Genomic DNA, 57,671 nt, shown 5'->3' with positions numbered 1-57,671 from the left:
CAGAAAGATGAAATTATTTTTATTTGACAGATGATGTAGATTTCTCTGTTTGAGAGCATAATCCATTGTTAGAATGACGGATATTGCAGAAAAGCTCGCACGCATTTTTGGAGTATGGTAATATATGGTATATTGATATTAAAGGGGGGGATTTATATTCGTATGATTTCAAATCGAAAACAATGGCCGGTTTTAATGACTATACTCCTAGGCTTGAGTATAGTACTTAATGGCTGTGGCAATTTAACTGCTGGGCTTTCCAAACAATCCACACCTACGGCAGCTATGCCTACCACTCTAGATTCAACCGATAAAACAATTCCATCGGTTCCTGTTACTCCTGAAGATACAACTAGTCAAACTCCAACCTCAAGTCAAAAACTTTCGGAATCTGTTAAAACAACACCATTAACATCAACAGAGAAAAGTAATCCATTAACTATAAGTAAAGCTAAGTACAATCAACTTAAATACGGTGACACATATGAAAAGATCAAAAGTTTATTAGGAGGTACCGGTGATATTGTGACTGAAAGTGGCACAAAGGGAAGCAAAGGTTACGCCGTAACCTATTTGTGTCACGTAAAATCTCCATCCGGAGCAGAAGTTTTTCTAGCCTTTAAAGACAACAAATTAGTTAATAAAATGGAGGTTAACTTGCAATAACAAGGCGATTGTTCTATTATTTATTCTTGAAACACCTCTTGATTGAGGTGTTTACTTTTTACGTACAGTTCCTTCTCCTTGTCTTTGAAAACTTTTGTTTGACGACATCTAAAAGTATGTAGATATACGTGTATGGCAAGACTTTAGGAATCTGCTATTAATATAAAGGGAGTCAACGCATGAACTACAAAGTTACCAAGGAAACTCCATATACATTAGATAAATTAGAAAATCGGTGGTCTGCGGTCCTTTTCGTTACAGGGATATTAATAATCGTTGGATTTTTGTACATAGACCGTGGTCAAGAAATTTCAAACGTCATACGCTCAACTGGTTGCCTGGGAAAAGTAACAGCTATCCTTCTTATTACTCTTCTAAGCATGACACCGATTCCCACAGAGAGCTTAACGATTATATGTTTAAAGTCATACGGGATTGTTTGGGGAACTTTTTACTCTTGGGTTGGCTCGACACTTAGTTCAATAGCAATTTATTGGTTGGTACAAAGTATTAAAGAACCGTTGTTGCACAGTATCATTTCTCAGGAACGTTTTAACCAAGTGAATGAATGGATTAAACGAAAAGGAACTATTGGGTTGGTTGTGGCAAGATTATTGCCTCTCCCCGCTTTTATTGTTAATTATATTACGGCTATGATCCCGGCTATCGACTTTTGGAGTTATCTCTGGACGGCAGCCCTAACCATTATTCCTTCTTATATAGCAACTGCCCTAGTATTCATGGGGATTTCTGCGAACTATAGAATTTGGCTGTTAGTAGGCAGTTTCGCCATGGTGATACTATGGATTTTCAGTTACCTTATGAGTCGTTATCCGATGGCAAAAGAAACCTTCTGATTTTTGTTTTTCAACATCAATCAACTTCTTATTGAGAATACCTCCCTTACTTGAGCTTAATTGTTAACTTCTATCACAAGATCTACATTTGGTTCCCGAACATTACTAGAGTTATCAGTAGAATGATTTTTACTTATATGATCAGTCTGTAATTGTTCTTTCGCTGACCCCTTGTTTTCTTATAGTAGGAGTATTTACCTTTATAAGTACTGGTTCGGTATCTCCATTACTAAATAACTTATAGGACGCATCTTTACAGACTTCAGGTTTAACTTTCCAGTAACTAATTCCCCCTTCAACCGAAAAGTTTCCAGGTAATGTTTCCGATACTATTTTAGTGTTTTTTATTTGGAACAAGTCATTTGCTAATTCAAGGGTTTGTCGTACTGTTAGATTTGTATCAATACACTTATAGAGTTGGGCGATAAGTAATGGAAATTTGGGTAAGACTTGAATTTGGCAACATTGGTTGGCCAAGGACTTCAATACTTCTTGTTGTCTTATAGTCCTGGTAATATCGCCCAATTGGTCTCGCCTAAAACGTACAAACTGAAGTACCTGATCTCCATTTAGATGTTGAACACCCTTATTTAAATTGATAATACCGTTTTCTTTATCTCCAGTTTCATAATGCATGTTCTTATCTACATTTATTGTAACGCCACCCAAATCATCGATGATCGTTTTAAATCCGTCAAAATTAGTTACAATGTAGCCATCGATATTTTCCCCTAATAGGGTTTCTAGTTTGGTAATTGTTGCTTTAGGTCCAGCTCCGAGCCGTGCAACGGCATTAATTTTCTGCGTACCAAATCCTGAAATATCAACTTGCGTATCTCTTGGAATAGATAATACTGATAATCTTTTCTTATCTTTGTCCAATTGTGCAACGATTATTGTATCCGTGTTTCCGATTGATTTCTCACCCGGTCTACGATCAACCCCTAAAAGTAATATTGTTAAGAGATGGGGATTTGCTGGTTGAGATGATTCCCTAAAGTTCGCATTAGTTTCATTACCCTTAGAGCTATTAGTTTCATGCCTTTTACTGGAAGATCCCCATGATTTAAATCTATTTGGCAATGGGTATTTGCTTTCGGTTAAAATCGTGTTAGATATGCATAAACCTAAACAAACAATAGCAACTGCAGAATAAATTAATCGTATTATATACTTACTTTTACTACCGTTATTTCTCATGATATTACCTCTAGCTTCTTACAATTATATATGGTTCTCATTATCCACATACAAAAATGGATAGCATATTCATTTTGCCCAATATTGGTGCAAATTAACTTAAACCGTGAAATTTCCGAAATAATGGTCAATAATAACCCGATAAAACAATTGAAACAACGCTACCAATCCGTTATCAAGTCAATGTAAAGTTGTCCGGAGGTATCCAGCTGGGCTAAGAATACCTCAGAAATCTCACTGACATTTTGGGCGTGCAATTGCGTCATTATCCAACTTTTAGTTATTCCTAATCTTTTTAAGCTTTCTTCTTCAAATCTGCCTTCTCTAACTAGGATAGTCGGTAGCCCTTCGTATTGAGTAGTTAAATGTAGATTCTCTGCAGTTATTGTTCGATAAAGCGGCTTCAGTAAAATACTTAGTTTCCCATCCGGTTCCATAATCGCAAATTCGATTTCCTTCAGATTAAACACTTTTTCTTCTCGTAACTTTATAAACAAGTTCTCAATAGACAGACGTAAACTTTTGAGGTTTTGTTCAAGTATTTTACCATTGGAAATGACAATTGTCGGACTCCCTTCAAAAACTTTACGGGCAAACCGGGATTTTAATGAAAAGAAAGTCATTAAATATGTCAATAAAAAGTAACCTAGAAGTGGAAAAATAAAATTAAACGGGCTGTCGTGTAGGTCGGTGGCTAAACTAGAAGCCATTTCTCCCACGGCGGCAATCGTTGCGACATTATAAATACTCAGTTCTCCAATTTGCTTCTTTCCTAATACTCTTAATCCAAGCCAAAGCATAAAGAAGGATAAAAGTATACGTAAAATGTTATTCATGATCATTTTTTATTATCACGCTCCACTCTTACCTACATTATCCCAATCTTCTTTCGCTTTATGTAAAACCGAATTATCTATACATCTACTGCCTTCGACTTATTGACCTTCTCTTTTGCTAGCCTTAAACTCTTAATATTATTGTCTTTTGCTCTGACGATGGCATCAACACCAACCCTCGATTATATTCTCCTATACGAGTAATAGCCTCCGCTATAAAGCGAAGGCTATTGATAATTTGGCTCTATTATCTTCTAGTACTCGAAAACATCCACTGGAACATCAATAGCTGAAGTATCCCCATCTATTACTATCTCCGCGACCGCCCAGACATTAGGGACTATATTGCGCACGTAGTACTTTGCTGTGGCTACTTTGCCAGAATAGAACTTATAATCAAAGTGATCAGGTCCAAGTTCTTTGGCTTTCTTATCAGCCAATACCGCTTGGTCAAGGATCTGCCTGCCACAGTAAAGCTGGGCAGTAGCGGTCAGGACCCGGCGGGAATAGAGCGGAATCATACTCATATTGGTCTTAGAATATTTGGCTAAAGCCTTAAGCATATCTTGATACGCATTTAGTGCCTTACCCAAGTTTGCAAATTCCTTGCTTAAAGCTTCATTGCCTTTATTAGCTTCATAGAAATCTACCATTTCTTGTACCCAAGAAGTAAATACTGAGCCACCCTTCATGTTCATCTTGCGGCCAACTAAATCCATTGATTGGATAAAGTTAGTGCCTTCCCAAATTGAGTAGATCTTCATGTCACGAGCGATTTGTGAAACGGGATACTCTTCGCAGTAGCCATAGCCGCCATACGACTGTATAGCTTCGCCAATGAGCCACCAGCCTTCATCAGAAGGATAAGCCTTACAAAGTGGAGTTGTTATTTCAACCAGATCGCTGGCCGCTTGTCTTACTGCTGGATCGGGATCGCGGTGTCTCTGGTCAAAAGCCAGATAAACTCTATACATCATGGCTCGCATAGCTTCAATATGAGCTTTGCCCATCATCAGAGTCCGTTTAATATCTTCATGGTTGATGATGGCTACCCGACCTGCCTTGGGATTGGTAATCAGGCGGCCCTGAACTCTTTGTTTAGCATTATCGCGTGCATTAGCAAAGGCATTGATTATACAAGACAGCGCCATATGACCGGTTTCCATGCGGGCCATGTTCATCATTTGGAACATCTGAGACATTCCTTCGCCCTTGCCCTCATTTTCACGTGGATCTATACCCAGTAACCAACCGCGACAATTTCCGTTTTCCCCGGCAGATAAAGCGGCAGTGACCGAACCATGTTGCCCCATCTTATGCTCAATACCAGTGTTTACAAAATCGTTATCTTCTAAGCTTCCATCTTCGTTGACCCACAACTTAGGGACTACAAACAGAGAAATACCGCTGGTGCCTGGTTTAACGCCTTCTACACGAGCTAGGTAGAGGTGAATGATATTTTCCGTAAAATCATTATTTCCGCCAGTTATAAATATCTTATTGCCTTTGATCTTAAAAATCCGCGGATCGTCGGTGGGATAAGCTTTAGATAGAATATCCCCTACATCAGACCCGGCACTGGGCTCGGTAAGACACATAGTACCGGACCATGTTCCATTCATCATCTTAGGAAGGAACATTGCTTTTAATTTCTCATCACCAAAGGTTTGGATCAAATTGGCAGCTCCGGAGGTCAGCAGAATATAGGGCATAAAGGTAGGGTTTGCTGCACAAATCAATTCCCAAACAGCTGCATACAACATTTCTGGCATTACCATGGCATCAGGGGAATTGTCTATATTGCTGGTACCCCAACCCTCTTCCTGCAGCTTGTGGAAAAGAGATCCAAAGCTTGGCGGAGTAGTTACCTTACCATCTGCAAAGGTAGCTGGATGGGTCTCGTTTTCGTCGTTGGTCGGTTCAATTACCGCTTTGCACATTTTTAGAACGGGCTCCAGAACTGATTTAATATCATCCTTGGAATAGTAGTCAGCAAATTGAGGATAGTTAAAAACACCCTCAGTGGGGAGCCATTCTTGAATGATAAATTCAAAATCCCGAATATTATTTATAGCAAAATTAGAAGCCATGTTTACATTCCTCCAATCTAATATTATCGTTCTATTTATAGTTCTTTGTCCATAAAGATGCCATAGCTGCTCCGCCACCAACGCAAAGGGAAGCGCCGATCAAAAATTCTTTCACTCGAATATTGGTGATCCGAGCATTTAGGATATCTTGTTTGATCGCACCCAAATTTTTTGGGCATCCGCTTCTTTTATTAGTTCCTCACGCAAATCGGGATGAGCAATATTGATCAAGGCTTCCGCCCTTTGCCATGTACTCTTACCCTTGAGCATTGCTATACCATATTCAGTGACAACATAATAATTAATGCTTCTAGGAACAGTAACAATCGCCCCGAGGGTCAAAGTGGGCTTGATACGCGATTGTAATTTACCCTCTTTGTCAACGAAGGTCGAAGTAAGACAAATCAGCCCCTTACCTCCCTTCGATTTATAGGACCCATAAATATAATCTAACTGACCTCCAGTTCCAGAAATATGTCTAATACCGGATGACTCTGAGGCGACCTGACCATATAGATCTACTTCTATAGCATTGTTAATGCAAAGCATATTGTCATTTTGGCAAATGATATCGGGATCGTTTGTATAATCGACTGGGTAACTTGCACAGATTGGGTTGTTATCCAAAAAATCATAGAGCTTATTGGTTCCCATGGCAAAGGTATAGGCCATCTTTCCTTTGTCAATCTGTTTGCGCAGACCCGTTATTCTTCCCGCTTCGTACATATTAACAAATGAATCGACCAGCATTTCTGTATGAACACCTAGGTCTTTTAAGTCTGATTGGGCGATCATGGCACCAACTGCGTTCGGCATTGCCCCGATTCCTAACTGCAGGCAGGCACCATCTTCAATTTGCCCTAGGATAATTTGGGCGATCTTTTTATCCACATCGGATATAGGGGGTTCAGACAGCTGAATTAGGGGTCGATTATCACCTTGGACAAAATAGTCAATTTCGGATACATGTAAGGTCTCTCTTGAGCCGCCCAAACATCTCGGTACAGACTGATTTACTTCAGCAATAACTATTTTGGCAGCATCACAGAATGCATGAGTAATAGAGTTTGCTGTACCCAAATTCACATAGCCATGATCATCAGGAGGAGTAACCTTGATCAAGGCTACATCGACAGGTACATAACCCCGGTCATAAAAACTGGGACCTTCGTGATAGGTTAATGAAATATAATTGCATAAATTTTTGTCATGCAGCTTTCTGCTGGCCCCACTGAAATGTAAATCATTATAAATAAAATGGTTTCTATCAGGATCACTGATAACCGTTTGGGGCGGGAAAGGACAGCAAACGGTTCTGATATTAACCCCTTCTAATTCATCCTTTCTCTTGGCTAAAGCTGCATCCAAAACTTGAGAAGCCATCACAAATTCACCGTAATGGACAATATCACCGGATTTAACGACCTTAACCGCTTCATCAGCGGAGACTAATTTACGTTCGTACTCACTTTTATGATCCAAGTCAATTCCTCCCTGTTAAAAATTTTGAAGATTTTGGTTATATGTCCATCATTATGTTAATTTCCCTTAAACTATGATTTTCTCTTTCCTCTACTTTGTTGATAAATGTTTTTCCAAACCTCTGTTGCCCATGGTAAAGCTCGGCTTGGTTTCTAAAACTACTCTTCTAAGATCCCCTCCTTCCAATAAATTTGAATATGCAAGAATAGATCAAACTTTCGGACTTTTCTTAATACTATCATAATACTATTTCAAAAAAAATACGACCAGGATAATTCCTGGCCAGATCAACTTTTCATTTTTCAAAAACATTTCCCGATTAATCCTGAATAGCTTAAAAAACTCGTAATTATGGATGTGGAAGAAATGGCTTCTTTTTCTTTTCGTATTTTAATTGTTGATGACGAACCTTCAATTCGTCAAATGTTAGATTTAGGGTTACGTAAAGAAGGCTATGTTGTAAAAACCGCTGCTAATGGTCATATCGCTTTAGAGCTCATTCCGGAATTTGACCCTCACCTCATTATTTTAGATTTAATGATGCCTGTCATGGATGGAAATGATTTTTGTCAGGCTGCCCCGGAAATAAGCCAAGCCCCCATGATTATGTTAACAGCAAAAAATACAGCCGCAGAGATTGTAATGGGCTTAAGGCAAGGAGCCAACGATTATCTGACGAAACCTTTTCATTTTGAAGAACTGTTAGCTAGAATTGAAGTTCAATTACGTAACCGTTACCCGGAGCTGACCGGGCAACATAGTATAGGCGCTTTTTGCCTGGATGAAGCACACCATTCGATTACATTTAACAGTTGCCCTCTTCCCCTTTCCCCTACCGAATATAAACTATTATCTTATATGCTTTGGAACCCTTGTAGGGTACTCAGCAAAAGTTCCATATTAAACTACGTTTGGAGTTACGATTTTGAAGGAGATGACAATATCGTTGAAGTGTATATTCGTTATCTTCGTGACAAGGTAGGCGACAAAGAACACCAATGGATCCAAACTGTACGTGGTGCCGGTTATCGTCTAGTTCCTTCGAAGCATATAGTCGACAGTTAAACTAAAACGTTTTACAGAAGACGGAAGGTGTTGAAATGACTAAAACCGGCGTTAAAGCACATTGGAAAGATTCCTTGACTGGTAAACTATTAGTAAGGTTTTGGATAAGCCTCTTGTTGGTTTCCCTAATTATGGGAAGAATTCAGTACCAGGCTTTAAATCAATTTTTAATGAAAGGAGAAACGCAGGACCTACAGGCTCAAATAGGTTTATTTGATGTCAACCAGATTAAACTTTGGTTAAATCATAAACAATCGTTTTCCATGGCTTGGCCGGACCTTGGTCCTGGTGTTGTAGTCGGTTTCTATTCATCCGACAAAAAATTTGAGGGTATTCTTAGCCGCCAAGTAGTGCAATCCAAAAATCCTTTTTCTTTAAACAACTTAATAAAAACAAACTTCGGACAAATGCCATTTCAACTTCTCCAAAAAGAATTCGCTATTTGGTGATTTCTGGACCGATATACCTCAATCAAGAAACTGAAGCCAGTTTAACTAGACAGAATTCAAAAGTCGCTTCAAACAATCCCCTAATCGGCTACGCCACACTGTCTGCCCCTTTAACACAAATAAATAATATTCTCTACCATCAGTTTCAAACTTTCCTGATCAGCACTAAATATGTAATAGCTTTTTGAACGTTCAATGAGTTCATTCTAATTCTTTGTGATTACCGCCCCGTGAAAAGCGAACTTTATATGAAATGCACATTATTGTTTAGCGTTTAGTACCGCTATTTTAACCATCCATATTGTAAGGTCAATAACCATTTTTTCTTCGATTTTATTAAATTCTATTTCCTTACAAGGAATAAAGAAATTTAGCGGAAGGTTACTTATCTTTCCGCCAAATTTTATTTATCTGTCTTGTATATTAAATTTAATTTAATGACAATATTATATCGTTACAATATTTCCATCAAATTTAGTAAATGTGAAACCTGAAAAGTTTTCATTATAGGTGTTCCTGTAATCCTCAAGTATACCGATAGCAATATTTTCACCTAGATATACGCCCTGATTATCAGAGCGCCAGTGTACACCTGCGAAACTGCGAGCAAGAGAAAGGTTTGCAGCCAGTTTGTTCAATTCACCTCCTACGGTCAAAGCCGGACCTGTATATGGAAGCAGCGACAAGCCGTCAGCACTGGCCATAACCGGATTGGGAATAACAAACGATTCCTTAAAGAAGGCCTTCAGCATGGTAACGCATGCACCGATTGAAGCGGAGTGCCCAGCGGGATAGGCTGGGTGATTGGGACACCCTTCCGGATAAGCCTGGGGCAGCAGGTAAGTGCCATATTTTTTGTATATCTTGGCAATTACTTGTGAATTAAGCAGTTCCGGGTTTATTGAATAGTTGGCTGCACCCGTCAGTAAGTTTTGGACGAGTCCCCCGTACTCTTCGGGTCGTAGACGACGGTGTACTAACCATTTTTGGAACCAGGCACCTTCCAGAGCAGGCCGTGCAGCTCGGACTACAAAATCCAAAGCATGTGCGTCTCCGAAAGTAGCAGAACCGGTCTGGGTAGTCGAATGAAGATAAGGGTTAGTTGGGCTTAATGCTTCCTGCCCATAACTTAGCAGAATCAAACAAGCAGTGAGTGCAGCCTGGAAGGTGAAATCCTGGTGGACATATTCGCCAATACTACGTCCGTCATAGATATAGCGGCGTTTGAGCTCATATATATTCTCGGCTGTCGGAGCTGATCCGTTTTGAATGTCTAACCATTCCTGATATTTGGTAAGGTAGTCAACGTCGGGAACTGTGGTACGGTTACGCTGAACGATTGTTTTGGGCCCGAAGGGGATGTCTTGCTGAAGGAACTGGGAAACATAAGGTCCCACCAGGTCACCGGGGAGATTCCCTCGAAACAGTGTTCCCGTGGTGACCTTGCTATTGACTTTAGGTCCACTGAACTCAGTAAATTTTGATAGGTCAGCAGATGCTGCGATGGTGATCGGGTTGGTATCGTAGTCTATGAAAGGTACATCACGGGCAAGTGCCATCCAATACTCTTCGGCCATCTCACTGGCTTCTTCTGCACTGCTTAGGGTAGGCGGCGGGATAATACTTAAATGGTGAGAATCTGGGCCCGCCATTTCAAAGGCATAAGCGGCTTGGGGATCAACAAGCTTGGTAACCCCTCCCAAGGGTATCGATTCAAAAACTTCCGGCTCTCCGGTTGATAGAGCCCTAATCAAAACACCATAAGCATTAAGGTCGACTTCGCCAAGTTTATTGTGCGGTAATGCTTTAGTATAGTCGGCAATTTTATTTGGATAACGGTTACTGTCTCCGTTACATGGATGGCCAGGCAGAGGAATGTCCTTTTCGAAAAGGGCTGCTTCCTCACGAATTAAAAATGCTTGTTGGCTGCGTTTTTGGTTACTTGTTGGTCCAATCTCACACGAAACTTCAGTGTTTAAATTTAACGAAGTTTCTTTATTCACTTTACACTTGCTCCTTTATTTTTTGATATTTGTTTATATTATGTAATGGAGGAATAGCTTGTGTTCTCGGAACTATTCTTGGTCGCAAAAATGATCATTTGTCACCGTCTACGAAGTACAAGCATACAGTAAACCAAAAGGACGGTGCTTAGATTGGAGCATAAAGGATTGACAGGTAAGGTTATTTGGCCTTTTGATCCAGAATATGAACAAGCTAGACAAGAATACAACAGGGCAATTGATGCCTATCCGATAGCAATAGTATATTGTTTTAATAATCAGGATGTAGCCAATGCTATTCATTGGGCAGAGAAACATCAGGTAAGACTTCGTATCCGCTCAGGGGGACACAACTATGAAGGTTATTCAACCGGAACGGGGAAATTGGTAATTGACACGACACTAATGAATCACATAGAAGTGGATGCTATTAATAACGTAGTCAAGGTCCAAGCAGGAACAAGACTAAGAAAATTATATGATGTACTTTATGAACACGGCTATGCTTTTCCGGGAGGTACTTGCCCGACAGTAGCCATATCCGGTTTAGTGCTAGGCGGAGGGATAGGTTTATCTGCCCGCTACTTGGGACTTACCCTTGACAGTTTGCTTGAAGCAGAAATGGTGGATGCCAAAGGCAATATAATAGTAGCTAATCAACACTGCCATTCAGATTTGTTTTGGGCTCTGCGCGGAGCAGGCGGAGGAAATTACGGAGTTGTCACTTCCTACACCTTCCAATTAAAAAAGAAGGTCGATAAAATAACGCTTTTTCAACTGCAATGGAACAACAATAGATCTGCTAGGTTCAAATTTTTAAGTGTATGGCAAGAATGGTTGGAAGATTTAGATCGCAGGATGAGTGCCTTCGGCAGAGTATATAAACAAGGGGTTTTGCTTTTTGGCTTCTTCTATGGCAACCCCGCTGAAGCAAGAAAAATATTAGAACCCATCCTTAAAATACCGGGTATTACTTTTGAAAATATTGAATATGTTGATTATATTGAGGCTGTTAACACAATAGCAAACACATACCCGGCAAGTGAAAAATTCATGGACACAGGTAGATTTATGTACAAGCATCTTTCCAAAAATAATATATGTAATATCATTAAAATATTAGATAAAGCCCCTAGCGATTACAATTCCTTAATTAAAGTTTATTCATTAGGCGGAGCGGTAAGAGATGTTCCTAAAAGTAAAACTGCTTTTTACTATAGGAAGGCAAAATATATATTGGACATTTCGTCAAGCTGGGAAGAGAATGATGAAGCAGCAATCAATGAGGCCTGGGTAGCAAAAGGCTTTAAATATATTAAAGAGCTTACTTTTGGTTCCTACGTCAACTTTCCGTATATTAGACTAAAAGATTACGAAAGGGCTTATTTCGGTCATTATGTAAAAGTTTTACAAAGTATTAAAAATAAATATGATCCCTGTAATGTGTTCAGCTTCCCTCAAAGTATCAAACCTTGATAAACTAATAAGGTGTATATGTCCTGAACAAAAAAGACGCCATGTTAATAACTGAAGTCTCGGTCGCGACCGAAACTTCAATTAATTCTATTCTCAGTTAAAGATAAATTTTCTTCATTAGATGACAAACTATTAATGCAAAAAAACTACACTTAGTGTAGCCTTTTTTCAACAATTGCAAATTAGCAGAAGGTTATCAAATTACCGCAAGTATTACTATGCGACTTTATTACGTTCTGTTTTAGTATTTTGGTATATATGACAAAAGTTGCATCCCTATCGCAAAAGGCTTTATATAGATTTAGTATGCTTTTCACTAAAAATTTTCCAATGTTATTGATTCTAGTATTTAGTGGGCTTCTGACCTTTTATATTTTAAAAAAGCCTCTTCAACCCTTATCAAGCATGTCCGAGATATCCGGAAAGATGCTGCAGGTAATTATACTTTGCGAATTCCCGAAGAGCCGTCAGCCTCGGAAATATCACATTTGCGGTCTGTCTTAAATCAAATGCTCGAAACTCTTAATAAATCCTTGGCACTTGAAACGGAAGCCAGAGAACAAATGGCAAGATTTATTGGTGATGCTTCCCACGAATTAAGAACCCCTTTGACGTTTATTCGAGGATTCCTAGAAATCTTGTTGCGTAGACCGGAAACAGATCCAGAAACTCTATCTTCAGTCCATAAATCAATGCTTATCGAAACAGAAAGATTAATCCACCTTACCGAGGACTTATTAACTCTCAACCGTTTAACAAAACAAGTCAGTCAGGATCCTCAATTTAAGCCCGAAGTATCGGTTCAAAATATTCTTCCCGAGCTTTTACCCATGCTAAGCTCTCTATTTGCAAACCGTACATTGGATATCCAAGTTGACGAATTATCCCTGCCAGTTGAACCAGGAGAACTTAAGCAAATCATCTTTAACCTGATCCATAACGCAGTTCTGCATACTCCGGATAATGGTAAAATTACGATAATATTCGGAGCAGATGATAAAGGAAAAAAACTTTATGTTACAGATAACGGGGAGGGAATCTCTCCTCAGGATCTTCGTATATATTTGAGCGCTTTTATCGTGGCAGCCGCTCAAGGGAAAGGAACAACGTTTATAATTCATTTCCCAAGAATTAATTAAAATTCTTTTTTCAAGTCCAATGTATAGCAAGCTTTCAAGTAGACATCACTTTATAGATTAATCTCATGAGTGGCACAATAGAAGAACCGCACAACTATATGTACGGTTCTCAACAAACTAGTCAATTTTAGGTTGTCGGAGCAGTTGAAGATGGATTAGAGGATGGTGTCGTTGTTGAAGCCGAGGTGTTCAAATCTCCGTTGATTTTCTGAAGATCTGCTAAGATCTTTTGATAAACATTAATTCTATTTTGAACATCTGTTTGAATCTTGCTTAAGTCTGACGTAACCGCAGAGGAGTTCTTGGCTTTGTTGTCAGTACTCAGTTGTGTCCAATCCGCTTTAGCGCTTTGAGCAGCTTCCTGCGCATTAGCTATATCATCTTGCATAGGGATCATATCATTGAGGGCAGCTAATAAAGCGGTATAATTCTTTGATTGGCGATCAGTTTTGACTTGCGCATGTATTGTCTCTCTCAAGGTTTTAATTTGATCACGAAGTTGTTTATCTTGTGCTTGGAGTTGGCGAATAGGAGCCAAGTTCTGTTGAAACTGCTCGGCATTTTGAAGATGCAAAATTTCATTTTGAAGCTTCTGTTTTCTGGTAGCTGCTGTGTCAGCAGGTGTTGTTGTAGTCCCAGTTGATGAATTTTGGACTTGTCCAGTTGCAGGTAACGATGGTTGGGTAGTGTCGGCAAATACAGGGATAGAAAAACTAAAGATTGAAGACGCTACCAATGTACAAGCTAATAATTTGCTTGATTTTCTCATATTAATTGATTCTCCCTTTATTGAAATACTCTAATGAGTTTGGAAGTTTAGTTATAATTGCATTCAATACTTCCTCATTGGTTTTCATGAATCTTAATCTTAATGTAAAGTAGTTTACAGACTACCCAAACTTCCATCTAGGGCATTGAGAGATTTATCCAGATTGTTGAGATTTTTATTGATTTGAGCATTAACCTCTTGCTGTCCTTTGGACGCTTTTATGTCGATCATTTTTACCTGTTGTTGGCTCTTAATTAGACTGGAGTCTTCAGTTTTAGTCGTTGAAGCTGTGTTTGAGGTACCGGTAGTGGAACTCGCGGAAGACTGAGTACCACAGCCCGTGAGCACAAATAACGTGGATAAAATAACCAACGAAATAGAAATAAATCTTAGTTTGAATTTTTTCATCCCAGCGCCTCCTTTCCTGTCAGAGATATCGGTTACAATGTTTATTCTAGAGAATGAAACTGAGAATTTGCTGAGAAATATATGTGAAAAAATAACTATCTCCTTCATCTCTCTCCAAGTTCGGGGTTGTCTTTCTTGCCATGGAGGATGAGCGTAGGCACCTTTATCTCGCCCAACCAGCTGCTACAGTCATAATTACGAGATGCTTGAAGCTGATGCAGAAAGCGTAATATGGCTGCTCTGTTTTACTTATGCCTGACCTTACTAGTTTTATGAGTTTAGAAAAGAATGATAACCTAACAGTAACTTTTGCGACAGTTTGCGGATGCTTTGTTTAAATATTGTAATATCGGCACCAAGACCACCGATAAGTACGAGGGGGTATCCCTCCCCATATACCTTCATAAGGTATATTGATATCATTTACTTTAATTATGGGCATTGTTTACTCCAAAAAATTATTATAACCTGGACTCCCGCCTTTTTAGTTGAGAAGATTTTATAGTTTAGCCAGATAATATGCGATTTTTATGAGCTATCAAACTCCTAAGATTAATTATGAAGTTTGCTATTTATTTTCTTCAATGGTTAATTGCCATGAAACATTCAAATAAATAAACCCCTAGTTAGTCTAGGGGTAAAAGCACTATTTACCTAAACGCTTGCTTACTTTAATATTCTCCTTTAATTACAAAAAACGAACCCCGAATTGTTCCAGCTAGTTTAGACTTCTGCCTAGCAAACTTAAACTTCCCTTCTAACTCCTTTGGTACCTCCATCCCCTCAGAAAGCTTAAAACCAACGGCCCGCTTCTTAGGGTCATCAACCGTATACATGACGTTGACCACAAGACCATCCTCATAAAAGACGTAGGCAATTTTGATATTTTCCACTTGAAAACGCGACGTTTCTAAAGGTTTGGCCGCAAACTCAACATCACGTTCTTCTTTCATAATTCGGTTCACATAATCAAGGGTCTCCTGGCTTTCGCTAGCTGGTACAACCGTAAATTCATGCTTGTATTTGTTCATAAAGTAACGGGCTTCATTAGCACGTAAACCAGCAAGCGCTTCTACTACAGGTGAAGACTCTAAGCCAACCGTAGATACATTTTGGAAATCAACGATATAGGACATTTCCATCCCTCCTTTTTTCTCTTTATTTCCTAGCAACAGGAATCCACATTTCAGCAAAAACTAAGCCGTTTCGCTGCCCCATCTCAACCATTGCATTTGCATAATGCATCATCTTGTTATTCACCGCTTCGTTCACGGCAAAAACGTAGTCATTTGTGGCTAGGGCTTTTAAAGTGACAAGCCTTCCATCTTTGCTGACGGCCTGCCAAAAGTCTGACTTTTCCTTGTTTAAGCCAGCAAAGTCTGTGTAATTCCAAAACCTAAAACGGTAAAGCTATCTTTTTCTTATAGGGTATAATCTGCCATATTCAAAACCTTCCTCTTTTTTAAATTAATCAAATGACTTGTCTTCTTCACTTGATGCGTTTAGTATAGCCTTAAATCATGTCAAAAAATGACACTGTTTAGGAGTCCCGATGAAAAAAGTTGAACGGATTAATATAATCATGCGGTATCAACAACCGCGCCCACTTTACAATTTCTGAACTCATGCGAGAATTTAACATCTCTCGTTCAACAGCTATTAGAGACATCAGAGAAATTGAGGCCATGGGGGTGCATTTCTACTACCATTTACAGAATTTTACTTAAAATTTTAAGAATAATTCGAAGCAGTGGTTAATTTGTTTTCGTTAGTTAATGGATATTTGCTACCATAAAAAGTACCCGTTAAAGTTGCCGAGCTAGTAAGCGAATTAGAATTTAGAGATTATGAATCGGCGAAAAATTATCCATATTATAATCAACCCAACAATAATAAATCGCTTATATTTTTGCCAGAATTTCTTTAGAGAAAATCCCTCTGCAAAGTTTGACGAGTGCTGTATCATTGCGCTAATCGCTATAAATAGAAGGGCATAACCAGCCAACACAGCTACATCTGTTACTAAATCTGGAGTCTTCCCTTGCAGCATATCCCATCCGGGTTGGGCGAAATAATGCGTGGGAAGCCATTTGTCAAAGTCTTGTAGCATCCCTGTAGTTTTCCCAAACAGACCCCCAAGGAGTGCTAAGATTAGATAAGCTAACGCACCAAGGATTTGTGCTGAGCTTCCTGTCATTCCAATGAGAATACCTAACATTGCAAAAGGTAGCGAAGCAAGGCAAAACCAAAGAACTTCAAAGATCCAAGTTTGTATTGGTAAGCTTACGCCTTTAAAAAAACAACCAACTGCAAATACCACTAAAATGGTAGCCAGGGTTAGGACTAATTGAGTTAACGCCTTACCGATGGTATATGTCACAGACGACAAGGGGGTTGTTCTGAGAAAAGTTGTCCATCCGCTTTGTCGCTCTGCCGCCAGTCGCACGCTCAGGGTATTTACTGAACTGGTAATGACACCGAATACAGCCATAGCGACCATTGTATAGGCGTTTTGAGCCGGTGATCCGGAAGTTTTATTAGAGAACAAGAGGTAAAGCAAAACCGGCATAACCAAAGTCAGAATGAAAAATCGTTTATCCCGGCTAGTACGTCTAAGATCGGCTTTCCATTGAGAGATTAGGGCATTCATGCTTTATCCTCCTTTTCGCCTATAAGTCGAACATAAGCATCCTCCAAGCCTCCGCCGGAAATTTGGATATCACTGATGTCCCAGTTTTGTTTAATGACCTGAGTAATCAACTCATCGGAATTTGTTGTGCGTATAATGATTTGACGTCCTTCCTCACGAAAAGAAGCCACTCCCGGCAACTGATTGATAACCTCATGGGGCATGTCCCCCCCTAAGACGAATGAGACCTGACGGCCGGCGTACATCATTTTAAGTTGTTCAGGAGAATCATCGGCAATTATCTTTCCATGATCAATAACAACCACACGGTCAGCCATCGAATCCGCTTCATGGAGATCATGAGTGGTTAACAGCAGTGTTTTCCCTTCAGTGATAAACTGGCGTAATTCTTGCCAAAAGATTTGTTTAGAGGAGAAATCCATACCTACGGTCGGCTCATCCAGAAATAAAACATCTGGATTTCCAGCTAAGGACAAGGCAAATTGCAACCGACGCATTTGCCCTCCGGAAAGTTCGGTTGACAGCTTATCTGTTTCATTTTCTAAATTGGCAACCTTCAACAAATGTGCAATAGGCAACGGATTCGCAAAATAACTACGAACTAAATTGATTGTCTCACGAACAGTCAGCCGATCCAGAACACTTACCCCTTGGAGCATAACTCCTAGCCTTTGATGTAAATGCCGGGACTCTGGATTTCCGCCAAAAAGTTTTACGGTTCCGGACGTAGGTTTTAGCAAACCCAACATCATGGAAATGCTAGTTGACTTCCCAGCACCATTTGGACCTAGGCAAGCTACTGCTCTCCCAGGCTGAACTTGTAAGGTAACATTGTCAACTGCTGGTTGGCCTGCATTAAATACCTTGGTAACGTTTTGTAATTCAATAACTGTTGCCATTGTTTCACCTTCTTAAATAGTTTTATAAACATTTTAGCTGGATATTATAATCCCTTCGACTATCGCAAGTTATATTTTTTGATTAGAGTATCAATCTCAGGATATATTACCCCAGACATGATCAATTTTTTATTAGTACTGTCTACTTGGATATGAAGTTTAAATGAAATTCCCTTAAAATACTCTAAGAAAAAATCTGGAGAGGGCAGAAAACTAAGGATAATCACTATGATTATTATGTCGGAATAGCGGGCTGATATTTAAAGATCCATCCTTTAAAACTAAAACGTTAGTTTATTTGGGTAACTATAGTTTTATTATTATCGGAAGGTAAAACAATATGGCCGATGAAAAAATTAAAATAGGTACTGAAACAAAGTATCCCCTGAATGGAATATTGGCTATTCCCAATGAAACAGAAGGATTGTTTCCAGGGGTTGTATTAGTTCATGGCTCTGGTCCAAGTAACATGGATGAAAAAGTCGGAAAGCCCAATAATACTCAATAAATACTGGACTTTTTATGTCCTTTAATTGTATCAAAGATTGAGTACTTATTTTTTGAATAACTCATTCTTGAAAAAATTAAATGCACCTCCGCTTTTCAAAGGGGGTGCATTTGCTTATTTAACGTACTTTTTTTAAAATCCTAGGGTTAATTATTAAATAGCTGGGAATTTTTCAGATATTATACTAACTTATTGTACTCATCATCCGAAACAGGCTCCAGCCATTCTGCAGGGCCTGCCTGAACATTGGTTTCGACAGAAAGATGGATGAACCAGCTGTCTTTCGAAGCTCCGTGCCAATGCTTCACGTTTCCCGGGATTTTCACCACGTCGCCCGGATGCAGCTCTTGCGCGAGCTTGCCATCCTCCTGATACCATCCTCTGCCACCGGTGACAAGCAGGATCTGACCACCCGGATGCTTGTGCCAGTTGTTGCGGCAGCCCGGCTCAAAGGTCACATTACCGATAGGACAGTCAAATTCGGTTCCTGCAGGTACAAGCATCTGTAAATATGCGGTGCCGATAAAATTTTTGCTGAACTGCGGAGGCAATTTGTCGCCCTTCGGGAAAATTATACTGTTACTCAAATCGTTCATGATATTCGTTCCTTTCTTGTATTTAGGGTTTCATAATCGCGGAGTGTATCCTGTGAAAGATCATATTTTTTCACTTACTTCTGCAATTGTCATACGTGCACTACCAAGCATGACTTTATATTCACTTAACGTCTGCATTGCAATTTGTGACGGTTTGCTGTTTCACTGATTCTCATGGTGATCTCTGCCTCTCTCTATTTTTCCTTTCTGGTAGGAAACTGAGGCATCACATCAAAGGTCGCTGATACATCTTTTAGATGCTCTGTTATCTTCAAATGCTGTGGGCAGGCTTTTTCACATTCCTTACAGCCTATACAGTCACTTGCTTTACCATGATTTGCCGCAAGGTTCAAATAATAAACAAACTGACTTGAAAAATTATCAGTCATAGCACGTTTTGTACTGTTATACAATGCAAAGTAATCCGATATAGCAATCTTTTTCGGACAACCCTTTTCGCAATATCTGCAAGTTGTACAAGGAATTGCAGTATTTTCATTGATAATTTCGGTTACCTGATTGACAATTTTGTACTCTTCTTCGTTCAGAGGTTTGAAGTCCGCCATATAAGAAGTATTATCAAGAACCTGTTCCATTGTATTCATTCCACTCAGTACCATTATGACCCCTTCCTGACCGGCAGCAAATCGGATTGCCCAGGATGGAATAGATGCTTCCGGATTATATTCTTTCATTAACTTTTCTGCTTTTTCCGGAACTAAAGCTAGAGAGCCTCCTTTACATGGTTCCATTACTATAATCGGTTTATTATGCTTTCTGGCTACCTCATAGCATCTTCTTGACTGAATGCTTGGATTTTCCCAGTCAATAAAATTTATCTGTAACTGCACAAAATCTAATTCAGGGTGAGCAGTTAAAATCTCATCCAGTAATTCCGGTGTATCATGGAATGACATACCAAGGTTCTTTATCTTACCTTCTTTCTTTTTATTAATTCCAAAACCAAAACTGTCAAGTTCACACGCCTTCTTATATGAAATAACGCCAATATTATGGAGCAGATAATAATCGAAATACTCCACACCGCATTTTTCCAGCTGTTCATTAAAGACTTTTTCCTGATCTTCAACAGTTTTTACATCTCTCATAGGGAGCTTTGTCGCAAGTGTAAAATCATCTCTTTTATGTCTTTTTACAAGAACTTCTCTCATTACGTCCTCACTCATGTAGCCATGATAGACATAAGCAGTATCAAAGTAGGTAAATCCTTTCTCCAAAAAAGTATCTACTAGTTTGTTTAGCGTTTCTGTATCAAAGGAAGTCTGGTCATTTCTGTCCAGAAGTGGTAACCTCATACATCCAAAACCTAATTTTTTTTCCATATTATTTTTTTCCTTCCTTTCTAAATGCTTCTTATGATTTATTGACTCAAATGACATTTTTTCTTTATATTTGTCTGCACCATAACAGGGACTAACCATTAAGATAATTAGCTAACAAAGATCAGCCTCGTGTCATAGTCTATCATCTCGAGTTAACTCCAAGTCAAGTATTTTTTGAGACTATAGTTAAACTGCTCTTTTTGTTTAGATCCTGCTGGACGCCAATGCTACCTTAACGGTACCATTGATTAGCCAACTCAGTTACTAAAACAGAAAAAATGCGTTGACAGCTCTCAATCAACGCATTAAATATTTCTTCAATCAGAAGGACATTAAATCTTGCTTTCTTCTATATAAATTCTTCAACGTCAATTTCGCCTTTTGCATTAAGGCAAACTCGTGGGCTGAAGGAGTATTTTTCCTTCGCTGAACATACTCTCTCGGCTTACTTTACAGGTTTCTCTCAGATTTAAGTCCTTGTGGACAAACTACTGCGCATAAGCTGCATGAATTTCTTCCCTTGGCATATTCAATTAGTGAACACTATCGGTACTTTTGGAAGTGAGACGAAACAATTTATCTCCAACACTCGGTACAATAGAATCACGCTTGAGATTCAATGGATTTAATCCATGATATTTAGTTATGTTCGAATGGTAGTTGTTCATTAATAAATAACCCCCTATCGCAAATTATTGTTAAAGATTAATAGCCAACTATACTTTCCCCATTACTTTTTAATATAGTCTTGGTAAGTTTTGTCCAAGCTTCCCGATATATATTCAAATGCATAAATATCAATAAAGTAACCTTAACGCGCGTGGAGTGTTCAATTTGTCGGGTTTAAAAACATAAAAAGATGTGATACCGATACAATGAAGCCATTAAGCTTAATCCATAACCGTTGAATAATTGTTTCAACAGGAATCTTTCTTGCAAGGTAGAAATATATCAAGTTTAGAAGGAGTGAAATCAGATGGGCGATAAAAATCCTAAAAAGAAACCAAAGCAACCTAAAAAGCCGTAATCAGAGGGTCATATGGAACATACCAAATAAAGCTAACCCGGCGAAAAACACATCAAATGTTTTCTGCCGGGTATTTTATTGCAATACTCAAGCTCCTTATTGTTAATTTCAATCATTTTGCGAATTATCCTCCCTTTTACCCAATTTTCCTGAAGTATGGCTGGACCTCCCATTAGACCAAATTGTATGGCCCAGCCCTATCCATGCGTTTTCTCTTCCCTTCGCTCATTTTTGAAACATAATATCGTTAATGCTTAATGACGGAGATATTTTTACTCATTACCTTAGGTTCCTATGGATATTTTAAGATAAATTAAAGGTTGGTTTGATATCCTTAGTAAGGAAAAAGCACTGATACATTTCGCAAATATGAGGAGGCCCAAAAACTTGCTATTTGACATTCAGGGATACCACTTATTTAATCAATACGCCGGTCATCATCAGTTTCTTGACAAAGCATTCGCTTTTTTAGCCCAATACTCACTTGAACTTTATGTAGTCCTCTTTGTTATCGCCTGGCTCTCTCTTCCTAAGTCCGAAATAAAGCAACGTCATGCCCTAGTCATCATGGGTTTAGCCGGGGTGTTAGGGTTATTTATTAATGTCATTGTATCTCATATATATTTCCGGCCTCGTCCATTTATGGTACTAGAAAAAGGAACGTTCACTCAACTTATTCCACATAGTCCAGACGCTTCCTTTCCAAGCGATCATACAACAGGAAGCTTTGGGTTTGCCGCAGCCTCTTGGGGTAAAGCTCCAAAATGGACCACCATGAGCTTTACCATTTTAGCGGTACTTAATGGTGTAGCAAGACTTTATGTTGGGGTACACTGGCCAACAGATGTTATTGCGGGAATGATTATCGGTACGCTTAGTGGTCGGGTACTTTGGAAGTTTAGTCATTTGTTTCAACCTCTCACGAACCTTGGACTAAGATTATTTCATTATGGAGGTGATCATAAGAACATTCAAAAAGACAACACAGAAATTTAACTTAGGAGAATCGAAGTGGAAACAATTTTATCTCACCTTGCTCAATTTGTTATCAGCGTCATTTCTCTTTTGGGTTATTTAGGTGTTTTCCTAGCTATGGCTATTGAAAGTGCCTGCATTCCTTTACCCAGTGAGATCATTCTTCCTTTCACCGGCTATATGGTCTTTCTAGGTCGTTTTACTTTATGGCAAGCAACTATTGCAGCAACCTTGGGTAACCTATTTGGGGCACTGGTTGCCTATTATATTGGATTGTGGGGTGGACGACCGTTCATAAAGAGGTTTGGACGATATCTTTTCATACACGAGCGAGAATTATCCAACGCCGAAATATTGTTCGAACGCCGCGGCGAATTAACCGTGTTTATTGGTAGACTATTGCCTGTGGTACGAACGTTTATCTCTCTTCCAGCTGGAATAGCACGAATGAACGCCGTCAAAATGGCAATTTATACTATTGCCGGAGCTTTACCATGGTGCTTAATACTTATTGTTATTGGTCAAAAACTGGGGGAGAATTGGAATACTCTTAAACCATTGTTTCATCGACTAGATTTAGTCGTAGGCATTCTAATTTTGATGTTATTGAGTTACTGGATAAACCAAAAACGAAAAACACTAAAGTCCAGGAAATAGTATAATATGGTGATTAATGGCTATACTATTTCCAAAATGTTTCTCGACAGACCAAAATCGACCCTATTAAGAAAAAGTTAAGATTTACTACTTTGGGTTTAACTTAGACTTCCAATGTAATATAATTCACTTTGGCAAACTGAATACTTATTTTTAAAACTTAATGCACGGAGGTAGCAAAATGAATAAAAAAACTATTGCAATGGCTACTAGCTTAGCCATTGGGGGTTCTCTCCTTTTTGGAGCTGTCTTTGCTAATGCTTCTCAACTATCTGGATATGAAGCCTACAAAAACGCGATAAAAGATACAAAAAAACTACAGAATGAAACGATTGATTTTAAAGCCTCTATTGCTGATAATAGCAGCAGCTTAGTTAACGTTAGTTCAAATGTGAAGCTTAATGAAAGTGCAGATGCTATGAGTAATATAACTACTGTAAAATCAGGGAATACAACTCAAACCTACAGTAGTTATGAACAGGATGGAAAAAATATTACTAAAAACAGTAATAGTGACCAATACTTGGTCAGAGAAGACAGACATAAAAATTCAAGTGCAGTAAAAGAATCCCAAAACCCTATTGTCGAAAAGAGCATGGAAGTTGTCGTTGATACCTTGGTAGGAAGCATGCAAAGTGATGTAGCTACAACTGATGGTGCAGACGGAACAAAAACCGTCGCTATCAATATTAATCAAAATGATGTAACACCACTCGTCAACGCTCTAACATCTTTAGCTTTCACTGCTGAGAATCATAGGGGTTCTTATCATAACGACAACACTGATCAGAACAATATGAAAGACTTAAAAGATGTTATTCCCCTGCTTCAGAGCGATATCAATGTTGTAAGTGTTACTTCAACAGGCACTATCAATAAAGATGATATTGTCACAAGCCAGTCAGCAACGATTGTAGTATCTGGCAAAGATGCCCAGGGAACACAGCATGAACTAACGTTTACTATCGATTTAAATCTGTCCAATATAAACAGTACAACTCCTGATAAAATTGACTTAACAGGAAAACAGGTAAAAACAATGACCTTCAATAGAGCGAAGAACTGATCATCAACCGCATTATTGTTACGTGAATTACCGTAACGCTTAAACATCAAATGACAGAAAATGAGCAACATTGATTTGCTCATTTTCTGTTAAATAAACAAAAACGGGTGACGAACGTGGAAAAAGTTTTAGAAGTGGATGGACTGACTAAGATTTATAAAAATGGACGAGGAGTAAAGGATATTACATTTGATGTTTATATGGGCGATATTTTCGGATTCTTGGGGCCTAATGGGGCAGGCAAAACTACAGTTATGAAAGGAATCACAGGATTAAATACGATCCAAAAGGGCAAAGTTAAAATACTAGGCTGCGACTTAAACTTCCAGTTTGAAAACGCCATCAGAAATGTTGGCTCTATTATCGAAACAGCGGATGTTTATGAATATATGAGTGCCTATGAAAACCTGAAATTTGTAGCAAGATTTTATAATAACATTAATGAAAATGATATTGAGAACATCTTAGAATTGGTTAATCTGACAAAGGTTAAGAAAGAGAAGGCAAGTAAATTTTCCCTTGGTATGAAACAGAGACTGGCACTTGCCAAGGCGCTACTTCCAAATCCAAAACTGGTCATTTTAGATGAACCTGCTAATGGATTAGATATTGAAGGCACTGTCCAGTTGAGGAATTTGATCAAAGAACTTGCGGATCAAAAGAGAATGACGTTCTTTATTTCAAGTCATTTAGTGCACGAAGTTGAACTTATGTGTAACAAAGTAGCAATCATTCATGAGGGACGGCTTGTTAACAATGGTGCCCAAATCGAGAGCATCAAGGAGAAATTTGATTCGTTAGAGGACTTTTATATGAATCAGGTAAAGGAAGAGGGAAGGTCTGATGGATAGCCTAAGAGCCAGTATTATCAATGAGTTACGAAAACTATTTTTAAAGAAAAAGACAACTGTATTTTTATCTATTATGGCTATTATGAGCTTCTTAACAGCCTTTTTTATGTCGACCATTCAATCCAGGCTTGTTTTTGTAGCGGTCAGTTCAATAAGTTATCCATTATTGCTTTTAACGATATTTACTAATGTTTTTTTACCTTTATTTGTTTTTATGACAACATCAGATTTATTTTCGGGTGAAATAGCTGATAAAACCTTAAAGCTCGTTCTAACCATGCCAATAAGCCGGTTTAAAATTTACATCTCTAAAATAATTGCTATTAGTGTTTATGTAGTTTTGAACTTCTTTATAATTTTCTTAATTTCTATGCTATCAGCACGTGTATTAAATATTAATGTAACAAGCATTTCTAATGAGGTTTTTGGCTATTTAGTAGACATTATACCGGCACTAATTTTAGTCATTTTTGCAGCCTTTATCACACAGTTCTTCAAGAGCGGCAGTACTGCTCTAATCAGTTGCATCTTTATATTTATTGCGGTAAAAGCATTATCACTATTTAATACAATAGTAAGTAACAATATTTTTACTACCTATTTAAACTGGTACTCATTGTGGCTTTCAAGCGGAATAAATTTGTTAAGAGAACTAAATTTACTTTTGCTTGTATTATCTTACGGTATTATTTTCTTCACCGCCGGATACTATTTGTTTGATAAGAAGGAAGTTTGAAACAAATATTGCTATCAAGATATCCGACCTTATCCATCATTAGTCCTCTTTAATTCCTCACATCTAGGAATCAGCAAAAAAGACAATCCCCATTGTAAAGATATATATAAAGAACATAACTTCAAGAGTTACTAGAAGTCTTGAGGTATTACTGATTGGCGAGAAGTCTCCCATACTTGCAGTAGCAAAGGTCGTAACACTAAAATAGAAAAAAGTAAATAATTCGGTGACTATGTCATTTCCGAAATGACTTCCCGTAAAACTTCCCGGAACCATGTGATATTCAAGGTCATAAGCAACTGCAAAATAAACCATTAATAGAGCAATGGCCGAACCCGCCGGAATAAATGCTGTAATCATATGCCCGTCGGTAGCTGTCAATACCCTATACACATAGTATGCCACACCTGCAGTTGAGATTATTGAATAAATGGCAACTACAGCCGATCCGACTGGAGTATCCTGAGGCTCAGGATATCCTACAGGACTCTCTTTATCGCTCTCATCCTTCCATTGCTTATGGTTTACCATAAGCAGCAATAAGATTGATGCTCCAGCCCCAATTGCGGCAGGCAGTAATGGCCAAATATCAGCAGCTACAATATCTCGTTCCGTAGGTTCCGCAGATTGATACTCTGGTTTTAGGAAAGGCTTAGAAGAGTTAATGGCTCCCTTCCCCTCCTCGACAAAAAATGGATTTGTAGGGCACTGTCGTGGTGGATACCAAATATGCGGAGGGTATTGACCCTTCAATTTATCCCGATTCCCCATTCCCTCACCTCCTATGTTTTTATACCATATTATTCCATGCAATTTAATCTTGTGTTTCTCTTAAATTAAAATGCAACCACCATTTCAATATCTCTAAATTTTCTAAAGATGTTCATGGAAGGGGCAAAGCCGCTTGGCAATCCCACCTGTTTGAGCTAACGTAAATTGACCAAAAGTTGACGGTATTGCCTGTCCGAAAGTTGCTAGATATAATGACCATATCAAAGAAAAGGAAAAGGATGTCTCCATTAAATGTGTACCTGCGCCAACAGGTTCACTAGAGACATCCCCCAAAGATCATGGTTATTGTATCAAAATACGAGCTAATTGAAAACGTCCACACGGGCGTTTTTTGTTAGGTGTGCGGAATTATCCCCTTGTCCTTGCTGTGGCGAAAATCTAAAAATCATTGGTAGCCGTAAGCGAACGTATAAAAATAGCAGTGGCGAAACTAGGGTTTTAATCATCCGAAGACTGCGTTGTTCTAACTGTAGTCGTATTCATCACGAACTTCCGGACTGCTTGGTACCTTACAAGCGCTATGAATCCATAGGTATTGAGCAGGTGGTTACGCAATCGGGGACTTCTGACGTAGCAGCAGATGATGCAACCTTGTACCGGCTAAGAAAATGGTTTCATATGCGGTTGCCATACTTACTTGGCTGTCTTAGAGCTATCGCCATCCGCCTTGGACAAATACCTGTGGAGGAGCCGTCCGTCCCTTCACTATCCGCACACCAGCGAATCGGACTTTATGTCGGCAATGCACCAGGGTGGCTAGCCAGAATTGTCCGCCCCATTGCTAATTCAAATTTATGGTTACATACCCGTTCTGCATTTTTGTCCGGAACCACTTAAGTTAGACTCGAAGAGAAGTCGACTTAAGGAAGGTGTTGGGGATGAAAGATTGGAAAAAGGCCGAGGAAATTGCTGCCGAGCGTGTACAACTTTTGGCACCGTTATTGGCGGATGGGATTGATGCGGCCAAAATACGGGAAGTTAAAGCCCGAATTTGTGAACAGCATAGTATAACAGAGAGGACTTTGCGGCGGTATTTGGCGGAATACCGCCAAAAGGGATTTCTCGGACTAAAACCGAAGGGTAAGGCCCAGTCTAGGGTTGAAGTTATTCCGCCACAGGTTCTTGAACAGGCTATTTTGCTTCGACGGGAAGTGCCTAGTCGCAGTGTAGCGCAGATCATTCAGATCCTGGAATGGGAAGGCAGGATTAAGCCCAGAGAGATAAAACGCAGCACCCTACAGGATAAATTGGCTGCTCGCGGTTACAGTACCCGCCAAATGCGAATGTATACTGATTCCGGCGTAGCCGCCAGACGGTTTCAAAGGAAACGTCGCAATTCGATGTGGCATTCGGATATTAAGTTCGGACCGTACCTTCCCATCGGTCCCAATGGAGCCTTGAAACAAGTCTACTTGGTTACATTTGTGGATGATGCAACAAGATTCGTACTCCATGGTGCCTTTTATCCCACACTAGATCAGCTAATCATCGAAGACTCTTTCCGATCAGCCATTCAGAAGTACGGTGTGCCAGAATCCGTTTACTTCGACAACGGTAAGCAATACCGTACTAAATGGATGACGCGGACCTGCTCAAAACTGGGCATACGCCTTATTTTTGCGAGACCGTATTCTCCAGAGGCAACCGGGAAGGTCGAACGCTTTAATAGAGTTGTTGACTCTTTTCTAAGTGAGGCTGCCTTAGAAAAACCGAAGACACTTGACCGCCTGAACGAATTGTTTCAGGTATGGCTCAGCGAATGCTACCAGAATAAGCATCACTCCGCCCTGGAAAACAAAATGAGTCCGGAAACCGCCTTTCGCAGTGACAAGCAGCCCCTCCGGTTCGTGGAGACCGAAGTTTTAACCAATGCCTTTTTACATAGCGAATCCCGCAAGGTAGATAAGTCTGGCTGCATTAACTTTATGGGCAAAAAGTATGAAGTGGGTCTTTCATTTATTGGACGGACAGTTGATGTAATTTACGATCCGGCAGACATTGTTGAATTAACGATTGAATACGAAGGGTATGTCCCATGGAGGGTACGTGAACTTGAAATTGGTGAGCGTGCCGGAAAGCGTCCTCCCTTACCGGATTATCTGCAACCACAACCTGCTGAATCGGCAAGACTGCTAAATGCCGCCGGGGAGAAAAAACTGCAACGCCAAGAACGACAAATTCCGGCGGTCTCCTACCGTGCAGTACGGAAGGAGGAAAAAGGAAATGTTTGAATCCTTCTACGGCCTAAGCTGTGCGCCGTTTTCACGCGATATACCGACGGATGAACTTTACGAATCTGCTGTTCTGGAAGAAACGCTAGGGCGGCTTGAGTATGCAGCCGAACGTCGATGGTTTGCCGTCATCACAGGTGACTGTGGTACCGGGAAAACAACAACCATCCGCCGTTATGCGCAGACTCTAGATCCATCAAGATTCAAAGTGCTTTATCTATCCGACTCAAAGCTTACCCCTCGCCACTTCTACAAAGGGTTACTGGAACAACTTGGCCACGAAGCGAAATTCTATCGCGGTGATGCCAAGCGTCAGTTACACCGGGAAATCGAGCTTATGCGGGGAATTCATCACCAGCAACCGGTGGTAGTTGTTGACGAGGCCCATCTTTTAGACCGGGAGATGCTAGAAGAAGTTCGCTTTTTATTAAATATGAAGATGGATGCCCAGAGTCCGATGGCCTTAATACTTGTTGGCCAAAGTGAGTTGTGGGATAGACTGCAATTACAAGCTTACGCAGCGATCTGCCAGCGCATCGACTTGCAATGCAAACTGACGCACTATGATCGGGCTGAGGTTGAAGCATACATCAAGCGACACCTAGACTATGCCGGGGCAAAGCATGCCATCTTTTCGGACCAAGCAATGGATGATATTTATCGCTATTCCACTGGCGCGGCCAGACTCGTCAACAAAGTATGTACCCATTGTCTCATGTATGGTGCGCAAAATGGTCATCGAATTATTGATGACCGTATGGTGAAACGTGTCATCGAGGAGGAATTGTCATGAACAATCCAATACGACGTATGGCTGGCCGATTAAGTTTGGAGGATTATTTCATACAAACCGGTTTTTATGACTTACTACCAATGGCCCTGCAACTGGCCAAAAATTTAGGATATGACCAAAGTGAAATGGTTGAGGCCATTTGCAAAGTTCATGACAAGTATTTTCAGTATCCTCCGACTAGAAACCGAACGGCTTGGTTTAGAATGGTTTTTCAGGAGAAATTACAAGAGGCCAGAGGAGAAATTCTGGTCTTTAATACGAGGAAAAAATACTAGTAAGAGAAATAGCCAATAGTGAGCCGGTTGCAGCTAGCTATTGGCTCTATTTTTTTAGTTCAAAGACTGACGGACGGACGGACAAATAAATTTGGTCACGTTATCCGTCATTCTATGGACAACTTACGCCGTCAATCTTCGGACATTAAACAGCGTCAGTAACACCCACCAACTAAAAAGGAACCTCATGTTAAGGTTCCTTTTGTAAAATTTAGTTCCATAGCATTAAAAAAGTACCCGCGGAAATAAGCAAACCAGCCAGTAGAGTTTTTAGGGAAAATTGCTCACCTAAAACGAAGAATGACAAAATCAACGTAATAACAATGCTGGATTTATCAATAGGTGCAACCTGTGATACTGGACCTAAGGATATTGCTTTGTAATAAAATAGCCATGACAAACCCGTTGCTAATCCTGACGATAATAAAAAGATCCAATTCTGCTTGGTTAAACTCGAAATACCATTGAGTCCACCACTTAGGAAAGCAACGCTCCATGCCAAAAATACGATAACTACAGTACGAATAGCTGTTGCGAGGTTAGAATCTACACCTTTAATACCTAGTTTGGCAAGAATTGCAGTAAGAGCAGCAAACAAAGCTGATAATACTGCGTATAACTTCCACATATTCTTCCCCCTTAAACAGTTTCAGGCTTAGGAGCGGATTTCCGTGTTCTAACATCAGGTAAGGTTAGGGCAAGTACAACCCCCAGGACTGGAAGGAAACAAATAATGTTCATCGTAAAGGGCATGCCAACATGATCGGCGATTGCTCCAAGTAGTGTTACCCCAATTGACCCCATACCAACTCCAAAACCGAGCATCATACCCGAAGCTAGCCCGATATTATTAGGCAATAACCTTTGACCGAAAACCACCGTGGTGGAAAACGTTGAGATTAGTGACGCTCCGACGATAAAGGCTAAAATAGGAATCCCTGCGCCGTTCAAGTGCAAAAATGGATAAAGCGTGATTAGGCAAACGATCATGGAAACCAACAGCCCGTTTCTCCCTCCGAAACGGTCGGCAAAAGGTCCACCGAAAATCGTACCCACTGCCCCCGCAATTAAAAACGTACTCACTAGGTATTCAGGTTCAGCAATACCTTTGAAACTGGGAAAATAAAATGGAATAAAATAAATCAAACCGGATTGTATCCATGATCTTATAGTTACATACAGCATCAGCATTATTAAGCTTCCTATCCTATCCCTACTACTGACAGTTTGTTCTTTATCTCTTTTTTGTTTGTGATTTTTCTCAGTCAAAATGTTCTTAAATCGGGGCAATAAAAATACAAAAAATAGTGCGGCAATAACTCCAGGGATCATAACAGCTTGAATCGACTTCAATCCATTGAAACTTAATACAAACATAGCCAACATAGGACCAAGACCAAAACCGAGGTTCCCTCCCACTGAAAAAATCGCCATTGAAGACCCAGCTTTGCTGTCCTCGCTAAGAAAATGGGCCAATTTAGATCCTTCAGGGTGGTATCCTGCTACCCCGATTCCGCTTAGTAGTATTGCAAGCAACAATAGTCCGTATGAGTGAACAATACCAGTCAATGCTAAACCAAAACCAGAAAGAAAAAGACTAACCGGCATTAACCAGGGCATACTGTAACGGTCACTTAACACCCCGAAAACCGGCTGGATAATGGCCGAGCTGAAGGTAAATGCCAACGCAATTATACCGACTTGAAAATAGCTGAGATGAAAACTTTTCGCCAGTAAAGGCGCTAATATGGGAAGAATCCCTTGACCCAAGTCAACAACCAGGTGACCAATGCTCAAGAACCATAAATACAAGTTAATCAAAATTTACGCCTCGCTTCATGAATTTAAACTTTTATCTCCCACACAATTCTCGTAGCCGCCATTGCCTGCGAATGACAGATCGTTACCAAGTAATTTAATCCTAATAGTTTCCACATAATTCGCTCGTTTCCTCCCACCATGACTCCACTTTTTTCAATGAATGGCTTACCCGCAAATGATGAAAAATTATTCATAAGAAAAGCTGAATGACCCTGTGAGTCATCCAGCTTTTTCGGCTACTAGGAAAAAAATCATGCCAGTAATACATTAATGCCCATATTCGTAAGTTCCTCTTTAATAGGTATTGGTAGTCCTGTGTCAGTCACAAGTATATCGATACTGTCCCAAAAGGCAAACGTATGAAAACAAACCTGCCCTACCTTAGCACTATGCGCAACAAGAATAACTTCTTCAGCTACTTTAAGCATCGCTTGTTTTACTTCAGATTCTTGCATACTAGATGTAGATAAACCTCGCTCAAGGTTAACTCCTGTAGCCGCCAGGAACAACTTGTTGACATTTAAACCCTTAAAAACGGTTCGAGTTATTGGACCAACCAACGCATGGGTTCCGTTTCGAACTTCTCCCCCTGTCATAAGCAAAGTTATTTCATCCAGGTCACCAAGAACATTGGCAATTGGCAGAGAATTGGTAATTACTGTACACTTTGTATTTAGGGCTTGGGCAATAGCCAGTGTGGTAGTTCCTGCATCCAAAATGATGGAATCTCCTTCCGCGATTAATGATGCAGCTAAATGACCAATTCTAGCCTTCTCACGTTCAGCCTCCCCCATCCTCATCATTAATAAAGTTTTTTGAGGAGGTATCGGAGGGAAGATTGCTCGCCCATGTTCTCGTTGAATTAAACCCAAAGCGGCAAGTTCCTTAAGATCACGACGGATCGTCATTTCAGACACTTTAAATCGCTGGGATAACTCAATTACGGTTAAGTTCCCATGTTCTTGGAGCAATAAACGAATCTCATCCTGCCTTTCAGAACTCACTTATCTCCCTCCTCTCGCTTCTTTATCAATACAAAACGTTAGATTCCTTTCTCGACAATATGTTTTACTAAGTCTACAACACGGCACGAATATCCCCATTCATTATCATACCAAGCCAATACCTTAACCATGTGGTCCCCAAGCATCGTCGTTGATAGTCCGTCGACTATGGCACTGGCGGGATTACCGTTAAAATCATGAGAAACAAGAGGTAATTCTGTATATTCAAGATATCCTTTTAAATGACCCGCTGCGGCTTCCCGCAAGGCGGCATTTACTTTGTTTTTAGTTGTGGCCTTAGATAGTACAGCGACAAAATCGACCAAGGATACATTCGGCGTGGGAACCCGAACAGCTATTCCATTCATCTTACCAGCCAATTCAGGTATGACAAGAGTCACGGCTTTAGCTGCACCAGTCGTTGTAGGAATCATAGATTGATAAGCGGCTCTAGATCTCCGCCAATCTTTATGCTTAACATCGACAGTACGTTGGTCGTTAGTAACTGAATGGGTCGTTGTCATCATTCCTTGTTCAATCCCAAAAGCGTCGAGTAAAACTTTGGCTACGGGTGCAAGACAGTTTGTTGTACAGGAAGCATTAGAAATAATATGATGATTTAGCGGATCATAGTTATCTTCATTAACCCCCATAACAATAGTAATATCTTCGTTTTTTGCGGGAGCAGTAATAACAACCTTTTTAGCCCCTGCCATAAGATGTTGGGCGGCTGCGTCACGTTGTTTGAACTTACCGGTACACTCTATAACAATATCTACCCCAAGTTCCCTCCAAGGCAAATTAAGAGGGTTTCTATCGGCTACAATTTGAATAGGTTTACCATCAATAATCAATGATCTACCATCTACTTCCACTGTTTGGGGAAGAGTACCATGAAACGTGTCATACTTAAATAAATGGGCTAACATATCAGGGCTGCCCATATCATTAATGGCTACCACATCAAAGGGGAGCGCTTTATTTAGGGCAGCACGCAGTGTAAGACGACCAATTCTACCGAAACCAGTAATTGCTACGCGGAAACTCACTTTTTAACCTCCTCAAATTCAATCGATTCATAGTGACTCATTATAGATCATAATTCTGCATTAATGATCAAAATTCCTCCTTTTATGATGACTATTTGTCGAAGTTTTGTATTAAGTCCCAATTCTAGCGCAATAAATTAATGACAATGTTTTGATTTTTAACATAAATGAAGTTATTGTAATGAATATTGATTTTTGTTTATTGCACTCTTCTTGAATGGGAAAATATCCCTACTTAAAACTTAACATCCCTCATCGAAAAATCGGTGAGGGATGTTAGCTATGATTCATATTCATGCACCTATACGTTTTAATATCTTTTTTCGACTAGGAGGATTGACTCTTGACCAGCCGCCACCAACGCCCTTGAACCTTAATCACCATTGAAGAGCGGTTACTTAACTTAACTTAACTTAACTGAGCCAATCCCTATTTTTCATCGTAGTTTATACTGACCCCATTGATATAACAGTACACCTCAATTTCCGTACTTTGGTTCAAGATATTAAATACAGTGCAATACTTCTTACTTAATTTTATGACACTGATCACTTTATTTTCTAGTCCTTTATCCACGTCAATATGATAGATTAAAGAAATTTTAGTAAATAACTTAGGAGGTTCTGGGTCTCGCTCAGCTTCGACTGTGATTTCAAGTCCATGAATTTCTAACCGCATCTTTTCGAAGAGCATTGTTAAAACGCCAGAGCTACATCCTATTAATCCTGCTAATACCAAATCCGTCGCTTTCGGACCATTCTCATCGATCACAATTTCCATGTCTGGATTCAGTGAAAGGGATACTTTTTTACCGCCTTGCCAAACACCGGATACTTTCTGCATCACGATACCCCCAGTAAACTTTTATTTCATTTTAAATAAGCCTTAACGCATTGATTATGATATTAGGACTTTTCGATCTCGGCATAAACCTGATAGGCTCTTGCTTTTGAGCGATTATTTAAGAGTTGATTTGAGACGAGCGGCTCAATTCCTTGCACGGCTAGATCTTTTCTGTCTTGGGGCTTACGCTTAATCAGGTAATTACATTTATTGCTTCCTGTTGTGTCTTGAATGAGTTTTGCTATTGCGGCTACTTCACTCGGAGTTAAGTAGGATAAGCTCCCATCCTCACGTTTAACCGGTTGAATAATCGTCTGAAGTTTAGCCTCCGGGAATTGGCTGATCAAACCTAAACTTTTAACGATATTCATACCATCTACATCATAACCTAATACTTGTGTATGCTTTTTCTGGGTTATAGACTGTAGTACCTGTTGGATGTACGGTTGGCAATCCCATTGTAAAGTACTCCTCCGTTTAGGTACTTACACCTTGTTCTTGTCTTCTTTTTTACAGATAATAGTATCTCACCTCCAGTTTTATTAACTTATACTAATCCAGGGCGACCATCAGTTCCACTCTGAAGCAACAGTGTATAAATTCTACGTAACTTATGAGGTTGAGGCAAGCTTTTTTATGATGAAGATTATGATATTTAATGATTTAACTATACCATATATCTCCTAGATACTTTGTAGTATTAGTTACATTCTAAAATTTCTTTAGATAAATAATTACCCTATAATAGGGTCATCCGTTGTAGTTCTCAAATGAAGGAGTTTGGAATATCTCATCGAATACATGCAAAATCAAGACTACAATCGGAGTGAAGGTAAATATGAATCATCTAATTGCTTTAGGAACAGGCCATGCCGTAGTAACTAAGTGCTATAATACATGTTTTGTCCTTTCAAATGAGAACAATGAGTATGTATTAGCAGATGCCGGTGGTGGTAATGGTATATTAGTTGCTTTGGAGAAAGCTGGAATTTCCTTAGACAAGATTCATCACGTTTTCGTTAGCCATAAGCATTCAGACCATCTACTGGGGATGGTATGGATTATACGAATGATTGCTTCGTCTATGCTTTTAGGTCAGTATAGCGAGAACCTAAAAATTTATTGCCATGAGGAGCTTATAGACAATATCATAACTCTCGTAGGTTCAACACTTGATAAAAAATTAACGGACTTAATCGGACAGCGAATTCTTCTCATCCCAGTATATGATGGGCAAACGAGAAATCTCTTGGGTCAGGATTTTACTTTCTTTGACATCCACTCAACCAAGGCAAAACAGTTTGGCTTTACTGCAAAATTGAGTAACGGAAAACGTCTTACTTTTTTAGGAGATGAACCATATAACAAATTGTGCAGGAAATATGCGTTAAATAGTGATTGGCTTTTATGTGAGGCATTTTGTCTTTATCGTGACCGTGAAAGATTTAAACCTTACGAGAAGCATCACAGTACCGTTAAAGATGCTTGCGAACTCGCTGCTCACCTCAACATTAAAAACCTTATACTCTGGCACACGGAAGACACTGATATAACTCAACGAAAAGACCTATATATTGCTGAGGGGAGAAACTACTACAGTGGAAATCTGTTTGTTCCCGATGACCTCAATATAATTACACTATAACGTCAAACTGATTTCTCGCGCTGAACTACGGCACGCTCCAACCAAAGAAGCAAAATAAGGGGGCGTTGCAAAACGAACTAAAATAGTTCGTAAGCAACGCCCCTTTTTCCTACTAGAAACAAAACTGCAGGTCCCAAAGAACCCGCAGTTGTCGTATAATTTGAGTTATGCTAACAACCAAATTACACTCTAAAAATTATACTGAATTAAGTGGACACTATCAATTAGTTCTACCATTTAATTTTGATGTGTTAATACCGGAGGATGACTCAGTTCGACTGCTAAGCCACATTTTGGAGGGATTGAATTACGAAGCGTTGTATCAGGCCTACTCTTCCACTGGAAGAAAACCTGTAGTCGAACCCAAAATCCTGTTCAAAGTAGTAGCCTATGCCTATATGAACAACATTTACTCAAGCCGCAAGATTGAAGTTGCTTGTAAAAGAGACATTAACTTCATGTGGTTGTTGGAAGGATGCAAGGCACCAGACCACAGCACCCTTGCTCGATTTCGGAAGAACTATTTAAAGGAATCCATAGAAGACCTCTTTTTCCAAATGGTGACGTATTTACACAAGCTTGGGGAAGTAGAGTTTAAGAACCTTTTTGTCGATGGAACAAAAATTGAAGCCAATGCTAACCGTTATACGTTTGTCTGGAAGAAAGTCGTTACTAAGAATGAGACCAAAATGTTCTTGAAAATTCAATCCTGTCTTGAGGAGATCAATTTGACCTATCTAAAGGACTTCAAGGCAACCAAAGAAACGTTACTTAAGGACCTTAAGGCGGCCCTCTCCTACCTAGAAGAAAAACGTCAGCAAGAGCAGATTGAATTTGTCCATGGTATTGGAAAACGGAAATCAAAGCTACAAAAGTTTACAGAAGACCTGAAGGAATTCTATACCCGTCAAGAAAAGTACAACAGACATCACCAATTCTTCGAAGGAAGAAATAGCTACTCCAAAACCGATCCTGATGCGACCTTCATGCATATGAAAGATGACCATATGCGCAACGCTCAGTTAAAGCCGGCTTACAATGTTCAGATTGGCGTGGAAAGTGAATATGTAACAGGGGTTGGAATTTTCCAGGATCGTAACGACATAGCCACACTCATCCCTTTCTTAAACACGCTGGAATCTAAACTACAGGCCCATTATGAAAATGTTACTGCAGACTCTGGTTATGAGAGTGAGGAGAATTATCTTTATCTCGAAGGGAAAAAGCAGACCTGCTACATAAAGCCGCAAACCTATGAACAATGGAAAAAGAAACGCTTCAAAAAGGATATCAGCAAGCGAGAAAACATGGTTTACAATGCAGAAATGGATGAATACACCTGTCATAACGGAAAACAACTCAAACTAGTGGGAATTACCCATCGAACATCGGCAACGGGCTACCGATCTGAAATCACGATCTATGAATGTGAAGACTGCCGTGATTGTCCTTGTAAAAGTCAATGTACAAAAGCTAAAGGCAATCGAAGAATGCAAGTATCTAAAACGTTTGTGGCCAAACGCCAGGTATCGTACGGAAACATTACCACCGAAAAAGGGAGACTACTCAGAGTAAATCGATCCATACAGGTCGAAGGAGCCTTTGGGGTACTCAAAAATGACTATAACTTTAATCGCTTTTTGACACGAGGTAAAAACAGTGTAAAAACTGAATTTATGCTGCTGTGTTTTGGGTATAACGTGAATAAACTTCACGCTAAAATACAGAATGAACGAATTGGTAAACCCCTTCATCCATTAAAAACGGCTTAAAAAGGGGTCGAAAAAACAGTCTCATCTAGAAGGCTTATTTTGCTATACACAAATTTAAGTAGAAAATAGAGATTGAGCATTGCAATCAAACCACTTAATATTTTCCACAGTAAAAAGAAATGGGGAGCATCGCTTGCTACTTCAAAATAGTAGTTTTGCGACACTCCCTTATAAAAACACAAAATAGTAGAACTTCTTCCTTCTCGAAATTCTTTGCTGGGAAGTATCCTTTATAAAATCTCCTGGTGAAGAATAAATTTGCTAGGAGATTTTATGTGCTTAAATTTTAATTATGATACTAACCGATTATACTGTTCCAGTAACCTCTCACTCGTTGCGCCAATTTCCTCCAGAGCTTGGCCAATGGCCTGCATGGATACTGAGTCGGATTGAGAACGTTCGGAAATTTGCAAGATGGATGTATCAATCTCCTTGAATTCTTCTGTTAAGAGTTCCATCACCGGAACAATCTTACCACTGACTTCTTGTATATCCTGAATGAGTTTACGGATTAATTCGACGGATTGACGGCTTTCATCCGCAAGTCGTTTAATTTCCTGTGCTACCACAGTAAAGCCTCGTCCTGCATCGCCAGCTCGAGATGCTTCAATCGATGCATTAAAACCCAATAGGTTCGTTTGATTGGCAACTCGTTTTATGAGTTGAACTGTTTGATCAATTTGCGAGGCGGCCTTTTCCAGGTCTGAGGCAATATGGATTGTGAGCCCAACCTCATGTAATTGTTTTTTAATCATCTGCTTTGTGTCTTCGATTGATTTTCTTGTTAATCCCATGGAATGAGAAATGCTTCCGGAGATCGCCATTATTTCCTGTATCTTGCTATGGAGAACGTTGGAGATTTCTTGGGCTTCTTTGGCCATGGATTGATAGTTAAAAAGCGTTATACGTTCCATGATATCCATGATTCCTTGAGGTTTTATCGTACGATTAAAGGAAATAATCTTGCATTCGGAGCGAAGGGCGTCCCGATATTGCTTAAACAGCACTTCATTTGATCCGACAAAGCCTTTCATACCAATGAGAACCTCGACTTGCCCCACTCTTTCGATAACTTCAGAATCCGTTAATTCATCAAAAGGAATGACCGTATAGTTAAATTGATCAAGTCCATAGGAATGAAGATATGCAACGATTTGATTTCCTTGAGCAGAGTTATTATTAAAAATACCCACCGCTTTTCCTTCTGGAATCTTAGCCACCTCGACATAAAGTTGAGGCTCCGGAAGGAGTTCAACCCCCAGAATTTTTTCCCGTGGTACAAATTGAGAAGCTTGTTCGACTCGAGTTGGGAGTACGACAAATAAGTCTTCAGGAAGATGCTTAGGCAATTGTCTGATATCATATTTGTTGAACATCTCTACTTTGTTATTGAAAAACATTTCTGTAACTCGATAAAGTTCCTCAGCAACCAGTAAAGAACTTCCAATCGTTGAGATTTTCATCACACTCATGAAAAGAGATCCCCCCTCATTTGTTTTAGCCCCCCATACCATTTACGCACATTCTTACTTAGATAGAAATCCACTATTACTGGCTTTTGGAAATTTATCAAGTGTTACAAAGCCTAAAGCAAAGCTAAAGTATGTAGTTGCCTGATGATAAATTTAGTAGAAATTTACTATATCTTTACACTAGCCTGCATCAAGTTATGAATTTTGTCAAGAAAAGTATTACAAAGATATAGAATAAAAAAAATTGCATAATAATAAAAAAATCTCAAAAGCATGTAAAATTCGAACACTACTTCAAACCATCTTAATTTAAGAAGATTAGAGAAAGTTGAAAGGTCTGACTCCGCTAGAATATTCGGAATCAGACCCTAGAAATATAAAACTCAACTTTACCAATGTACTCTACAATTTTATAGCTATATGATTTGTGACTTGAGTTCAGCTTTATCCATACTATATTCCAGATCTTTAATCTTCTTTCCCTTATCTAAAACAACGACGGCGGGAACAGCTTTTATCTCATACTTTTCAGCAAGGTTTCTCTTGGTTGCTAAATCCACTTTGACAATCTTATAGTCTTCATGATGCTCTTGCTGAAGCTCCTCCATTAAAGACGTGAATTCAAGGCTCTCATTATTCGATGCATTGAAGAAAACTAACAAAACTTTTTTATCACAATTCGCAATATCGGTCTGGAAGGCATTAAGCTCCTCAATGTAGCGCTCAGCTGCTACAGCTGCCGTAGCCCCATCACCAGCCGCCGAAACAACTTGTCTTAAATACTTAACTCGATTATCTCCGACAGCATAAACCCCCTCCAAATTCGTTTCCATTAGGTCATTAACAGGGATATATCCCCGCCTGTCCATCTCAAGGCCACTCTCTTTAAGATATTGGGTAGAGGGTACCATTCCCACAAAGAAAAATACACCCTGGCATTCCAATACTGAAGAGCTGCCTGTCTTTAAGTTCTTTATTCTAACGCCTTTAACACTTTCTTCGCCCAATACTTCTTCTACTGTGGAGTTCCAGATAAACTCCATTTTTTCATGATGAAATGCACGTTCGGCACTGATCTTATTGCAATCCAAGATTCCTTGATCATGGAGTACGATGACTGTAACTTTTTTAGCAAACTTAGTAATATACATGCCTTCTTCTATTGCTTGATCGCCGCTGCCAATGACTACGACATCTTCCCCTTCAAAGAATTCAGCATCACAGGTGGCGCAATATGCAACTCCACTGCCTTGGAGACGTTTCTCACCAGGGATATTCAGGAGCCTCGGCTCACTCCCGCAAGCGATGATCACAGCTTTAGCCATAAACTCTTTCCCCTTTTTTGTTTGGATCACTTTATTTTCTTGGGTAAAATCAGCGTTTACGACCTGATCTCTCATAAACTCTACGCCAAAGTTCTCAGCATGTTTCTTAAAATCCAGCATAAGAGCGGAGCCGCTGATTTCTCCGTAGCCAGGGTAATTGACAATTTCTCGTGTTGTATTTACTAAGCCGCCAACGGCACCTTTGTTGATAATCAGAGTTTTAAGCTTGGCCCTACCCCCATAGATGCCGGCGGATAATCCTGCGGGTCCCCCACCAATAATTATTAAATCATACGTATTCGTCATTTTCTCATTCACCTCATAATTCATTCAGGATGTCTGTTATTCTTTCCTCAACATCTTCTTCCTCAACTTTACCGGCCAATTTTCCTTGGTATTCACCATCTTTAAAGAAAAGAATTTGAGGAACGCCTTTTAAGGAGAATTTTTGGTATAAGGCCTTGTCTTCCTCGACGTCGACATAATAAAAGCCAAACTTACCTTCAAATTGTGGCTGCAAATCTTCTAAAACAGGCAGGACACTCTGACAGACATGACAGCTTTTTCTCGAAAAGATAACTAAACAGGGTTCTCCGTTATTGTAAATCACCTCTTCAAAGCGACTCGAATTCAGGGGTTGTAATGACATTTTTTAAACACTCCTTTACAAATGAGCTTTTTAACTTGGGCATTGTCCATAGGACAGAGAAATGCTCCCTTTGCAGTAACAGATTTATGTTGTTATTATCTGTTTCTTCTGAGGGAGCATAGATGCCGTGGAAAACTTAAGCCACTGGTCGCAAGTTGCACTAACTTTCGTGAAATAGTACTCTTAAAATTTCACTGAGAATTGAGTATCATACCGCTTATTATCAATATTTAAATAAACATGATAGTCACCCGCTAAACCTTGTCTACTGACATAAAATTGAAAATCATTGTCATTCTGCTCTTCAAAAGAAACACATGCTGCGGTAACATCATGAACTACCGTTGGGATTGAGTAGAATTTCGATTCATTCACGCCTTTAAATTCCAGAAAAGCTTCTGACCCTTCCTTAAATGTTGCTCGAAGAGCCAATCTATCTTCTTCTAGTATAAAAGTTACATTGTGTTTTTCGGGAACTCCTCCCATTGCATCTTTAAAGTTAACCTTGAATCCAAACTCTGGAGTTACTCTGAATTCACCGAGGAATTCGCCTTTACCGAGGGAAAAATTCGTCGTTTCATCATATAACGAAAGCCTTCTTGCTCGATAATAATTACCGCCTTGAACTTTCAATTCGTATTTAACGTCATCGTTTTGAACTTCAACTGTGATGGACTCTAACGTTAAATGGATATATTCGTCCTTATATTTATTCAAAAGCATTGCGCCTAAGCCATCGGTATGTTTTCCTCGATAGGTGGCAATACCGCCAGAGTGAATCATATAGTGACCATCGCTATAATAGTCGACATTACAAATATAAGGGGAATAAAATTCTGCTCCTCTTTCTTTACCGTACTGCCAAACTTGTTCGATTTCCATCTTGTCAGTGTCAATTCTGTAAATAACCCCTCTGGAGAAGTTGTCTTCGGGTGAAACTCTAGTAGCTTCGTTTTTCGATCGGTAGGTTCCATTATCAAACACGAATACGTCCCCATTGGGTAGAATTCTTGCGGCATGTTGTTCGTACTGCCAGTCAAAATCACCTTTTGTTACGTTTTTAAAGAAATATTTCTGCCATTCTTCTCCCCAACCTTCCGGGTCGCCGAGAATCCAGTTTAATTTTGATGTATCATAATCGAAGTTAATAATCGCGTCTTTGTGCCTGCCGGACATGGTAATGGAATTAGTCCCTTTGTCATACCAAACAGCGTTGTTATGGAACCAATCATGGTGGTTCCAATCTCCCGCGTTACCCTTATCTCTAGGCAAGATCTCCAGAAGATCCCATGACTTAACGATTTCTCCCGTTTTTCTATCGATTTCAACAACATAATCTTCAACCGATTCTTCAAAGTTATTATCAGAAGCGACCAAAATGTTGCCATTCTCCAACTCTATGGCATCATGGTGATACCCGCCCGGCAAGCGATATTCCTTATAAATTTTACCGCAAAAGTCCATTTCCATAACTCCAACGGTATAATAGGGTTTTTGCATTGTCCTATAAGAAGTGTACAGGAGCCTGCCGTTAGCAAGTTTTTTAATGTCCCAACTTTGCTTATTGGTGATAACCCACCTTAAATCACCTGCATAATCAAAACCTACGGTTTTAGCCGAATCAATAAGAGGCGTTGTTGTCGAGATTATCATGAGGTCTTTGCCAAAATACTCTGGTGTCGTATGACAAAACAGAGCTTTATTGACATCTAATTCTTCAACTTTGATCGTTACTTGTGATGTTTTCCCATTGCCGAGGACAAGAACTACGGTGTTTTCATAATCATCGTACAATCCATAAATCGCTAATACATGTTCTTTGGCAGCGGGGAAAGTGTGTGTAAGATCCCCTTCCATCGCTTTACCTTTTACGGTTATTTGTACAGAGGTTTCTTCAGCTGTGTTAAAGCAAATAACGGCGGCAAGTGGATTAATCAAATATGGATTTTCAACAACAAGTGGGTTTTCCAGAGTATAATCTCCTGATCTAAGTGTGGCTAAAAACTTTTCTTCGGACTCAGATTGAAGTGTAATCAAATGCTTTTCTGTTTCTAAATAATTACTCAAGAGGTTCACTCCTTATCAAATATCTAGCCATTAATCTTTGTTCGTTAAGTATATTATACATTTCACAAAGTATCGCATAAAACACAACTTGATTGTTCCAGTTCACAACACTTTGTTGTGAACTGGAACACATCGCCTAAAAGAATCTGTTGCATACGGACTCTTTTAGGATATACTAACCAAAACAATAACTTTTTGCAGAGACAGCTTAACTACTGTCTTAATTTTTTAATCATAAAAGTTAGTAAAAAGTTGGATATGGTTTAACTTGATCCACTTGTTACATACGGCAAAATTTAATGGGAAGTGAAATAAAGATGCGTATCAGTGACCTAAAACTTTTAATAGAATTGTCTCATTCAAAGTCAATTACATTGACGGCTGAGAAAATGCATATTTCCCAACAAGGTCTGAGCCAAATGATTACGCGTTTAGAGCAAGAACTCAATGTTATATTATTTCATCGAAGTCGACATGGAACGACTTTAACGGAGGCTGGACAAAAGACCGTCTTAACAGCCAAAGGTATTGTTGAAAAGTATGATAATTTAAGGGCTGAGTTAGATCTGCTTTCTCATCAACAAGATTCTCCAGTCGAGGGTGATTTGACTCTTTTCCATTCCCATAATTCAGGCACAGCAGTTTTGCCCAGGGCTTTAAAACTATTTAAATCAAGATATCCAAATGTAAACTTAACGCTTAAAGAAAGTTCGCCCGTAGAAACCATTGAACGGATTAATGATGACCCTACGGTTGTAGGGTTGATAAACTTTCCGGAAGATTATTACCAGGACCCTTTGATGCAGGGGTTAACTTCCAGTTCTAAGTTAATGTATCAAGAACTTTTGCGAGATGATTTAATCGTCTGCATTCCGAAATCCTGGTCACTAAGCAGAGGCCAAATTAATAGGGCAAATGAACTCGTTAAATGGCCTATGGTCTATTTTGATACAAAACAATACGCTGAAATTACATCTCTAATTTTTCGTGAGACTGATAAGTCCCCAAAGACGTTTTTAAAAACACTTAATAATGAATTATTCCGTCAAACAATCATTGACGGGTTGGCTATGGGTCTTATTTCTACACTTGAGTTGAGTGATAATCGGCTTTTGAAAGAATGTACAGTCCAGTCAGATCTACGCTTAAAGCTCGTTTTTACCTGGGTAAGTTCAGCGAACTACTCAATGTCAATTCCGGCACAAAAGTTTTTGGAGTGCCTGGAATTATCCTTAAATACCACGAACGAGTAACTACTTTTTGTTGTGGGAAAGGACAATAAGGTTCTGTTATATGGTGCCATTAGGATTATGTATAATACGATTGAGAGAACAAGTACAAACAAAAAAGAAAGGAGATTATTAATAACCAACCCAGACTTAAAAGCATAGGGTCTTTGGTACATTTGTTGATGAAATAATTCACAAAATGTAGGGGGGATAGGATATGGTTGTTGAGACGCAGAAGAAAGCTCATCTTTCGAAAGAACTACAAGGTGCTTCTGGGAAAAACGGAAAGATCAGCAATAATTACTTTGATGACCTAGAAGTTACCTCGATCCATAAGTTATTATTTTTCATTATTATGTTGGCCTATTTCTTTGAGCAAATGGATAATTGGAATTTTGGCTTTATTGCTCCCGCGTTAATGAAAAGCTGGCATATTAACATGGCTGCGGTCGGAAAAATAAATTTTTCCTATTTTGTGGCCATGACCCTCGGCGGATTGACAGGTGGCGTAATTTCAGATTTTATTGGCCGTAGAAAGACATTTTTAGGAGCAATTCTCCTCTTCTCTTTCGGTTCCATTGCTAATGGATTTGCTCAGAATGTCGAAGTTTTTACGATAACTCGGGCTATAACTGGTTTTGGTGTTTTTTGTATGATGGTCACTTCTCAAGTCTATATTGCTGAGATGGCCCCTGCGGCCACACGTGGAAAGTGGCAAAGCCTAACGGCTTCCATTGGTTTTATGGCAGCACCTTTAGTGGGACTGTTATGCCGCATAGTTATTCCTCTAAACCCTCAAGCTTGGCGCTATATTTTCTTCTTGGGTGGAGTTGGACTTATTGGGTTCATAATGGGTCTCAAATACCTGAAAGAATCACCCCGTTGGTTAGTTACTAAAGGTAAGATAGAATCAGCAGAAGAAGTTATTGAACAATTAACGAATGTAAAAGTCGACTTAACTGAAGCTGCTTCTAACGTCGAACCTCGGGTCAAAACCCTGGATGTTTTGGTTGGTATTTTGTCAGCGAAGTATCTTAAAAGAACATTAATCATCTTGTTCTTTGTTCTTTTAACGGTCCCTGCCGGGTTTGTTATCACAAACTGGACACCGACCCTATTAAACCAAAGAGGTTTAAGCGTAAATGATGCTTTGACAGCCTCCTCTCTCCTGATGTTTGGTGTTCCGGCAGGTTGCTACTTATCCTCCTTGATTGCGGACAAAGGTGGGAGGAAGATTCCAATGGCAATGATGGCTATTTCCGTCGCAATTTTGTCCATAATCTTCGGACAAATACAAGGCTTTGCTCCAATTGTAATTTGTGGCTTCCTTTTGATCGCTGTCAATATGGCTATGAATTTTATAACATTCAGTTATATTGCTGAGAATTATCCAACAAAAATGCGAAATACTTCAACTGGAATTCATAATTCAGCAGGACGTTTAGCAACTTCTGTTCTACAGTTATATATTCCTGTAGTATTTGCCCAATATAAATTTACAGGTATTTACAATATGGTCGCGATTTTGGTTTGCATCCCTGTAGCCGTTTTATTACTATGGGGACTAAAAACAGGTGGCAAGTCCCTTGAAGAAATTTCTTAAAGAATTAGTAAATAAGAGAATAATTTAATATCGGAGTTCAGGTAATTCGAGGGGCATAAAACCGCCAAAAACTTTAAGTTTTTGGCGGTTTTTTTTCTAATTGGTCTATCGCTGTTTGTGATTTCTAAAAATAAACGAGGCTGTCTCAAAATGATGTCTACGACATCACGAAGAGGCAGCCTCTTTTCAATATTTGGGGAAAAATAAGTTGAGATTGTGAAATCACAAGGGAGTATTCCTGATTTCACAATCTTATTGTTATATTTGGGAACGCTAAAAGAGCACTCTCTAAAACTCCCTAATTAAAAGGCATAAGCAGATTACGCAACCTCTATTTTATGTAACGAACAGCCACATCTGTCTTGTTGTATTTTGTTGTGCAACTTATTGATGTTAAAACCAAAGCTCAAAAGCAAAAATTCAGTTTCAACATTCTTTTTACCACGCATTACAAATCTTCGGAAGCTATGATCTTCCTTCAGAATTCCAAAAGCCCCTTCAACCTGGATGGAACGATTCATTCTTAGTAGGATACCTTCAGCCGTTGTGATATTATGTAAGGATTCTTCTCGTTTCTCCAAAAATACTTTTGATACAGATAGTTTCTTATTACCCGCTGCTTTTGTGCATTGTTTTTTGAATGAACAGCCTCCACAACTCTCACACTCATAGAGAGTTACATCCGATTTATAACCACTTTTCGAAGTTCTTGTCGTCTTTCCGACAGCCACTAGTTTTTTATTATTTGCACAAAGATATTCGTCTTTGACTGCATCATAGACCATATTTTCCCGTTTACCAATGATCTTACTAAAGCTTTTTTTCTTCATTACTTCATAGGTCTGTGGCTTAATGAAAGGCTTTAGTCCTTGTTTCTCAAAATAAACATAGTTTTCTTCACTTTCGTAGCCTGCATCAGCAATGACATTATGATATCTTTTAGGTAAGTTCTCAATTAGCTTTTCTAAAAAAGAAATAAGAGTCAATTGATCGGAGCGCTCACTCGAAATGGCCAATCCAACGATATATTCAGCCTCTACGCCAATCTGCACATTGTATCCTGGCTTTAGCTGAGAATTTCTCATATGATCTTCCTTCATATGCATAAAAGTGGCATCCGTATCCGTCTTTGAGAAGCTATTTCTACCATCAAAAAGCTCGTTATAACGATCATATCTCGTTTGTTTTTCCAAGAATTCTTCTAGTGTCTCTGTTGCCCTTTGCAGATTAGTCTTGCGTTTTCCCTTTCCAGAAACAAACTCTATTTTTTCGGCTTGTTGCTTCTCCTTCAGAAAAGCAATGTAATTCTGAAGGGTTTCCACTGTGATTGCCGACTCGCTTAATGGAATACCAGTTTCGATTTCTTTATTGAGTTTCACAAGAAATGCCCTGGCTTTTTCTTGCAGTTTCTGTTCATTTTTGATGGTGGTTTTCTTCCATACGAATGTATATTTATTGGCATAGGCCTCAATTTTTGTACCATCTATAAAAATATTTTCATACTGGATCTCACCCAGTTCACCTAGTTTAACGACCAATTGGTTGAAGAGCCCTTCGATAATTCCTTTAATCCGACCGTTGCGGAAACGAGCAATCGTATTATGGTCGGGCACCTTCTGTCCTTGGAGCAACCACATGAAATTAATATCTCTCCTACAGGCTTCCTCTATTTTTCTGCTTGTGTAAATGTCGTTCATGTAAGCATACACCAATACTCGGAATAATGTCTTGGGTGTGACTGCTGGATTTCTTCCCTTGGAAGAGTACGCCTTGTTTAAATTTGTATAATCTAATCCCTCCGTCATATGGCATAGCAGTCTCACCGAGTCATCTTCTGGTATTAATACTTCCATGTTTAGTGGGAGCACGAGTTGATAAACCCCACTATTTTCGTTATAATTTTTGCGTATAGTTTTGTTTTGTAGCATAAACTAATTATACCGAAAAGACGGGTCTTTGGACTTGTCTTTTTGTATTTTTACACAGAAAGGGGCTGCCTCTCCATAGAAATTATATTTCTATTTTGAGACAGCCTCTTAAAACGGACTGAAAGTCCGATAAGGCTAAAGCCTGCTAAAAGCTACCCTTGGCTAAATGCCAACCTAGGTTTAGACTGAAACTCATGTCTCAATTTTAAAGTTATCTTCATCACCGTCTGTTTGCTGGTTTTCGATATAATCTCGAATGATCTGATCCGTAACTGTTCAACCGTTGCACCAAAATACCCTCGTGCCCAAAGGTGTTGACCCCAATATCGCTTTTTTAGATGAGGAAATTCTTTCTGAAGCAGCCTTGATGATCGCCCCTTGAGATACTGTGCTATTTTTGACGGTGCGAGTTGTGGTGGGCACTCGATCAATAGATGAATATGCTCTTTACCAATGCTACCCTTTATTATTATGATACCTCGACTAAGACAACATTGCCGGATTAATTCCCGTAGCCTTAGTCCAACTTCATCTTTAAGAACTTGGTATCTTTATTTTGTCACCCATACCAAATGCCACTTTATGTCATAGATTGTATGGCTACCTTTTTGATAATCTGCCACATCATTCACCTCTTAGGAGAATGATGTCCCAGCTTCTCAGTAATCATGCTAAAGGCGAAGGTTTTAGACCTGGCACTTGGAAAATAATCCTTGTAGAAAAGTTCGTGCCTAATAATTGATTTACATTAGTTCTGCCGTTCAAGATACATGCTTGACATAAAATAGTTGGAGAATTTTGCACTGCCTCCGAGTTCAACATGTTTTATATTACTATATAATTCTTTAGCCCTTTCCAACTCATGCTGATCCAACAAAGCTAATAAAGCCCCCACATGAGCCGCGTTTCCGACCATTTTGATTTTCTCAGGAAGTACGTCAGGCACAAGTCCAATATTTATAATGTTATGCGCCTTCAGATAGGAGGCAAAAGTCCCGGATAAAATAACAGTATCAAGATCCTGCAAAGTGATGCCTGACATTTCAACTAACGTTTTTATCCCTGCACATACGGCACCTTTGGCTAGCTGTAATTGGCCAATATCTCTTTGACTCAAAGTTACATTGGGCTCTTGATCCGGTCTGTAATTAAAAACAAATTCCCGTCCTTTTTCGCCCATAATAATTCGTTTACGGAACTCAGGCGGAAGCTCAGTTTTTTCTGGATCGACAAATTTACCTTGTTTTGTGAGAATTTCAACCTTTCTTAGCTCATCGATACCTTCAATCAGCCCTGATCCGCAAATCCCGCTGGCTTCCTGTTCTCCGATGACTTGATAGTTTACTGTACCCACTTCCATCAGGGAAACACTTTCAATGGCCCCTTGTTTAGCCCTCATACCATGAGTAATACCCGCTCCCTCAAATGCAGGACCGGCAGCGGTAGAACAGGCCATCATCGTTTGTTCGGTTTTTAAAAACAACTCGCAGTTAGTCCCTAAGTCAACAAGCAAATGATTTCCGGGGTCTAAAACAATCGGTGCTCCCAAAATTGCTCCTAATGTGTCAGATCCAACAAAGCCGCCGATATTTGGGAGTAAGAAGATTCTGGCGTTCGGATTCAGATCAATCTCCAAATCCTCCGCCTTAAATTCTAAAAATCTATTGCAGACAGAAACAAAAGGCGATACGGCAAGATGAGAAACATCAAAACCAAGCAATAAATGCTGCATCGTTGTATTTCCAACAATCGTCATCTTGAGGATTTCCTTCTTGTTCACTTCCGAATGAACCGTTAATTCTTCCAACAACTTGTTGATAGTTCTCCTGACGGCGGCACGTAAATTCAGGGCATTCTCCGGACTTTCCCCGGCATAGGTAATGCGGGAAATCACATCCGCTCCATATGCTGTTTGTTCATTCTCAGTGGAGGCAACTTTCACGATCTCCCCTTTGTTCAGATCTACTAAAGCCACCGCCACACTCGTTGTGCCAATATCCACGGCGACACCATAAAGCCTTTGCGTAGTATCGCCTGCTTCAACATCGAGAATCCGATCTTTATAAACTGCCACAGTTAAGGCATATTCACTTGTACGCAATATTTCGGGAACTTTACTGAGGATGTTTAAACTTACCCCGCCGTGAGGTTTACCTGTTACTTTACATAATTCATCCACTATTCTATCCCAATCTCCGCGCTCGTCCGCAAGTGTTGGCTTACTGGGGTTAATAAATATCTTGCGGACGCCCGGGTTAAGGGCTTTGAGTTTCATTCCCAAGTGGATGCCCTCTTTACGATCCTGGCTTACCATAAAATCAAGTTCAACGATCATTCCCTCTTGAGGTATTACAGTGCACGCAAGGCGTACTCCGTTATTAATTTCACACTCATTAAGATGTTTCAAGTCTCTTTCGTTTGGTTGTGGAACACAGCTTAAAATCCGTACTTTACATTTGCCACAAGTACCTTGGCCATTACAAATATTATTTACGAGAAAATGATGACGAATTACCACTTGCATTAAGGTTTCATTTTCCAGTGTTATTATCTCGCGGTTGGGCAGTATTGTTATGTTCATAATGTACATTCTCCTTTCTGGAAGAATAACATAAAGATTGAGATCCCCAACTCTTTATAAGAGAGGGGATCACTCAAGGCAGCATTAATTGCAAATTAATCTAAGAAATCGAATTGTTTGTTACGATAAGCTTTCAGATATTTAACGCAATAGTCATCCCGGCCGGCCAGGGTTTCAGCCGTGACTAAACTTGCCATCATCATTTGATCCAAGGGGTTAATAATTAGGCCATCCAGTCCTTTAGCAATAGCCATTATCGCAAAAGCATGGTTGATAAATTTTCGGACCGGCAAACCGTAAGATACATTTGAAAGCCCGCACATGGTATGAACTCCTTTAAACTGTGTCATAATGGCTTCAACCGATTTTAAAAACTCCACAGCGAACTTACTATTTGTCGAAATTGGTTGAACTAAGGGATCCACGTAAATGTTTTCCAACGGTACATTATTTTTGACAAGGCCGCTAATTAGCTTATCGGCAATTTTTAAACGGGCCTCCATCGTTTCCGGCATTCCTTCATCACTCATACATAATGCTACAACTTTCAAATCTGTTCCTGCTATAATAGGAAGCAACACGTCATAACGTTCTTTTTCCAGTGAAATTGAGTTAATCATGGGTGTACCTTTATGTACAGATAAAGCTGCTTCAATAGCTTGGGGGTCCGGACTGTCTAAGCAACATGGGCAGTCAACAACTTCCTGAACTGCTTTTACCAGCCATTGGAGGTATTCCGGTTCTTTACCTACGAAGATACCGGCATTAACATCAATATAATTTGCTCCAGCCTCAAATTCATCTTTAGCCACCTTTTGAATATAGGCAATATCTTGTGTTTTAATGGCCTCTCCAATGGCTTTACGACTGGCATTTATTAGTTCTCCTACAATTAACATTTCTTTTCCTCCCCCTAAATAAAAATCAATTTCACGTCTTCCATACGTTTCATTTGTACCTTGTCTAGAACCACTATAATTTGCAATTAAACAGATCTTGTTTTGGCTGGATATGCATATGTTAGTCTTAAATTGCCTCTATATGAAGAGATTTTTTTGTTTTATTTCGGTTCATCTTAACTTTAAAATTAACACTTCATTAAATTCTTTGTTTTTTAAGCTTGGCAAAATGTAAATATACCATACTTTTTAAATTAAAACTTAGCAAATTAATAACTGTAAATTTCTTGTTATCTCAACTTTGTTATCTTAAAAGGAAAGAGGAGCAAAATAAATTGCCCCTCTTTCCTTTTAATAGCATTTCTAAGCATTTTTAATAAGTTTCATTGCTAAATCAACCGCTTGAAATACATCTTCAGCATATCCGTCTGCATCAATTGATTGAGCAAAGACGTAACTTGTTGGATTCCCGCCTATAATTATTTTAACTTCGTGACGCAGCTTTCTTCGTTCAAGTTCGCGTATTGTCTCGGAAATCATACCCATTGTAGTGGTCAGCATGGCAGATATGGCTAGAATATCCGGCTGATGCTCGGTAATTGCTTCGGCAAAATCCTCAGGTTGAACGTCAATTCCAAGATCTATTACCTCTAACCCGGCGTTACGAAACATCATAACAATTAGGTTTTTACCAATATCGTGTAAATCCCCGGCGACGGTACCAATTACAACTTTGCCAAGTGAAGATTGCCGGGAATTCGCTAATATAGGTTTCATAACATTTAACCCGGCATGCATAGCCCGCGAGGCAATTAAGACATCGGATATGTAAATGTAATTGTCGCGAAATTGTCTGCCGATTTCCTGCATACCAGGAAGCAAGGCTTTTTCAAATATAACTCTCGGGGAAATTCCATTTTCCAATGCCAGATTTGTGAGAGTTTTAACCCTATTGGCCTGTCCCTTTAATAACGCTTTGGTGATTAATTCTAATTCAGAAGTTATCAACCTTGGTCACTCCTTGGAAATCATTAGTTTAAAGGGCATTTTGTTTATATCGACTAGGAGTAATTCCCTCAAGTTTTTTAAAAACCCTTGTAAAGTAACCTGGATCTTCAAATCCGCTTTCTTCGGCAACCTGCATAACATTATATTTCGGGTTCTTTAATAAGGTTTTGGCCTCCTCCACTCTTATCTGGGTAAGATATTCCATTATAGTACAACCTAGTCCTTGTTTAAAAATTCTGCTGACGTAACAAGGACTAAGGTAAACTTCCTGAGCTATATCGTCAATTGTAATCTTTTTGCGAAAATTTTTACGAATATATTCAGCAGCTTTCTGAACTGCTTGGAGATTTTTTTGATGTTTATGATCATCAACCTGGTTCATAAATGTATCGAGCATCGCTTTTGACCAGCTGCAAAGCTCGTCTTGAGAGGTAATTGCTTGTAAATCCTGATAAAATTGAGCATTCTGTTGAAGAATGGTATTTAACATTGCCCCAGCTTCCACTGCAGCTCTGGAAATTATAACTACAAGTTCCGATACTCTGGATTTAACGAGATCAATATCTTCCGGATTCTCAGAAATAAAGTCCGTTAGTAAATTTTCAAGAAGTTTCAGAGCAGCAGGATTGTCCCCACTCCGTACCATTGCTCGCAATTCATTTTCTTTATCTAAAGAATTTATACTAATAGCGCGTGTTTCAATAGTGCTGATGGCCACTTCAGCTCGTTTGCGAGCCTGAATTTCCTCGGCTAACCGGGCTTGTTGGGAAGATATTTGCCTTCTTTGTTCTAAGACGGTCTTACCACTTTGCATAATTTGATTAGCGACTACGTACAACAAATCTGCCGCAGCTTGAACTTTATCCCCAGACATTACTTCCAATTGAGCAGCTGTCCACTTCACCGCAGCAATATCAATGTTAAGCCCTTTAACCATTTCCTCAATTTCTTCGAGAAAATAATCTTCCGGTTCCCACATTAGAACCTGCCCGCAAATAATCGCACCAAGATGATCATCAATTAAGATAGGTGCAGCCCACATTATTAAACCGGCATGGCATCTGAAAATGTATGGTTCACCATACTTTGCGGCATCCCTGCAAGCACGGGCATAGGAACGCTGACATTTTTTTCTGCCTGAGCTATCTGACTTGATCATTTCACAAAAGCGACAGTCTCTTATCTTATCATCAGTAGTAATAAGTGTATTTCCCTGGTTATCAACGAGTATGGCCTTTAATCCCGTTGACTTAGAAAAAGAACAAAGCATTTTATTTAGAAATTCCCGTCCGACAAGTTTCTCAAGCCATAATGATTCCTCTTCTTGATTTAAATCTTCTTGCTGCACATTGACACCTCCGAAATAACCATCCATTCCGATAATGCCATTGTTTATGTAAATGTTTGCAAACCATAATTAATAATTATTGTTACAAATATTATACCAGAATAGCGATTGTTTTACGAATAAATTATTTTAATCTTTATTTTGAAAAAATTTATATAAAAAGCAGCGCTCCTGTATTAAGTCAAGAGCGCCAAATGAAAGTAATGAAAAAAAAGAGAAAAATAAATTTAAAAGTTGCAAAAAATATTGCACGATACTTTTATCTTTAAATTTTTATAGTAAATACGCTACTTAAATATTATAATCATATTTTTTTGGATCAAATTTCTCCTTAGTTGTGCTGTTAATGATATCTTTTGCGAATTGTGCTTCATCAATCGGAATGCTTTTTAGTTGCTTTTCGAAAATGTCTAAATATTTTAGCTCTTTAGAGTCAAGTTGTACCAATCCCTTATTAAATCCATTGCGCAATTCTTCGATTGTTACGGAGGCAGCAATTTTTGTCCGCTCTAAATGACTTTTGCCTTTAACAATTTCTTTACTTAATTTCAGAACAACAGCCGGATCTAAAACATAGGCTTGTGGATCATACATACGGTCAGATTCAGCATGAAGATCTCTTAATTGAGCTGCAAAGCCACGGGCGGCTGCAGCATTCATGAGACGGCAATCATAAACAAGCTCTTCTGTGAAAACGGTAGGAGCCATTCCGCCGAGCAATCTAACATTCTCTACAGATTCATTACTCCAACAATCTGCTAAACAGGCAGCGATGTTTCCAACATGGCTGGAGTGAGCACATACCGCTGATCTTCCTTCCATGGATATTGGGGTACCTGTAATAGCTTTAAGGTATACTCCTTCATAGCCGCAATCTTTGTCCGGCCCTATTGCACCACGTTCGACGGCTACTATTGTTCTAACAGCACACATGACCCTGTCAATGGCAGCAAATACCTTTGGTATAAAGTTCTTATGGGCCATAACCATTGATGTATTGGCAAATCCACAGGCTGTGTCCCCTGAAGGGATGCAGTTATGTTTATCGGCAATTCTTACTATTTCATCCCAGAGTTTGGCCATGTCGCGACAGCCAACAACGCCTAAGGAGAATAAGGCTTTAGGAAGATCGCAGTTCATAACTGCTTCATCATGCAATTGCTTTCCTCCGATAGACTCGATTGCTAATAAGTCAGCACCGGCCTCAGCACATCCTTCAAAGGTTTTGAGAACATTTTCCCAATGCTCCCCGCGATACATATGGGTAAGGGTTTTACCTTCCCTGACATCAACAGGGGTCAACCTTAAAAGACTCTTAAAGCCAAACTTGGTTTCATATTCTCTCATAACACCTTTGACAACTTTAGTTATTTGGACACCCCATTCTGGATTAAACGTACAGGGCGGAAGCAGTTCGATTTCTATGAGAATTCCAGGGGAATGGAGCTCATACGCTTTTGCACAAATACCGTGGATCATTTCTTCATACTGGGCCAATACTTTAGGCATGGTTTCTTCACTGATGAGCATGGGCGGAAGAGTAAGGTTTACTTCCGGATAGACAGTACCCCCACCAATTACCATACCATTGCTGCCTTCTACTGGTTTCTTGGCCTTTCCGAATATAAAATCTTCCAATTTCGTGTAAGCTACTTCTGAAAACGTAATGCTAGGCATGACCTTTCCTCCTCATTTTGTTTTAGTTCAATAATTTAGCAACTAATTCTACTGCTGCGGCAGCATCTCCGGCATAACCATCAGCACCGATTTGATCCGCGAATTCTTGAGTAATTGGGGCTCCGCCAATAATTACAACTACTTTTTTCCGCAATCCAACTTCGTTTAATACTTCAATTGTCGATTTCATGGAAAGCATCGTTGTTGTCAATAAGGCTGAAAGTGCCACTACTTTACCGTCGTTGGCCTTAACTCCAGCTACAAAGTCTTCGGGTGAAACATCTGTCCCTAAATCAACCACTTTAAACCCCGAACATTCCAGCATCATTGCAACTAAACTTTTGCCAATATCATGCAGGTCGCCTTTAACTGTTCCAATAATGACTGTGCCTTTATTAGTCATCTCTCCGCCTGCCAGCTGAGGTTTAACAAGCTCAATCCCAACATTCATAGCCCGAGCAGACATTAATACTTCCGGTACAAACATATCGTTAACCTTAAACCGCTGACCAACTACATTCATACCGCCAATTAACCCTTCATTAATGATAACTAAGGGATCAAGTTTTTCGTTAATGGCTTGTTGTGTAAGACCCTTTACTTGATCACTGTCGCCCTCGATTACGGCATTGCCTAATGATGATAAGTCAAACATAGTTAACCTCCTAAAATGTTATTTTTGCTTGTTCTACTGTTTTTGAATTTATAACGTTAAAATTTGAAAATACCATAAAAAGACCTCGAGAAAGATTTTTCAAGACTAAAAATTTTATAACCACGTCCTTTCTTTGGAGAATCTTTTAGAACGTTTTAAAATTTCCCTTTAATCAATTGATTGGTCATATCATAGTCTTTAATCAAGCATTAAGCTATGAATTTTCTTGTTTTATCTTGGTTAATTCTAACTATTTCGAAATATCCCTAAAATACACAATCTCCCCTTTTTGTGTTTTTGAATTTTTTATAAATTTATTTTAGGACTTTATTTCTCAAGGTAATATCAAGATCATATAATTAAAATGAAGGTAATATTAAAGAAAAATATAAAGAATAACATAATAGTCCATGGTAAACCCAGTCTATAATGATTAAACTTTTCTAAAGATAACATTACTGGAATGAGGGGCTGGGTAAATGGTAAAATTCGATATAGTCTCTGGCTTCTTAGGTGCTGGGAAAACGACTTTAATCAAGAAAATTCTGAAAGAACTCAACAGGAATGAAAAGGTCATTTTAATTGAAAATGATTTCGGAGATGTTAGTGTTGACAAGGAGTTTTTAAAAATCTATGGATTGGAGATTTACGAACTGGCAAACGGGTGTGTCTGTTGCAAGCTTAGAGGGGATTTTTTACTGACCCTCAGGCAAATTCTGAGCCGGGAAGTCGACAGAATCATTTTCGAGCCCTCGGGTATTTTTATTTTAAGTGAGATTTTCGATCTTTTTAAGGATTTTGAAGTGTTTTCAAGGTGCTATATTAACTCTGTCACAACTGTTGTAGATGCTCAACAGTTTTTCAAAAATATCAATGATCACTCCCAATTCTTTAAAAGCCAAATCCTTAATGCCTCAACTTTAGTTTTAAGTAAAGTACAATTTCTTACGAATGCTGAAATTGACCAAATTAAAGAAGAATTACAAGCCTTAAATGAGAAAGCTTTAATAGTGACGAAGGATTGGTCAGATCTATCCCCTCAAGAACTGCTCAAGCTAATTGCCAATAATCCCTTAAACACTTTTTTTGACGATACGCACTATTTAAGACACAATTTTGAAACCTGGGGTATTAAAACGTCCAAGATTATTGCTTATGACCAACTAGAAAGCTTCCTGGAAAAATGTAAAAATAATGCCTATGGCAATATTTTAAGGGGCAAAGGCATTATCAAATCTGTAGGGAAATTTCTCGAAT

General features: G+C 39.2%; 54 protein-coding genes and 1 pseudogene (1 of these 55 only partly in view). 22 read left to right on the top strand and 33 right to left on the bottom strand.

Translation table 11 applies throughout. The annotated features are described in order from the left end of the window. Positions 1 to 162 precede the first annotated feature (162 nt). Together VZF35_RS26295 and VZF35_RS26290 are read left to right on the top strand one after the other, a co-directional pair. Entirely contained in the window at positions 163 to 666 is a 504-nt protein-coding gene (locus VZF35_RS26295) for a hypothetical protein (protein WP_407309598.1), read from the top strand. Between the two features lie 179 nt (positions 667 to 845). After that, complete coding sequence (locus VZF35_RS26290) at positions 846 to 1,523, top strand: TVP38/TMEM64 family protein (RefSeq protein ID WP_407309596.1); 678 nt, start codon at positions 846 to 848, stop codon at positions 1,521 to 1,523. Between the two features lie 141 nt (positions 1,524 to 1,664). On the opposite strand, the gene VZF35_RS26285 is transcribed toward VZF35_RS26290, so the two are convergent. From VZF35_RS26285 to VZF35_RS26270, 4 genes are all read right to left on the bottom strand, one after another. Then, a complete protein-coding gene (locus tag VZF35_RS26285) occupies positions 1,665 to 2,723 on the bottom strand; it encodes an LCP family protein (protein WP_407309594.1) in 1,059 nt (352 codons plus the stop codon). 161 nt (positions 2,724 to 2,884) lie between these two features. Next, positions 2,885 to 3,559 carry a YetF domain-containing protein gene (locus VZF35_RS26280; protein WP_407309592.1) on the bottom strand — a complete coding sequence of 225 codons (675 nt, stop codon included), beginning with the start codon at positions 3,557 to 3,559 and terminating at the stop codon, positions 2,885 to 2,887. A 254-nt stretch (positions 3,560 to 3,813) separates the two neighbouring features. Then, positions 3,814 to 5,649 carry an acyl-CoA dehydrogenase gene (locus VZF35_RS26275; RefSeq protein ID WP_407309590.1) on the bottom strand — a complete coding sequence of 612 codons (1,836 nt, stop codon included), beginning with the start codon at positions 5,647 to 5,649 and terminating at the stop codon, positions 3,814 to 3,816. 138 nt (positions 5,650 to 5,787) lie between these two features. Then, positions 5,788 to 7,131: an acetyl-CoA hydrolase/transferase family protein gene (locus VZF35_RS26270; RefSeq protein ID WP_407309588.1), complete on the bottom strand. Its 1,344-nt coding sequence runs from the start codon at positions 7,129 to 7,131 to the stop codon at positions 5,788 to 5,790. Between the two features lie 351 nt (positions 7,132 to 7,482). Here VZF35_RS26270 and VZF35_RS26265 point away from each other — a divergent pair, with 351 nt between their 5' ends. Both VZF35_RS26265 and VZF35_RS26260 read left to right on the top strand, forming a co-directional pair. After that, positions 7,483 to 8,196 carry a response regulator transcription factor gene (locus VZF35_RS26265; RefSeq protein WP_407309586.1) on the top strand — a complete coding sequence of 238 codons (714 nt, stop codon included), beginning with the start codon at positions 7,483 to 7,485 and terminating at the stop codon, positions 8,194 to 8,196. A gap of 35 nt (positions 8,197 to 8,231) precedes the next feature. Further along, the gene (locus VZF35_RS26260; RefSeq protein WP_407309584.1) at positions 8,232 to 8,645 is read left to right on the top strand and encodes a hypothetical protein; all 414 of its coding nucleotides are present in this window, start codon (positions 8,232 to 8,234) and stop codon (positions 8,643 to 8,645) included. 446 nt (positions 8,646 to 9,091) lie between these two features. Here VZF35_RS26260 and VZF35_RS26255 read toward each other — a convergent pair whose 3' ends face one another. Next, entirely contained in the window at positions 9,092 to 10,648 is a 1,557-nt protein-coding gene (locus VZF35_RS26255) for a vanadium-dependent haloperoxidase (RefSeq protein WP_407309582.1), read from the bottom strand. 144 nt (positions 10,649 to 10,792) lie between these two features. On the opposite strand from VZF35_RS26255, the gene VZF35_RS26250 reads away from it, so the two are divergent. Continuing rightward, complete coding sequence (locus tag VZF35_RS26250; protein ID WP_407309580.1) at positions 10,793 to 12,124, top strand: FAD-binding oxidoreductase; 1,332 nt, start codon at positions 10,793 to 10,795, stop codon at positions 12,122 to 12,124. Between the two features lie 446 nt (positions 12,125 to 12,570). Then, the gene (locus VZF35_RS26245) at positions 12,571 to 13,263 is read left to right on the top strand and encodes a sensor histidine kinase (RefSeq protein WP_407309578.1); all 693 of its coding nucleotides are present in this window, start codon (positions 12,571 to 12,573) and stop codon (positions 13,261 to 13,263) included. 127 nt (positions 13,264 to 13,390) lie between these two features. Here the strand turns inward: VZF35_RS26245 and VZF35_RS26240 are convergent, their stop codons facing one another. From VZF35_RS26240 to VZF35_RS26230, 3 genes are all read right to left on the bottom strand, one after another. Then, positions 13,391 to 14,032: a hypothetical protein gene (locus tag VZF35_RS26240; protein ID WP_407309576.1), complete on the bottom strand. Its 642-nt coding sequence runs from the start codon at positions 14,030 to 14,032 to the stop codon at positions 13,391 to 13,393. A gap of 114 nt (positions 14,033 to 14,146) precedes the next feature. After that, the gene (locus VZF35_RS26235; RefSeq protein WP_407309574.1) at positions 14,147 to 14,440 is read right to left on the bottom strand and encodes a hypothetical protein; all 294 of its coding nucleotides are present in this window, start codon (positions 14,438 to 14,440) and stop codon (positions 14,147 to 14,149) included. A 671-nt stretch (positions 14,441 to 15,111) separates the two neighbouring features. Then, positions 15,112 to 15,576, bottom strand: coding sequence for a phage tail protein (locus VZF35_RS26230; RefSeq protein ID WP_407309572.1), 465 nt, complete (start codon positions 15,574 to 15,576; stop codon positions 15,112 to 15,114). A gap of 489 nt (positions 15,577 to 16,065) precedes the next feature. Between VZF35_RS26230 and VZF35_RS26225 the strand changes: the two genes are divergently transcribed. Then, positions 16,066 to 16,167, top strand: a complete 102-nt coding sequence (locus VZF35_RS26225; RefSeq protein WP_407309570.1) for a hypothetical protein — start codon at positions 16,066 to 16,068, stop codon at positions 16,165 to 16,167. 104 nt (positions 16,168 to 16,271) lie between these two features. Here VZF35_RS26225 and VZF35_RS26220 read toward each other — a convergent pair whose 3' ends face one another. Together VZF35_RS26220 and VZF35_RS26215 are read right to left on the bottom strand one after the other, a co-directional pair. After that, positions 16,272 to 17,090, bottom strand: coding sequence for an ABC transporter permease (locus VZF35_RS26220; RefSeq protein WP_407309568.1), 819 nt, complete (start codon positions 17,088 to 17,090; stop codon positions 16,272 to 16,274). Continuing rightward, positions 17,087 to 17,989 carry an ABC transporter ATP-binding protein gene (locus VZF35_RS26215; RefSeq protein WP_407309566.1) on the bottom strand — a complete coding sequence of 301 codons (903 nt, stop codon included), beginning with the start codon at positions 17,987 to 17,989 and terminating at the stop codon, positions 17,087 to 17,089. Before VZF35_RS26215 ends, VZF35_RS26220 begins: the two co-directional genes overlap by 4 nt. A gap of 340 nt (positions 17,990 to 18,329) precedes the next feature. Here VZF35_RS26215 and VZF35_RS26210 point away from each other — a divergent pair, with 340 nt between their 5' ends. Next, on the top strand, positions 18,330 to 18,497 hold the full coding sequence (locus VZF35_RS26210; protein ID WP_407309564.1) for a hypothetical protein: 168 nt from the start codon (positions 18,330 to 18,332) through the stop codon (positions 18,495 to 18,497). Positions 18,498 to 18,676: 179 nt separating this feature from the next. On the opposite strand, the gene VZF35_RS26205 is transcribed toward VZF35_RS26210, so the two are convergent. From VZF35_RS26205 to VZF35_RS26195, 3 genes are all read right to left on the bottom strand, one after another. Beyond that, on the bottom strand, positions 18,677 to 19,093 hold the full coding sequence (locus VZF35_RS26205) for a cupin domain-containing protein (protein ID WP_407309562.1): 417 nt from the start codon (positions 19,091 to 19,093) through the stop codon (positions 18,677 to 18,679). Positions 19,094 to 19,287: 194 nt separating this feature from the next. Further along, positions 19,288 to 20,436: an aldo/keto reductase gene (locus tag VZF35_RS26200; RefSeq protein ID WP_407314840.1), complete on the bottom strand. Its 1,149-nt coding sequence runs from the start codon at positions 20,434 to 20,436 to the stop codon at positions 19,288 to 19,290. Positions 20,437 to 20,969: 533 nt separating this feature from the next. Further along, positions 20,970 to 21,104 carry a hypothetical protein gene (locus VZF35_RS26195; protein ID WP_407309560.1) on the bottom strand — a complete coding sequence of 45 codons (135 nt, stop codon included), beginning with the start codon at positions 21,102 to 21,104 and terminating at the stop codon, positions 20,970 to 20,972. Positions 21,105 to 21,850: 746 nt separating this feature from the next. Here VZF35_RS26195 and VZF35_RS26190 point away from each other — a divergent pair. The 5 genes from VZF35_RS26190 (at position 21,851) to VZF35_RS26170 (ending at position 25,748) form a co-directional block, all read left to right on the top strand. After that, the gene (locus VZF35_RS26190) at positions 21,851 to 22,459 is read left to right on the top strand and encodes an undecaprenyl-diphosphatase (RefSeq protein ID WP_407309558.1); all 609 of its coding nucleotides are present in this window, start codon (positions 21,851 to 21,853) and stop codon (positions 22,457 to 22,459) included. A gap of 15 nt (positions 22,460 to 22,474) precedes the next feature. Then, entirely contained in the window at positions 22,475 to 23,095 is a 621-nt protein-coding gene (locus tag VZF35_RS26185; RefSeq protein ID WP_407309556.1) for a DedA family protein, read from the top strand. Between the two features lie 181 nt (positions 23,096 to 23,276). Then, a complete protein-coding gene (locus tag VZF35_RS26180; protein WP_407309554.1) occupies positions 23,277 to 24,161 on the top strand; it encodes a hypothetical protein in 885 nt (294 codons plus the stop codon). Between the two features lie 116 nt (positions 24,162 to 24,277). Further along, positions 24,278 to 25,012: an ABC transporter ATP-binding protein gene (locus VZF35_RS26175; RefSeq protein ID WP_407309552.1), complete on the top strand. Its 735-nt coding sequence runs from the start codon at positions 24,278 to 24,280 to the stop codon at positions 25,010 to 25,012. Then, positions 25,005 to 25,748, top strand: a complete 744-nt coding sequence (locus tag VZF35_RS26170) for an ABC transporter permease subunit (RefSeq protein ID WP_407309550.1) — start codon at positions 25,005 to 25,007, stop codon at positions 25,746 to 25,748. Before VZF35_RS26175 ends, VZF35_RS26170 begins: the two co-directional genes overlap by 8 nt. 63 nt (positions 25,749 to 25,811) lie before the next feature. Here VZF35_RS26170 and VZF35_RS26165 read toward each other — a convergent pair whose 3' ends face one another. Continuing rightward, the gene (locus VZF35_RS26165) at positions 25,812 to 26,519 is read right to left on the bottom strand and encodes a two pore domain potassium channel family protein (protein ID WP_407309548.1); all 708 of its coding nucleotides are present in this window, start codon (positions 26,517 to 26,519) and stop codon (positions 25,812 to 25,814) included. Between the two features lie 327 nt (positions 26,520 to 26,846). Between VZF35_RS26165 and VZF35_RS26160 the strand changes: the two genes are divergently transcribed. Genes VZF35_RS26160 through VZF35_RS26145 form a run of 4 tightly spaced genes read left to right on the top strand, consistent with a single transcriptional unit; the run spans position 26,847 to position 29,839 of the window. After that, positions 26,847 to 27,377 (top strand): DUF6431 domain-containing protein, encoded by a 531-nt coding sequence (locus VZF35_RS26160; protein ID WP_407306378.1) that lies wholly within the window; start codon positions 26,847 to 26,849, stop codon positions 27,375 to 27,377. A gap of 41 nt (positions 27,378 to 27,418) precedes the next feature. Further along, on the top strand, positions 27,419 to 28,771 hold the full coding sequence (locus VZF35_RS26155) for a DDE-type integrase/transposase/recombinase (protein WP_407309546.1): 1,353 nt from the start codon (positions 27,419 to 27,421) through the stop codon (positions 28,769 to 28,771). Next, entirely contained in the window at positions 28,764 to 29,564 is an 801-nt protein-coding gene (locus tag VZF35_RS26150; protein ID WP_407309544.1) for an ExeA family protein, read from the top strand. Before VZF35_RS26155 ends, VZF35_RS26150 begins: the two co-directional genes overlap by 8 nt. Next, positions 29,561 to 29,839: a hypothetical protein gene (locus tag VZF35_RS26145; RefSeq protein ID WP_407306388.1), complete on the top strand. Its 279-nt coding sequence runs from the start codon at positions 29,561 to 29,563 to the stop codon at positions 29,837 to 29,839. Before VZF35_RS26150 ends, VZF35_RS26145 begins: the two co-directional genes overlap by 4 nt. A 211-nt stretch (positions 29,840 to 30,050) precedes the next feature. Here the strand turns inward: VZF35_RS26145 and VZF35_RS26140 are convergent, their stop codons facing one another. From VZF35_RS26140 to VZF35_RS26110, 7 genes are all read right to left on the bottom strand, one after another. Continuing rightward, positions 30,051 to 30,467 carry an EamA family transporter gene (locus VZF35_RS26140; protein WP_407309542.1) on the bottom strand — a complete coding sequence of 139 codons (417 nt, stop codon included), beginning with the start codon at positions 30,465 to 30,467 and terminating at the stop codon, positions 30,051 to 30,053. A gap of 11 nt (positions 30,468 to 30,478) precedes the next feature. Then, entirely contained in the window at positions 30,479 to 31,636 is a 1,158-nt protein-coding gene (locus VZF35_RS26135) for an MFS transporter (RefSeq protein WP_407309540.1), read from the bottom strand. 47 nt (positions 31,637 to 31,683) lie between these two features. Further along, positions 31,684 to 31,854, bottom strand: coding sequence for a hypothetical protein (locus VZF35_RS26130; RefSeq protein ID WP_407309538.1), 171 nt, complete (start codon positions 31,852 to 31,854; stop codon positions 31,684 to 31,686). Positions 31,855 to 31,911: 57 nt separating this feature from the next. Continuing rightward, the gene (locus tag VZF35_RS26125) at positions 31,912 to 32,664 is read right to left on the bottom strand and encodes a DeoR/GlpR family DNA-binding transcription regulator (protein ID WP_407309536.1); all 753 of its coding nucleotides are present in this window, start codon (positions 32,662 to 32,664) and stop codon (positions 31,912 to 31,914) included. Positions 32,665 to 32,702: 38 nt separating this feature from the next. Beyond that, the gene (gene gap / locus VZF35_RS26120; protein ID WP_407309534.1) at positions 32,703 to 33,713 is read right to left on the bottom strand and encodes a type I glyceraldehyde-3-phosphate dehydrogenase; all 1,011 of its coding nucleotides are present in this window, start codon (positions 33,711 to 33,713) and stop codon (positions 32,703 to 32,705) included. Between the two features lie 429 nt (positions 33,714 to 34,142). Beyond that, positions 34,143 to 34,556, bottom strand: a complete 414-nt coding sequence (locus VZF35_RS26115; RefSeq protein ID WP_407309532.1) for an OsmC family protein — start codon at positions 34,554 to 34,556, stop codon at positions 34,143 to 34,145. 62 nt (positions 34,557 to 34,618) lie between these two features. Beyond that, complete coding sequence (locus tag VZF35_RS26110) at positions 34,619 to 34,927, bottom strand: hypothetical protein (RefSeq protein WP_407309530.1); 309 nt, start codon at positions 34,925 to 34,927, stop codon at positions 34,619 to 34,621. Positions 34,928 to 35,394: 467 nt separating this feature from the next. Between VZF35_RS26110 and VZF35_RS26105 the strand changes: the two genes are divergently transcribed. Together VZF35_RS26105 and VZF35_RS26100 are read left to right on the top strand one after the other, a co-directional pair. After that, a complete protein-coding gene (locus tag VZF35_RS26105; protein WP_407309528.1) occupies positions 35,395 to 36,201 on the top strand; it encodes an MBL fold metallo-hydrolase in 807 nt (268 codons plus the stop codon). 167 nt (positions 36,202 to 36,368) lie between these two features. Continuing rightward, positions 36,369 to 37,973 (top strand): IS1182 family transposase, encoded by a 1,605-nt coding sequence (locus VZF35_RS26100; protein WP_407307550.1) that lies wholly within the window; start codon positions 36,369 to 36,371, stop codon positions 37,971 to 37,973. Between the two features lie 290 nt (positions 37,974 to 38,263). Here the strand turns inward: VZF35_RS26100 and VZF35_RS26095 are convergent, their stop codons facing one another. The 4 genes from VZF35_RS26095 to VZF35_RS26080 form a co-directional block, all read right to left on the bottom strand. Beyond that, complete coding sequence (locus VZF35_RS26095) at positions 38,264 to 39,445, bottom strand: methyl-accepting chemotaxis protein (protein ID WP_407309526.1); 1,182 nt, start codon at positions 39,443 to 39,445, stop codon at positions 38,264 to 38,266. Positions 39,446 to 39,861: 416 nt separating this feature from the next. Further along, entirely contained in the window at positions 39,862 to 41,076 is a 1,215-nt protein-coding gene (trxB, locus tag VZF35_RS26090; RefSeq protein WP_407314838.1) for a thioredoxin-disulfide reductase, read from the bottom strand. Positions 41,077 to 41,089: 13 nt separating this feature from the next. After that, complete coding sequence (locus VZF35_RS26085) at positions 41,090 to 41,419, bottom strand: thioredoxin family protein (protein WP_407309524.1); 330 nt, start codon at positions 41,417 to 41,419, stop codon at positions 41,090 to 41,092. Between the two features lie 183 nt (positions 41,420 to 41,602). Beyond that, positions 41,603 to 43,486 carry an aryl-sulfate sulfotransferase gene (locus VZF35_RS26080; protein ID WP_407309522.1) on the bottom strand — a complete coding sequence of 628 codons (1,884 nt, stop codon included), beginning with the start codon at positions 43,484 to 43,486 and terminating at the stop codon, positions 41,603 to 41,605. A 317-nt stretch (positions 43,487 to 43,803) separates the two neighbouring features. On the opposite strand from VZF35_RS26080, the gene VZF35_RS26075 reads away from it, so the two are divergent. Together VZF35_RS26075 and VZF35_RS26070 are read left to right on the top strand one after the other, a co-directional pair. Continuing rightward, positions 43,804 to 44,739: a LysR family transcriptional regulator gene (locus VZF35_RS26075; protein WP_407309520.1), complete on the top strand. Its 936-nt coding sequence runs from the start codon at positions 43,804 to 43,806 to the stop codon at positions 44,737 to 44,739. Positions 44,740 to 44,932: 193 nt separating this feature from the next. Further along, entirely contained in the window at positions 44,933 to 46,318 is a 1,386-nt protein-coding gene (locus VZF35_RS26070; protein WP_407309518.1) for an MFS transporter, read from the top strand. A 320-nt stretch (positions 46,319 to 46,638) separates the two neighbouring features. Here the strand turns inward: VZF35_RS26070 and VZF35_RS26065 are convergent, their stop codons facing one another. The 8 genes and pseudogenes from VZF35_RS26065 to VZF35_RS26030 form a co-directional block, all read right to left on the bottom strand. Next, on the bottom strand, positions 46,639 to 48,246 hold the full coding sequence (locus VZF35_RS26065; RefSeq protein WP_407308493.1) for an IS1182 family transposase: 1,608 nt from the start codon (positions 48,244 to 48,246) through the stop codon (positions 46,639 to 46,641). Positions 48,247 to 48,438: 192 nt separating this feature from the next. Beyond that, positions 48,439 to 48,869 (bottom strand): annotated as a pseudogene (gene tnpA, locus VZF35_RS26060) (IS200/IS605 family transposase). A 125-nt stretch (positions 48,870 to 48,994) separates the two neighbouring features. Further along, complete coding sequence (locus tag VZF35_RS26055) at positions 48,995 to 50,827, bottom strand: ASKHA domain-containing protein (protein WP_407309516.1); 1,833 nt, start codon at positions 50,825 to 50,827, stop codon at positions 48,995 to 48,997. A 95-nt stretch (positions 50,828 to 50,922) separates the two neighbouring features. Beyond that, the gene (locus tag VZF35_RS26050; RefSeq protein ID WP_407309514.1) at positions 50,923 to 51,726 is read right to left on the bottom strand and encodes a methyltetrahydrofolate cobalamin methyltransferase; all 804 of its coding nucleotides are present in this window, start codon (positions 51,724 to 51,726) and stop codon (positions 50,923 to 50,925) included. A gap of 363 nt (positions 51,727 to 52,089) precedes the next feature. Next, positions 52,090 to 52,734 carry a B12-binding domain-containing protein gene (locus VZF35_RS26045; protein WP_407309512.1) on the bottom strand — a complete coding sequence of 215 codons (645 nt, stop codon included), beginning with the start codon at positions 52,732 to 52,734 and terminating at the stop codon, positions 52,090 to 52,092. A 28-nt stretch (positions 52,735 to 52,762) separates the two neighbouring features. Next, the gene (locus VZF35_RS26040; protein WP_407309510.1) at positions 52,763 to 54,082 is read right to left on the bottom strand and encodes a PocR ligand-binding domain-containing protein; all 1,320 of its coding nucleotides are present in this window, start codon (positions 54,080 to 54,082) and stop codon (positions 52,763 to 52,765) included. 291 nt (positions 54,083 to 54,373) lie between these two features. After that, positions 54,374 to 55,759, bottom strand: coding sequence for a methyltransferase MtaB domain-containing protein (locus VZF35_RS26035; RefSeq protein ID WP_407309508.1), 1,386 nt, complete (start codon positions 55,757 to 55,759; stop codon positions 54,374 to 54,376). Between the two features lie 22 nt (positions 55,760 to 55,781). Beyond that, the gene (locus VZF35_RS26030) at positions 55,782 to 56,414 is read right to left on the bottom strand and encodes a B12-binding domain-containing protein (RefSeq protein ID WP_407309506.1); all 633 of its coding nucleotides are present in this window, start codon (positions 56,412 to 56,414) and stop codon (positions 55,782 to 55,784) included. A gap of 479 nt (positions 56,415 to 56,893) precedes the next feature. Between VZF35_RS26030 and VZF35_RS26025 the strand changes: the two genes are divergently transcribed. Further along, on the top strand, positions 56,894 to 57,671 hold the 5' portion of the coding sequence (locus tag VZF35_RS26025; protein WP_407309504.1) for a CobW family GTP-binding protein. The gene runs 119 nt beyond the window's last position; 778 of the gene's 897 nt are visible here — the first part of the coding sequence; the start codon lies at positions 56,894 to 56,896; its stop codon lies beyond the right edge, outside the window.

The sequence above is a fragment of the Desulfosporosinus paludis genome (genome assembly GCF_045689965.1).
GTDB classification, from domain to species: domain Bacteria; phylum Bacillota; class Desulfitobacteriia; order Desulfitobacteriales; family Desulfitobacteriaceae; genus Desulfosporosinus; species Desulfosporosinus paludis.
This window is presented reverse-complemented; position numbering and strand designations above follow the sequence as displayed.

Excerpts from the sequence above, each read along its gene's own strand:
- VZF35_RS26280 (WP_407309592.1), bottom strand. The coding sequence starts at position 3,559 with ATGAATAACATTTTACGTATACTTTTATCCTTCTTTATGCTTTGGCTT.
- VZF35_RS26230 (WP_407309572.1), bottom strand. The coding sequence starts at position 15,576 with ATGTCCTATATCGTTGATTTCCAAAATGTATCTACGGTTGGCTTAGAG.
- VZF35_RS26065 (WP_407308493.1), bottom strand. The coding sequence starts at position 48,246 with ATGCTACAAAACAAAACTATACGCAAAAATTATAACGAAAATAGTGGG.
- VZF35_RS26215 (WP_407309566.1), bottom strand. The coding sequence starts at position 17,989 with ATGGCAACAGTTATTGAATTACAAAACGTTACCAAGGTATTTAATGCA.
- VZF35_RS26070 (WP_407309518.1), top strand. The coding sequence starts at position 44,933 with ATGGTTGTTGAGACGCAGAAGAAAGCTCATCTTTCGAAAGAACTACAA.
- VZF35_RS26155 (WP_407309546.1), top strand. The coding sequence starts at position 27,419 with ATGAAAGATTGGAAAAAGGCCGAGGAAATTGCTGCCGAGCGTGTACAA.
- VZF35_RS26055 (WP_407309516.1), bottom strand. The coding sequence starts at position 50,827 with ATGAACATAACAATACTGCCCAACCGCGAGATAATAACACTGGAAAAT.
- VZF35_RS26115 (WP_407309532.1), bottom strand. The coding sequence starts at position 34,556 with ATGCAGAAAGTATCCGGTGTTTGGCAAGGCGGTAAAAAAGTATCCCTT.
- VZF35_RS26240 (WP_407309576.1), bottom strand. The coding sequence starts at position 14,032 with ATGAGAAAATCAAGCAAATTATTAGCTTGTACATTGGTAGCGTCTTCA.
- VZF35_RS26285 (WP_407309594.1), bottom strand. The coding sequence starts at position 2,723 with ATGAGAAATAACGGTAGTAAAAGTAAGTATATAATACGATTAATTTAT.
- VZF35_RS26170 (WP_407309550.1), top strand. The coding sequence starts at position 25,005 with ATGGATAGCCTAAGAGCCAGTATTATCAATGAGTTACGAAAACTATTT.
- VZF35_RS26210 (WP_407309564.1), top strand. The coding sequence starts at position 18,330 with ATGGCCGATGAAAAAATTAAAATAGGTACTGAAACAAAGTATCCCCTG.
- VZF35_RS26275 (WP_407309590.1), bottom strand. The coding sequence starts at position 5,649 with ATGGCTTCTAATTTTGCTATAAATAATATTCGGGATTTTGAATTTATC.
- VZF35_RS26140 (WP_407309542.1), bottom strand. The coding sequence starts at position 30,467 with ATGTGGAAGTTATACGCAGTATTATCAGCTTTGTTTGCTGCTCTTACT.
- VZF35_RS26110 (WP_407309530.1), bottom strand. The coding sequence starts at position 34,927 with ATGAATATCGTTAAAAGTTTAGGTTTGATCAGCCAATTCCCGGAGGCT.
- VZF35_RS26265 (WP_407309586.1), top strand. The coding sequence starts at position 7,483 with ATGGATGTGGAAGAAATGGCTTCTTTTTCTTTTCGTATTTTAATTGTT.
- VZF35_RS26180 (WP_407309554.1), top strand. The coding sequence starts at position 23,277 with ATGAATAAAAAAACTATTGCAATGGCTACTAGCTTAGCCATTGGGGGT.
- VZF35_RS26145 (WP_407306388.1), top strand. The coding sequence starts at position 29,561 with ATGAACAATCCAATACGACGTATGGCTGGCCGATTAAGTTTGGAGGAT.
- VZF35_RS26220 (WP_407309568.1), bottom strand. The coding sequence starts at position 17,090 with ATGAATGCCCTAATCTCTCAATGGAAAGCCGATCTTAGACGTACTAGC.
- VZF35_RS26100 (WP_407307550.1), top strand. The coding sequence starts at position 36,369 with ATGCTAACAACCAAATTACACTCTAAAAATTATACTGAATTAAGTGGA.
- VZF35_RS26075 (WP_407309520.1), top strand. The coding sequence starts at position 43,804 with ATGCGTATCAGTGACCTAAAACTTTTAATAGAATTGTCTCATTCAAAG.
- VZF35_RS26035 (WP_407309508.1), bottom strand. The coding sequence starts at position 55,759 with ATGCCTAGCATTACGTTTTCAGAAGTAGCTTACACGAAATTGGAAGAT.
- VZF35_RS26195 (WP_407309560.1), bottom strand. The coding sequence starts at position 21,104 with ATGAACAACTACCATTCGAACATAACTAAATATCATGGATTAAATCCA.
- VZF35_RS26205 (WP_407309562.1), bottom strand. The coding sequence starts at position 19,093 with ATGAACGATTTGAGTAACAGTATAATTTTCCCGAAGGGCGACAAATTG.
- VZF35_RS26030 (WP_407309506.1), bottom strand. The coding sequence starts at position 56,414 with ATGTTTGACTTATCATCATTAGGCAATGCCGTAATCGAGGGCGACAGT.
- VZF35_RS26165 (WP_407309548.1), bottom strand. The coding sequence starts at position 26,519 with ATGGGGAATCGGGATAAATTGAAGGGTCAATACCCTCCGCATATTTGG.
- trxB (WP_407314838.1), bottom strand. The coding sequence starts at position 41,076 with ATGACGAATACGTATGATTTAATAATTATTGGTGGGGGACCCGCAGGA.
- VZF35_RS26130 (WP_407309538.1), bottom strand. The coding sequence starts at position 31,854 with ATGAATAATTTTTCATCATTTGCGGGTAAGCCATTCATTGAAAAAAGT.
- VZF35_RS26295 (WP_407309598.1), top strand. The coding sequence starts at position 163 with ATGATTTCAAATCGAAAACAATGGCCGGTTTTAATGACTATACTCCTA.
- VZF35_RS26235 (WP_407309574.1), bottom strand. The coding sequence starts at position 14,440 with ATGAAAAAATTCAAACTAAGATTTATTTCTATTTCGTTGGTTATTTTA.
- VZF35_RS26150 (WP_407309544.1), top strand. The coding sequence starts at position 28,764 with ATGTTTGAATCCTTCTACGGCCTAAGCTGTGCGCCGTTTTCACGCGAT.
- VZF35_RS26095 (WP_407309526.1), bottom strand. The coding sequence starts at position 39,445 with ATGAGTGTGATGAAAATCTCAACGATTGGAAGTTCTTTACTGGTTGCT.
- VZF35_RS26225 (WP_407309570.1), top strand. The coding sequence starts at position 16,066 with ATGCGAGAATTTAACATCTCTCGTTCAACAGCTATTAGAGACATCAGA.
- VZF35_RS26050 (WP_407309514.1), bottom strand. The coding sequence starts at position 51,726 with ATGTTAATTGTAGGAGAACTAATAAATGCCAGTCGTAAAGCCATTGGA.
- VZF35_RS26085 (WP_407309524.1), bottom strand. The coding sequence starts at position 41,419 with ATGTCATTACAACCCCTGAATTCGAGTCGCTTTGAAGAGGTGATTTAC.
- VZF35_RS26105 (WP_407309528.1), top strand. The coding sequence starts at position 35,395 with ATGAATCATCTAATTGCTTTAGGAACAGGCCATGCCGTAGTAACTAAG.
- VZF35_RS26260 (WP_407309584.1), top strand. The coding sequence starts at position 8,232 with ATGACTAAAACCGGCGTTAAAGCACATTGGAAAGATTCCTTGACTGGT.
- VZF35_RS26290 (WP_407309596.1), top strand. The coding sequence starts at position 846 with ATGAACTACAAAGTTACCAAGGAAACTCCATATACATTAGATAAATTA.
- VZF35_RS26200 (WP_407314840.1), bottom strand. The coding sequence starts at position 20,436 with ATGGAAAAAAAATTAGGTTTTGGATGTATGAGGTTACCACTTCTGGAC.